The sequence below is a fragment of the Nocardioides sp. NPDC047086 genome (genome assembly GCF_040643685.1).
Taxonomy (GTDB): Bacteria; Actinomycetota; Actinomycetes; order Propionibacteriales; family Nocardioidaceae; genus Nocardioides.
This window is the reverse complement of record NZ_JBEYUV010000006.1, coordinates 57,672-114,581: the sequence shown is the minus strand read 5'-3', so window position 1 is coordinate 114,581 and position 56,910 is coordinate 57,672. Positions and strand designations below refer to the sequence as shown.

Annotated in this window: 55 protein-coding genes (2 of these 55 running past the window's edge); 36 read left to right on the top strand and 19 right to left on the bottom strand. The window is 69.0% G+C overall.

From position 1 onward, the window contains the following. Positions 1–299: the 3' end of an IclR family transcriptional regulator gene (locus tag ABZ796_RS06955; protein ID WP_357335686.1), read on the top strand. Its footprint begins 496 nt before the window's first position; only the last 299 of its 795 coding nucleotides appear in the window; the start codon falls outside the window, past its left edge; the stop codon is at positions 297–299. 96 nt (positions 300–395) lie between these two features. Here ABZ796_RS06955 and ABZ796_RS06950 read toward each other — a convergent pair whose 3' ends face one another. Further along, a complete protein-coding gene (locus tag ABZ796_RS06950; protein ID WP_357335684.1) occupies positions 396–1,883 on the bottom strand; it encodes a tripartite tricarboxylate transporter substrate-binding protein in 1,488 nt (495 codons plus the stop codon). Continuing rightward, positions 1,883–3,394 (bottom strand): tripartite tricarboxylate transporter permease, encoded by a 1,512-nt coding sequence (locus tag ABZ796_RS06945; RefSeq protein ID WP_357335682.1) that lies wholly within the window; start codon positions 3,392–3,394, stop codon positions 1,883–1,885. The genes ABZ796_RS06950 and ABZ796_RS06945 overlap by 1 nt, the downstream gene beginning before the upstream one ends. A gap of 369 nt (positions 3,395–3,763) precedes the next feature. Here ABZ796_RS06945 and ABZ796_RS06940 point away from each other — a divergent pair, with 369 nt between their 5' ends. The 6 genes from ABZ796_RS06940 (at position 3,764) to ABZ796_RS06915 (ending at position 8,270) form a co-directional block, all read left to right on the top strand. Beyond that, positions 3,764–4,087: a 2Fe-2S iron-sulfur cluster-binding protein gene (locus ABZ796_RS06940; RefSeq protein ID WP_357335681.1), complete on the top strand. Its 324-nt coding sequence runs from the start codon at positions 3,764–3,766 to the stop codon at positions 4,085–4,087. A 76-nt stretch (positions 4,088–4,163) separates the two neighbouring features. Then, the gene (locus ABZ796_RS06935; RefSeq protein WP_357335679.1) at positions 4,164–5,444 is read left to right on the top strand and encodes a Rieske 2Fe-2S domain-containing protein; all 1,281 of its coding nucleotides are present in this window, start codon (positions 4,164–4,166) and stop codon (positions 5,442–5,444) included. Between the two features lie 10 nt (positions 5,445–5,454). Then, positions 5,455–5,934 (top strand): hypothetical protein, encoded by a 480-nt coding sequence (locus ABZ796_RS06930; protein ID WP_357335678.1) that lies wholly within the window; start codon positions 5,455–5,457, stop codon positions 5,932–5,934. Further along, positions 5,931–6,767 (top strand): 3-methyl-2-oxobutanoate hydroxymethyltransferase, encoded by an 837-nt coding sequence (locus ABZ796_RS06925; protein ID WP_357335676.1) that lies wholly within the window; start codon positions 5,931–5,933, stop codon positions 6,765–6,767. Before ABZ796_RS06930 ends, ABZ796_RS06925 begins: the two co-directional genes overlap by 4 nt. A 16-nt stretch (positions 6,768–6,783) precedes the next feature. Further along, on the top strand, positions 6,784–7,662 hold the full coding sequence (locus ABZ796_RS06920; RefSeq protein WP_357335674.1) for an alpha/beta hydrolase: 879 nt from the start codon (positions 6,784–6,786) through the stop codon (positions 7,660–7,662). After that, entirely contained in the window at positions 7,659–8,270 is a 612-nt protein-coding gene (locus tag ABZ796_RS06915; RefSeq protein WP_357335672.1) for a 2,3-diphosphoglycerate-dependent phosphoglycerate mutase, read from the top strand. The genes ABZ796_RS06920 and ABZ796_RS06915 overlap by 4 nt, the downstream gene beginning before the upstream one ends. On the opposite strand, the gene ABZ796_RS06910 is transcribed toward ABZ796_RS06915, so the two are convergent. Both ABZ796_RS06910 and ABZ796_RS06905 read right to left on the bottom strand, forming a co-directional pair. Beyond that, positions 8,240–8,695 carry an RpiB/LacA/LacB family sugar-phosphate isomerase gene (locus ABZ796_RS06910; RefSeq protein ID WP_357335670.1) on the bottom strand — a complete coding sequence of 152 codons (456 nt, stop codon included), beginning with the start codon at positions 8,693–8,695 and terminating at the stop codon, positions 8,240–8,242. The genes ABZ796_RS06915 and ABZ796_RS06910 overlap by 31 nt on opposite strands. After that, the gene (locus ABZ796_RS06905) at positions 8,692–9,621 is read right to left on the bottom strand and encodes an ABC transporter substrate-binding protein (RefSeq protein ID WP_357335668.1); all 930 of its coding nucleotides are present in this window, start codon (positions 9,619–9,621) and stop codon (positions 8,692–8,694) included. The genes ABZ796_RS06910 and ABZ796_RS06905 overlap by 4 nt, the downstream gene beginning before the upstream one ends. An 87-nt stretch (positions 9,622–9,708) precedes the next feature. Here ABZ796_RS06905 and ABZ796_RS06900 point away from each other — a divergent pair, with 87 nt between their 5' ends. The 16 genes from ABZ796_RS06900 to ABZ796_RS06825 all read left to right on the top strand — a co-directional run bounded on the left by ABZ796_RS06900 (position 9,709) and on the right by ABZ796_RS06825 (position 28,002). Continuing rightward, positions 9,709–10,881 (top strand): zinc-binding dehydrogenase, encoded by a 1,173-nt coding sequence (locus tag ABZ796_RS06900; protein ID WP_357335666.1) that lies wholly within the window; start codon positions 9,709–9,711, stop codon positions 10,879–10,881. Further along, complete coding sequence (locus ABZ796_RS06895; protein WP_357335665.1) at positions 10,881–11,585, top strand: 4-carboxy-4-hydroxy-2-oxoadipate aldolase/oxaloacetate decarboxylase; 705 nt, start codon at positions 10,881–10,883, stop codon at positions 11,583–11,585. The genes ABZ796_RS06900 and ABZ796_RS06895 overlap by 1 nt, the downstream gene beginning before the upstream one ends. Continuing rightward, positions 11,582–12,598: an amidohydrolase family protein gene (locus ABZ796_RS06890; protein ID WP_357335663.1), complete on the top strand. Its 1,017-nt coding sequence runs from the start codon at positions 11,582–11,584 to the stop codon at positions 12,596–12,598. The genes ABZ796_RS06895 and ABZ796_RS06890 overlap by 4 nt, the downstream gene beginning before the upstream one ends. After that, a complete protein-coding gene (locus ABZ796_RS06885; RefSeq protein WP_357335661.1) occupies positions 12,598–13,584 on the top strand; it encodes an ABC transporter substrate-binding protein in 987 nt (328 codons plus the stop codon). The genes ABZ796_RS06890 and ABZ796_RS06885 overlap by 1 nt, the downstream gene beginning before the upstream one ends. A 39-nt stretch (positions 13,585–13,623) precedes the next feature. After that, positions 13,624–14,505, top strand: coding sequence for a LysR substrate-binding domain-containing protein (locus tag ABZ796_RS06880; protein ID WP_357335659.1), 882 nt, complete (start codon positions 13,624–13,626; stop codon positions 14,503–14,505). Positions 14,506–14,631: 126 nt separating this feature from the next. Continuing rightward, on the top strand, positions 14,632–16,701 hold the full coding sequence (locus ABZ796_RS06875) for a hydantoinase/oxoprolinase family protein (RefSeq protein WP_357335658.1): 2,070 nt from the start codon (positions 14,632–14,634) through the stop codon (positions 16,699–16,701). Further along, positions 16,701–18,449, top strand: a complete 1,749-nt coding sequence (locus tag ABZ796_RS06870; RefSeq protein WP_357335656.1) for a hydantoinase B/oxoprolinase family protein — start codon at positions 16,701–16,703, stop codon at positions 18,447–18,449. The genes ABZ796_RS06875 and ABZ796_RS06870 overlap by 1 nt, the downstream gene beginning before the upstream one ends. A 37-nt stretch (positions 18,450–18,486) precedes the next feature. After that, entirely contained in the window at positions 18,487–19,236 is a 750-nt protein-coding gene (locus ABZ796_RS06865; RefSeq protein ID WP_357335654.1) for an SDR family oxidoreductase, read from the top strand. Between the two features lie 38 nt (positions 19,237–19,274). After that, the gene (locus tag ABZ796_RS06860) at positions 19,275–20,117 is read left to right on the top strand and encodes an NAD(P)-dependent oxidoreductase (protein WP_357335653.1); all 843 of its coding nucleotides are present in this window, start codon (positions 19,275–19,277) and stop codon (positions 20,115–20,117) included. Continuing rightward, positions 20,114–21,217, top strand: a complete 1,104-nt coding sequence (locus ABZ796_RS06855) for an extracellular solute-binding protein (protein WP_357335651.1) — start codon at positions 20,114–20,116, stop codon at positions 21,215–21,217. Before ABZ796_RS06860 ends, ABZ796_RS06855 begins: the two co-directional genes overlap by 4 nt. Before the next feature lie 147 nt (positions 21,218–21,364). Then, entirely contained in the window at positions 21,365–22,264 is a 900-nt protein-coding gene (locus tag ABZ796_RS06850) for a LysR family transcriptional regulator (RefSeq protein ID WP_357335649.1), read from the top strand. A 405-nt stretch (positions 22,265–22,669) separates the two neighbouring features. Beyond that, positions 22,670–23,647 carry an extracellular solute-binding protein gene (locus ABZ796_RS06845; protein WP_357335648.1) on the top strand — a complete coding sequence of 326 codons (978 nt, stop codon included), beginning with the start codon at positions 22,670–22,672 and terminating at the stop codon, positions 23,645–23,647. A gap of 86 nt (positions 23,648–23,733) precedes the next feature. Further along, positions 23,734–25,176: an aldehyde dehydrogenase family protein gene (locus ABZ796_RS06840; RefSeq protein WP_357335646.1), complete on the top strand. Its 1,443-nt coding sequence runs from the start codon at positions 23,734–23,736 to the stop codon at positions 25,174–25,176. A gap of 24 nt (positions 25,177–25,200) precedes the next feature. Further along, positions 25,201–25,971: an SDR family NAD(P)-dependent oxidoreductase gene (locus ABZ796_RS06835; protein WP_357335644.1), complete on the top strand. Its 771-nt coding sequence runs from the start codon at positions 25,201–25,203 to the stop codon at positions 25,969–25,971. An 8-nt stretch (positions 25,972–25,979) separates the two neighbouring features. Continuing rightward, a complete protein-coding gene (locus tag ABZ796_RS06830) occupies positions 25,980–26,873 on the top strand; it encodes a DUF6282 family protein (protein WP_357335643.1) in 894 nt (297 codons plus the stop codon). Positions 26,874–26,916: 43 nt separating this feature from the next. After that, positions 26,917–28,002, top strand: a complete 1,086-nt coding sequence (locus tag ABZ796_RS06825; protein ID WP_357335641.1) for an ABC transporter substrate-binding protein — start codon at positions 26,917–26,919, stop codon at positions 28,000–28,002. A 110-nt stretch (positions 28,003–28,112) separates the two neighbouring features. Here ABZ796_RS06825 and ABZ796_RS06820 read toward each other — a convergent pair whose 3' ends face one another. The 6 genes from ABZ796_RS06820 to ABZ796_RS06795 all read right to left on the bottom strand — a co-directional run bounded on the left by ABZ796_RS06820 (position 28,113) and on the right by ABZ796_RS06795 (position 34,235). Further along, entirely contained in the window at positions 28,113–29,207 is a 1,095-nt protein-coding gene (locus ABZ796_RS06820; RefSeq protein WP_357335640.1) for an extracellular solute-binding protein, read from the bottom strand. A 28-nt stretch (positions 29,208–29,235) separates the two neighbouring features. Further along, entirely contained in the window at positions 29,236–29,883 is a 648-nt protein-coding gene (locus ABZ796_RS06815; RefSeq protein ID WP_357335638.1) for an isochorismatase family protein, read from the bottom strand. A gap of 48 nt (positions 29,884–29,931) precedes the next feature. Further along, positions 29,932–30,552, bottom strand: coding sequence for an isochorismatase family cysteine hydrolase (locus ABZ796_RS06810; protein WP_357335636.1), 621 nt, complete (start codon positions 30,550–30,552; stop codon positions 29,932–29,934). A gap of 94 nt (positions 30,553–30,646) precedes the next feature. Next, positions 30,647–31,882 (bottom strand): FAD-dependent oxidoreductase, encoded by a 1,236-nt coding sequence (locus tag ABZ796_RS06805; RefSeq protein ID WP_357335634.1) that lies wholly within the window; start codon positions 31,880–31,882, stop codon positions 30,647–30,649. 80 nt (positions 31,883–31,962) lie between these two features. Then, the gene (locus ABZ796_RS06800; protein ID WP_357335632.1) at positions 31,963–33,369 is read right to left on the bottom strand and encodes a VWA domain-containing protein; all 1,407 of its coding nucleotides are present in this window, start codon (positions 33,367–33,369) and stop codon (positions 31,963–31,965) included. After that, positions 33,366–34,235: a MoxR family ATPase gene (locus tag ABZ796_RS06795; RefSeq protein WP_357335631.1), complete on the bottom strand. Its 870-nt coding sequence runs from the start codon at positions 34,233–34,235 to the stop codon at positions 33,366–33,368. Before ABZ796_RS06795 ends, ABZ796_RS06800 begins: the two co-directional genes overlap by 4 nt. 142 nt (positions 34,236–34,377) lie before the next feature. On the opposite strand from ABZ796_RS06795, the gene ABZ796_RS06790 reads away from it, so the two are divergent. From ABZ796_RS06790 to ABZ796_RS06780, 3 genes are read left to right on the top strand one after another with little or no spacing between them, the layout of a single operon-like run. Beyond that, positions 34,378–35,403, top strand: coding sequence for a cupin domain-containing protein (locus tag ABZ796_RS06790; protein ID WP_357335629.1), 1,026 nt, complete (start codon positions 34,378–34,380; stop codon positions 35,401–35,403). Between the two features lie 9 nt (positions 35,404–35,412). Beyond that, complete coding sequence (locus ABZ796_RS06785) at positions 35,413–36,600, top strand: MFS transporter (protein ID WP_357335628.1); 1,188 nt, start codon at positions 35,413–35,415, stop codon at positions 36,598–36,600. Further along, positions 36,593–37,858, top strand: a complete 1,266-nt coding sequence (locus ABZ796_RS06780; protein WP_357335626.1) for an MFS transporter — start codon at positions 36,593–36,595, stop codon at positions 37,856–37,858. The genes ABZ796_RS06785 and ABZ796_RS06780 overlap by 8 nt, the downstream gene beginning before the upstream one ends. Here ABZ796_RS06780 and ABZ796_RS06775 read toward each other — a convergent pair. Then, on the bottom strand, positions 37,849–38,589 hold the full coding sequence (locus ABZ796_RS06775) for a FadR/GntR family transcriptional regulator (protein ID WP_357335624.1): 741 nt from the start codon (positions 38,587–38,589) through the stop codon (positions 37,849–37,851). The two genes, ABZ796_RS06780 and ABZ796_RS06775, sit on opposite strands and share 10 nt — an antisense overlap. Positions 38,590–38,986: 397 nt before the next feature. Between ABZ796_RS06775 and ABZ796_RS06770 the strand changes: the two genes are divergently transcribed. The 7 genes from ABZ796_RS06770 (at position 38,987) to ABZ796_RS06740 (ending at position 47,177) form a co-directional block, all read left to right on the top strand. After that, positions 38,987–39,976 (top strand): ABC transporter substrate-binding protein, encoded by a 990-nt coding sequence (locus tag ABZ796_RS06770; RefSeq protein WP_357335623.1) that lies wholly within the window; start codon positions 38,987–38,989, stop codon positions 39,974–39,976. Then, positions 39,973–41,748 carry an iron ABC transporter permease gene (locus ABZ796_RS06765; protein ID WP_357335621.1) on the top strand — a complete coding sequence of 592 codons (1,776 nt, stop codon included), beginning with the start codon at positions 39,973–39,975 and terminating at the stop codon, positions 41,746–41,748. Before ABZ796_RS06770 ends, ABZ796_RS06765 begins: the two co-directional genes overlap by 4 nt. A gap of 30 nt (positions 41,749–41,778) precedes the next feature. Continuing rightward, a complete protein-coding gene (locus tag ABZ796_RS06760) occupies positions 41,779–42,906 on the top strand; it encodes an ABC transporter ATP-binding protein (RefSeq protein WP_357335620.1) in 1,128 nt (375 codons plus the stop codon). A gap of 10 nt (positions 42,907–42,916) precedes the next feature. Then, positions 42,917–44,152: an MFS transporter gene (locus ABZ796_RS06755; protein ID WP_357335618.1), complete on the top strand. Its 1,236-nt coding sequence runs from the start codon at positions 42,917–42,919 to the stop codon at positions 44,150–44,152. Positions 44,153–44,198: 46 nt separating this feature from the next. Continuing rightward, entirely contained in the window at positions 44,199–45,320 is a 1,122-nt protein-coding gene (locus tag ABZ796_RS06750) for a hypothetical protein (RefSeq protein ID WP_357335616.1), read from the top strand. A 10-nt stretch (positions 45,321–45,330) separates the two neighbouring features. Then, complete coding sequence (locus ABZ796_RS06745) at positions 45,331–46,914, top strand: ethanolamine ammonia-lyase reactivating factor EutA (protein ID WP_357335615.1); 1,584 nt, start codon at positions 45,331–45,333, stop codon at positions 46,912–46,914. A 107-nt stretch (positions 46,915–47,021) separates the two neighbouring features. Further along, the gene (locus ABZ796_RS06740; RefSeq protein WP_357335614.1) at positions 47,022–47,177 is read left to right on the top strand and encodes a hypothetical protein; all 156 of its coding nucleotides are present in this window, start codon (positions 47,022–47,024) and stop codon (positions 47,175–47,177) included. A 3-nt stretch (positions 47,178–47,180) separates the two neighbouring features. On the opposite strand, the gene ABZ796_RS06735 is transcribed toward ABZ796_RS06740, so the two are convergent. Then, a complete protein-coding gene (locus tag ABZ796_RS06735; RefSeq protein ID WP_357335612.1) occupies positions 47,181–48,737 on the bottom strand; it encodes an ethanolamine ammonia-lyase reactivating factor EutA in 1,557 nt (518 codons plus the stop codon). Further along, on the bottom strand, positions 48,724–49,977 hold the full coding sequence (locus ABZ796_RS06730) for a hypothetical protein (RefSeq protein WP_357335611.1): 1,254 nt from the start codon (positions 49,975–49,977) through the stop codon (positions 48,724–48,726). Before ABZ796_RS06730 ends, ABZ796_RS06735 begins: the two co-directional genes overlap by 14 nt. A gap of 101 nt (positions 49,978–50,078) precedes the next feature. Between ABZ796_RS06730 and ABZ796_RS06725 the strand changes: the two genes are divergently transcribed. Further along, entirely contained in the window at positions 50,079–51,170 is a 1,092-nt protein-coding gene (locus ABZ796_RS06725) for an extracellular solute-binding protein (protein WP_357335610.1), read from the top strand. Positions 51,171–51,449: 279 nt separating this feature from the next. Here the strand turns inward: ABZ796_RS06725 and ABZ796_RS06720 are convergent, their stop codons facing one another. The 3 genes from ABZ796_RS06720 to ABZ796_RS06710 form a co-directional block, all read right to left on the bottom strand. Next, the gene (locus ABZ796_RS06720) at positions 51,450–51,971 is read right to left on the bottom strand and encodes a hypothetical protein (RefSeq protein ID WP_357335608.1); all 522 of its coding nucleotides are present in this window, start codon (positions 51,969–51,971) and stop codon (positions 51,450–51,452) included. 219 nt (positions 51,972–52,190) lie between these two features. Beyond that, the gene (locus tag ABZ796_RS06715; RefSeq protein WP_357335607.1) at positions 52,191–52,877 is read right to left on the bottom strand and encodes a cation:proton antiporter; all 687 of its coding nucleotides are present in this window, start codon (positions 52,875–52,877) and stop codon (positions 52,191–52,193) included. 67 nt (positions 52,878–52,944) lie between these two features. Continuing rightward, positions 52,945–53,250 carry a hypothetical protein gene (locus ABZ796_RS06710; protein ID WP_357335606.1) on the bottom strand — a complete coding sequence of 102 codons (306 nt, stop codon included), beginning with the start codon at positions 53,248–53,250 and terminating at the stop codon, positions 52,945–52,947. 120 nt (positions 53,251–53,370) lie between these two features. Here ABZ796_RS06710 and ABZ796_RS06705 point away from each other — a divergent pair, with 120 nt between their 5' ends. Both ABZ796_RS06705 and ABZ796_RS06700 read left to right on the top strand, forming a co-directional pair. After that, a complete protein-coding gene (locus tag ABZ796_RS06705; RefSeq protein WP_357335605.1) occupies positions 53,371–53,775 on the top strand; it encodes a DUF5709 domain-containing protein in 405 nt (134 codons plus the stop codon). A gap of 63 nt (positions 53,776–53,838) precedes the next feature. Continuing rightward, positions 53,839–54,393, top strand: coding sequence for a hemerythrin domain-containing protein (locus tag ABZ796_RS06700; RefSeq protein ID WP_357335603.1), 555 nt, complete (start codon positions 53,839–53,841; stop codon positions 54,391–54,393). Between the two features lie 20 nt (positions 54,394–54,413). Here the strand turns inward: ABZ796_RS06700 and ABZ796_RS06695 are convergent, their stop codons facing one another. The 3 genes in view from ABZ796_RS06695 to ABZ796_RS06685 are tightly spaced (at most 43 nt apart) and all read right to left on the bottom strand, a layout consistent with a single transcriptional unit that may run on beyond the window. Then, positions 54,414–54,935 (bottom strand): PaaI family thioesterase, encoded by a 522-nt coding sequence (locus ABZ796_RS06695; RefSeq protein WP_357335601.1) that lies wholly within the window; start codon positions 54,933–54,935, stop codon positions 54,414–54,416. A gap of 43 nt (positions 54,936–54,978) precedes the next feature. Further along, a complete protein-coding gene (locus tag ABZ796_RS06690; protein WP_357335600.1) occupies positions 54,979–56,145 on the bottom strand; it encodes an acetyl-CoA C-acyltransferase in 1,167 nt (388 codons plus the stop codon). Positions 56,146–56,182: 37 nt separating this feature from the next. Further along, positions 56,183–56,910, bottom strand: partial view of a thioesterase family protein gene (locus tag ABZ796_RS06685; RefSeq protein ID WP_357335598.1) — the 3' portion only. The gene runs 67 nt beyond the window's last position; only the last 728 of its 795 coding nucleotides appear in the window; its start codon lies beyond the right edge, outside the window; it ends in the stop codon at positions 56,183–56,185.

The window sequence follows — 56,910 nt, the reverse complement described above, 5'->3', positions numbered from 1 at the left end:
TCGAGCCTGCCCAGCTCGACGAGGTCCTCGTGGCCGGCGACAGCCAGCTGTCCGTGGCGGAGCGCGACGAGCTGGCCGGGCAGCTCGCCGAGGTCCGGGCAACCGGGCACGCGGTCAACTACCGCGACGACGGGGTGGTCTCGGTTGCCGTGGCCGTCGCGAACCCGCGCGGGCTCACGGTCGGCGCGATCAACGCCTCGGCCCCGCAGAACCGGATGTCCCCCAGCCGACAGGACGAGATCGTCGGCGTCCTGTCGAGCGCGGCCGCGGAGCTCGGGGCCGCCCTCGGCCACGCCTGAGAGTGGCGCGACCCGCTGTAGATCACGATGGGCGGTTGTCCGGGCCCGAGCCCGGACAACCGCCCTGGTGTTTGTGCTCAGCTGTCGCTGAGCAGGTCAGACCCCGTCGAACGCGGCCTTCAGGATGTCGACGTACTCCGCCGGAGCGTTCATGAGCTCGGCGACCTCGGTCTGGACGGAGGCACCGTCCTTGAACACGATCGGACGACCCGCCTCGGCCCCGGCCTCTTGGAACTCGGGGTCGGTGGCCACCTTCTCGAACGCCTCACGCAGGATCTCCAGGCGCTCGGGGTCCATGTCCGGCGGGGCCGCGATGGTGCGGCCGGATTCGAGGATGTCCACGTGGTGCTGAGCGAGCTTCTTCGCCTCCTCTCCCTGAGCGACCTCGAGGATCGTCGGGACGTTCGGGTACTGCTCGAGCCGCTCGCTGCCCAGGACGAGGACGGGCGTCCCGTCCTCGCTCTCCAGCGTCGAGAGCTGGCTGCTCAGTGAGCGGGAGTAGACATCGACATTGCCCTGCAGAAGAGACAGGGCCGCCTCGTCGGAGCCGCCGAAGCCGGTCACGATCTCGTTGTCGATCCCGAGCACCTGGTCGAGGACCAGCGGGTCGATGTACTCGTTCGAGCCCGGCCCTGTCGCGGCAGACCGGAGGCCACCCTTCTCGGCGGCGGCGACCAGCTCCGCGTACGTGTCGATCGGCCCTGTCTGGGCGGTGATCGCGACGTCGGGCTCGGTCGTGATCTGGCCGACGTAGCTGAACTTCTCCGGCTCGTACTCGACTCCGCGCGCCTCTGCGAGCGCACCGCCGAGCGTGCCGGTCATGTTCAACAGCTGGATGGTGGTGCCGTCCGGGGTGGCCGATACCAGGCCGTTCAGCGCGACCAGTCCGCCGGCGCCAGGCTCGTTGACGACCTTGACCGTCTTCGCGCCGAGCTCCTCGGCGAGCGCCGGGGCCAGCTGACGGGCGTACTGGTCGTAGCCGCCGCCCGGATCGAAAGGCACGACCAGCTCGATGGTCTCGCCCTCGAAGCTCCCCGACTGCCGCTGTTCGGGGCCGATCAGCCCTGCCGGGACCGGTTGGGTCAGGACCACGTTGAACACGAGCACCAGCACGCCGGTCAGCACCGCGGCGTACGTTCCCGAGAACAGCCATGAGCGGTTGTCCTGCGATCGCAGGTACAGCACCGTGAAGACCAGCGCCGTGGCGAACAGGCCGATGACGTACAGAGCGACGAAGAAGCCCGTGAACCAGGCGAGCGTGACCACCCAGGTGGGCAGATCGGCGGTGTGGAAGACGTAGTCGAGGTCGTCCTCCAGCTCATCCTCGGTCGTCTCCTTCTTCGGGCTCGGTGCGATCACCGAGCGGAGGACCAGGAGGCCCGACAGCACCGCGCCGGCCAGCGTGATGCCACGCGGGAACACGGCAGCGCTGTGGTCCCAGCCACGGGTGAGCAGGTAGCCCGCCACCATGATCACCAGCAGGAGGAGGCCACCGATCAGACCGGCGCGATCGACCTTGCGTCGGGCAGCGGGCCGAGCGGGCCCAGCGGTCTCGGGGGAGGGGGTCTTGGAATCCACAGTCATCACGCATCCACCTTCTGCTCGTCGGAACCTCCGTCGACCCCGGCCGGGGCCCCGGCCGAGCCCGGCTCGAGCTGGTTGGCGCGGCGCTCACGGATGAAGTGCATCGCCAGGACGAGCGCCATCACGGCGCCGATGCCCAGCACGATCGGGCGGGCCAGCCAGCCGGTTCCGAAGATCTCGTTGGACAGGAAGATGTTGCGTTCCAGCACCGCGCCGAGGATGAACCCGAGCAGGAGGGGCACTCGGGGCCAGTCCCAGCGGATGCAGAGCACCCCGACCAGGGTGAAGAGCAGCATCAGGACGACATCGGCCCAGCTGCCGCGCTCGGCGAAAGCGCCGATCGAGAGGAGGAGCAGCAGGAACGGGATCAGCACCGGTCCCGAGATGCGGGTGAGCTTGGCGAGCGGGCGCACCAGCACCAGCGCCACGCCGATCGCGATCACCGTGGCCAGCAAGGAGATCCACACCAGCGAGAAGGTGACGTCGAGCTCATCGGTCAGCATCTCCTTGCCCGGGTCGAGGCCCAGGATGAGGAAGGCGCCCAGCAGCACCGCGCTCGAAGCGGAGCCGGGGATACCGAACGCGACCGTCGGGATGAGTGAGCCGCAGTCCTTGGCGACACCGGTCGCGCCGGCCGCGATGACGCCCTCGACGGAACCCTTGCCGAACTCCTCGGGCTTCTTCGAGGTCGCCTTGGCCTGGCCGTACGCGACGAACTGGGCGACCGACCCGCCCATGCCCGGCACCATGGCGAGGCCGGTGCCGATAGCGCCCGACCGGATCGCGAGCCACCAACGACTGAACGCGTCACGAACACCGGCACCGACGCCGGTGACCGAGGTGGCCTGCACCTCGCCGGAGGCGACGCTGCCCTTCGCCATCATCAGCTGCAGCACCTCGGCGCCGCCGAAGAGGCCGATGACGACAGGGACGATGCTGATGCCGTCCCACAGCTCGATCATGCCGAAGGAGTAGCGCGGCGCGCCGGTGGCCGGATCCAGTCCCACGAGCGAGACGAGGACACCGAGCAGGCAGATGATCGCGCCCTTGAGCACGTTGCCCGACGACAGCGTGATGACGAAGGCCAGACCGAGCATGGCGAGGGCGAAGAACTCCGGCGGCCCGAGCTGCAGGATCAGCGGACGTACGACCGGGATCAGCGCGATCAGCACCACCCCGCCGCACAGCGCGCCGAGCCCCGAGCTGGTCAGCACCGCACCGAGAGCACGGCCGGCCTGACCACGCCTCGTCATCGGGTAGCCATCGAGCACCACCGCGGCCGACGAGGCCTCGCCGGGCACGCCGAACAGGACCGAGGTGATGTCACCTGCGGTAGCAGCAACCACATACATCCCGAGAAGCAACGCAAAGGCGGGCACCGGGTCCATGCCGAACGTGAACGGCAGCAGCAACGCCAGCGTCACCGCGCCGCCCAGCCCCGGCAGGATGCCGACGACGAACCCGAGCGCGACTCCGATGACCATCATCAGGAGCGACTCGAGGGTCAGCACCTGGGCCAACCCGCTTAGTAATGCTTCACCCATATCAACTTCACTTTTTCGTAGAACAGAAATGTTTTCTAGATGTAATCCCAGTCACTCCATTCTTGTCAATGGTGACTCCATTGATTTGCCCTGGCAGCCTGCCCGATTCCCCGTCCGGGTCGCCCGGTGCGAGGTGGTCGCCCACTTGGTCGACCAGGGGCGGCCGAACAAGGGCGGGCCGAGCGGCTCCCGGGTTGGCGGTGGGGACGGTGCCGTGGCTCCCGCCCGCGAGGGAGTCGTCGCCGGCGCAAGGTCTCCTGTGCAAGACCGGGTGACGCCTGTCGGTCGCGATGGTATATTGGTCTGGCCATTAGTTGTTCACGCAGAGGAGTCGAAGTGCCCAAGGTTGTCTATGTCGATGCGACCGGTGTCGAGCGTGTTGTGGATGCTGCGCTCGGCGACAACGTCATGGCCTCCGCTGTGCGGAACGGGGTTGCCGGGATCGTCGGCGAGTGCGGCGGCAACAACTCGTGCGCGACCTGCCATGTCTGGGTCCGCGACGAGTTCGCCGATCTGGTCGGCGGTCCCGGCGACCTGGAGGACGACCTTCTGGACCTCGGCGTTGAGGATCGCCGGCCGGGAAGCCGCCTGGGATGCCAGATCGTGGTGACCGCCGAGCTGGACGGATTGGTGGTCGACGTGCCGCCGGAGCAGGCGTAGCCCTTGCCCATTGGTTTAATGGTCTGATAATTATCACGTAGTGTGTGGCAGGGGCCACAAGCGAAAGGACGATGCAGTGCTCAGGAAAGAGATCAACGATCTGCTCACGCAGACCGGTCCGGGAACGAAGATGGGCGAGCTGTTCCGTCGTTACTGGCAGCCGGTGCTTCTCGCCGAGGAGCTGCCCGACAACGACTGCCCGCCGGTCCGGGTGAAGATCCTCTCCGAGCGGCTGATCGCGATCCGCGACAGCGAGGGCAACTACGGCCTGATGGACGAGTTCTGCGCCCATCGCGGGGTGAGTCTCTGGTTCGGCCGCAACGAGGAGGGTGGCCTGCGCTGCCCCTACCACGGCTGGAAGTACGACTACACCGGCCAGGCGATCGAGGTTCCCAGCGAGCCCGCCACCAGCAACTTCTGCGAGAACGTCAAGCTGAAGGGCTACCCGCTGGTCAAGCTCGGCGACGTGCTGTGGACCTACATGGGTGACCCCGCCCACCAGCCGCCGCTGCCCGAGTGGGAGGCCTACACCGTCCCCGAGAAGCAGAACTTCACGTCCAAGCGGCTGCAGGAGTGCAACTGGCTGCAGGCGCTCGAGGGTGGCATCGACTCCAGCCACGTCACCTTCCTGCACTCGGGCAACCTCAACACCGACCCGCTGTTCAAGGGATCCAAGGGCAACGAGTACAACGCCGGTGACCTCAAGCCGTTCTTCGAGGTCGTCGACTACGAGGGCGGCCTGCTCATCGGTGCCCGCCGCAACGCCGAGGAGGGCCACTACTACTGGCGCGTGACTCCCTGGGTGCTGCCCAACTTCACCATGGTCCCGCCGCGCGCGGACCACCCGATGCACGGACACTTCTGGGTCCCGATCGATGACGACAACTGCTGGGCGTGGAGCTTCGACTACCACCCCACCCGCGAGCTCACCGACGCCGAGGTCGAGGCGATGCGCGCCGGCAAGGGCGTCCACAGTGCCAACGACGAGGCCTACCGTCCGTTGGCCAACAAGGACAACGACTACCTGATGGACCGCGAGGCCCAGAAGCGGGGCGAGACGTACTCCGGCATCCACGGCATCGCGCTGCAGGACTCCTCGCTGCAGGAGTCGATGGGCCCGGTGGTCGACCGCACCAAGGAGCGCCTCGTGGCCACCGACGCCGGCATCATCAAGGCCCGCCAGAAGCTCCGCAAGGCCGCGCTGGCCCTGGCCGAGGGCGTCGAGCCCGTCGGTAACCGCGCCCAGGACCAGAGGGTGCGCTCGGTCGCCGCCGTGCTCCCCAAGGACCAGCCCTTCGTCGAGGGCATCGGCGAGGCGATGGTCGCCAGGCCGGGCGTCCCGCAGACCACGGTCTGAGGAGGAGCCTGTGTCAACACCCACCCAGATCAGCAGCTGCGCCCGAGCGACGACCACGGAGGAGGCGCGGTTCCGCATCGACTACCCGCTCGCAGCGGCCCGCAACACCCGCGTGGTCGCCCTCGACGCCGCTGCCGAGACGATCGTTCGTACGGCCGCGGCACAGGACTGGGATCAGGCCCGGTTCTACGTGGCGCACGACCCGGGACACGACCTGGTCACCATGGACGGTGAGACCGTCCCGCTCGCCGGCGAGCTCGAGCACAGCAACACGGTCGTGATGGTGTCGACCACGGGCGAGAGCGCGGAGGCGGCCGCGACCATCGGCGCGGCCTGCAAGGTGCGCGGCATCATGACGGCCGGCCTGGTCGTCACCCCCGGGCAGCTGAGCAGCGGGGCCCTCCTCACGCTGCGGCCGTACGCCCGGATCCTGCTGGTACCCGCCGACGAGGACGACCTGGTCGAGCTGTTGAGAGCGACGCGCGCATGAGCACCGAGAAGGTCACCCTGCAACGACTGCGGGAGATGAAGCAGACCGGCGAGAAGAGCGTCTGCGTCGTCGCCTGGGACTACCAGATGGCCCGGATCGCCGACCGTGCCGGCGTCGACATCGTCTCCGTCGGTGACACGGTCGGGGTCAATCTCTGGGGCCACGACAACCCGCTCGAGGTCACCATGGAGGAGATGATCGTCGTCGCCAAGGCGGTCCGTCGCGGTGTCACGCGGGCCCTGGTGAGCGTCGACTTCCCCTACGGTCCGCTCCAGGAGGGCACCGCTGCCGCGGTCCGGGCAGCCATCAGGCTGGTCAAGGAGACCGGCGTCGACATGGTCAAGCTCGACGGTGCGGCCGACTATCCCGAGGCCGTCGAGGCGGTCGTACGTGCCGGGATCCCGGTCTTCGCCCAGTTCGGCATCACCCCGCAGACCGCGTTGCGGTACGGCGTTGCGTACACCGGGGCGGCGACGGCCGCGGACGCGGTCTCCGAGGAGATGCGCGCCGAGATGATCGTCGACGCCAAGCGGCTCGAACGGGCCGGTGCCTCGCTGCTGAACTTCACCAACTCCGGGCCCGAGGTCGGGCCGGCCGTGGTCGCCGCCGTCGGCGTGCCGGTGCTCGGCGGCTTCGGCGGTGGTCCGTGGCTGGACGGCCGGATCAGGATGGCGACGGCGGCGATCGGCTACCACGCCAAGTGGCTCGACTCCGAGCCGGACACCTACGCCAACGTCGCCAAGACGGCGTACGACTCCCTGAGCGCGTACGCCGCCGATGTCCGTGCTGCCCGCCAGATCCGCGGCGGCGTCCCCGTGCCGCCGCCCAGCTGAGAACCAGGAGCAGAGCATGCCCCACGTCGACATCGACGGCATCAGGACCAGGTACGAGACGGTCGGGGACGGCCCGCCGATCCTGATGTTCAGCCCGGGTGGGTTCGACTCGAGCCTCGACAACTGGACCCACTTCGGGCGCTATCGCGATCTCGGGTTCGTCGAGGCGTTCAAGGCCCGCTACACCTGCGTCGTCTTCGACCGCCGCGAGTCCGGGCAGTCGGGTGGGCGCGTGGAGCGGCTGGACTGGCCCGAGTACGTGACCCAGGCGCTCGGCCTCCTCGATCACCTCGGGATCGAGCGGGCGCACACGATGGGCGGCTGCGTGGGCTGCTCGACGGCGGCCGCGCTCGCGGTCGCGGCACCCGATCGGGTGCGCAGCATGGTGCTGTTCTCCCCGGCCGGCGGCCCCCGCTACCGGCAGGCCCAGCACCGCCGGTTCGTCCAGCACCTCGCCTACGCCGCCGAGCACGGCTTGGAGGCCGTCGTCGACCTCGCCCGTTCCACCACGGCCGGGTTCAGCAAGGACCCGCGCGTGGGCCCCTGGGCCGCGCCGCTGCGTAGCGACGAGACCTTCGCCAAGGCGTACGCCGCCATCGACCCGGCGCGCTACGACCTGGTCGTGACCGGGGCGGTGCGCGGGCTCTTCGACCGCGATACCGTGCCCGGGGTCGAGGCGGAGGACCTGATGACCCTCGACGTACCCGCGCTGATCGTGCCCGGGCAGGACACCTCGCACGCGCCGTCCGCGGCGCGCTACCTGGAGGAGTGCCTGCCGGTGCACGAGTACTGGGACGTCCCGGTCGCGGAGCAGACCCCGCAGACCGCCCCGGCGCGGATCCTTGCCTTCTTGGACAAGCACAGTTCGGACGAGCACGGGTCGGACCGGCATTGAACCTCGTCGTGCTGCGCCATGGCGAGAGCGAGTGGAACGCCGCCGACCGGTTCGCGGGCTGGGCCGATATCGGGCTCACCGCGACCGGGCGCGACGAGGCGCGCGCGGCCGGCCGGCTGCTGCTCGCCGGCGGCCTGGTCCCGGACGTGGTGCACACCTCCCGGCTGACTCGCGCGGTCGACACCGCCGACCTCGTGCTGGAGAGCTGCGGCGGTCGGGACGTGGGCGCCCTGCGGACCGAGCTGCTCAACGAGCGGCACTACGGGGCGCTGCAGGGGATGCGCCGCACCGACGCGGTCGCGCGCTACGGCGCCGGGCCGGTCGCCCGCTGGCGGCGCGGCATCGACGCCCGGCCGCCGCGCGACGCCGAGGGCCGGGGCGAGAGCCTCGCCGACGTACGCGCCCGGCTGGAGCCGTACGTGGTCAGCATCCTGCTGCCGCAGGTGACCGCGGGCCGCGCCGTGCTCGTCGTCTCGCACGGCAACACCATCCGGATGCTGCGGCGACTGGTCGAGGGGCTGACCGACGAGCAGGCCTGCGCCCTGGAGGTCCCCACCGGGCAGCCCGTCGTGATCGCTCAGCGCCCGGTGTCGTACGCCTCGATCTGAGCCAGCCGCGCGGCGTGCACGCCGCCTTTGAAGGGCGTGCGCAGCCAGATCTCGACCAGCTCGAGCGCAGTGGCGTCGTCGAGCGCCTTGGCCGGGATGATCATGACGTTGGCGTCGTTGTTGCCGCGGGAGATCTCGGTGGCCCAACGGGACCAGGCGATGCCTGCGCGGATGCCGGGACGCCGGTTGCAGGCGATCGACTCCCCGGAGCCGCTGCCGCCGATGATGATCCCGCCGTCGGCGCGGCCCATGAGGACGTCGTCGCACACGGCGGCGCACAGCGGCGGGTAGTGCACCTCGCCGGCCGCCGCGTCGGTGCCGTGGTCGGTCAGCCGGTGCCCGGCCGCCGAGAGGCGCTCGACGACGAGGGCCTTGAGCCTGACGCCGTTGTGGTCGGCGGCGAGCGCCAGCCGGCGCGGGGTCATCCCTCCAGTCCGAGGGTCTCGGCGGCGAAGACGTCCTCGAGAGCGAGCGGCCTGGTCAGGATCCCTTGCGCGATCGCGTTCTTCATGAGCTTCTCCAAGACGGCGCGGTTGGGCTCGACCCCGTAGGGCAGTGGGTCGACCTGGCCGGTGATCTCGGTGAATCTGGCGAAGCTGCGGTCCTGCTTCGTCTCCGTGAGCCCGTCGTGGAGCCGTGCGAGATAGCGGCGCTTCGCCTCGGCGAAGGCCTGAAAGAGCGCGGTCGCCAGGCCGGGGTTCGCCTGGAGCAGCTCGTCACGGACCACGACGAGATGGTTCACGGGGATGAAGCCGGTCTCCTTCAGTGAGTCCCAGGCGGCGCTCTCCGGGAGGAGGGAGACGACGGCGTCGTTCTCGATGCCCGCGTTGACGACCGCGTCGAGCTCGCCGGCGAGCAGCAGCTCCTCCAGGGTGCGGCCCTCGGGTGCGGGCTCGACGTTGGCCGGGGGAACGTACGTCGCCACGTGCTCGTCTCCGGAGAGGACCCAGGTGACCGAGGACAGGTCGAGGCCCGCGTCGGCAAGGGCCGCCCGGGCCCAGACGCCCGCCGTGACGGTGTAGCCGCGGTTCACGCCGACGCGCTTGCCGGCCAGATCGGCGGCCGTCCTGATCGGCCCGTCCGCGAGCATCTGGGTCTTGCCGTGATGGAAGTCGCGGACGATGAAGATCGGCAGCGCGGTGAACCTCGCCCCGTGCTCCTTGGCGGTCAGGTAGGTCGTCACGGCGAGCTCGGCGACGTCGTACTCGTCGTCTCGCACCATCTTGCGGAAGCCCTTGACCAGGACGGGCTCGTCGGCGAAGGACAGCGTCCAGCCGTCCGGTTCGACCTCGTGCGAGATCAGTGCCTGGTTCGCGCCCTGGGCGCGGGTGAGGGTCTTCAGCTCCGGCATCGGCTCTCCTGACGTGAGGCGGGGGAGAGGAGCATCGGGTGACCCCTCTCACTTTTGAATGATAGTGTTGGTCATACCATTCTGCCAATGTCCGTTCACGAGGGAGAGTCCATGACCGACAAGGTGCTCGCGGCAGTCCGCACCGCACCCGGCACGACCGAGATGCGCGAGTTCGACAGGCCCGAGATCGATGCTGACTCGGCCCTGCTCCGGGTCGAGGTCGCCGGCATCTGCGGCACCGACGTGAAGCTCTACTCCAGCCCGCCGACCACCCCTGCCACCAAGGGCGAGGTGATCATGGGCCACGAGAACGTCGGGGTCATCGCCGAGGCCGGCGAGAACTTCCTGCGCCGCCACGGCGTCGAGGTCGGCGACCGCATCTTCCTGGAGCACTACGTCGCCTGCTTCAGCTGCGAGTGGTGCCGGATCGGCGAGTACCGCCACTGCGAGGCGACCGACTGGCGCACCAACCCCGACGCCCGTCGCTTCGGCTACACCTCCACCGGCTTCGAGGGCACCCTGTGGGGCGGCTTCTCGGAGTACATGTACCTGCCCTGGAACTCGGTGATGCACAAGATCCCCGACTCGATCAGCGCCGAGGAGGCCGGCCTGGTGATGCCGCTCTCCAACGGCATCGAGTGGGCGCTGCTCACCGCCGGGGTCGGCTACCACGACACCGTCCTGATCCAGGGCCCGGGCCAGCAGGGGCTCGCCCAGCTGGTCGCCGCCAAGACCGCCGGTGCCGCCCAGGTGATCGTCTCCGGCACCACTCGCGACACGAAGCGCTTCGAGCTCGCCGAGGAGCTCGGTGCCGACGCGACGATCGACGTCCTCACCGAGGACCCGCGCGAGAAGGTGATGGACCTGACCGGCGGGCGCGGTGTCGACTTCGTCCTCGACTGCACCTCCCGCGCCGGCACCGCGCCGGTGCTGCTGGGCGTCGACGTGCTCAAGCGCCGCGAGGGCACGATGCTGATCCAGGGTGAGCTCGCCGCCTTCCCCGACTTCCCGGTCAAGAAGGTGACCGAGAAGTCGATCACGATCAAGTCCGCGCGCGGCCACTCGTTCAACGCCTGCGAGCTCGCGGTCGCCCAGCTCGCCTCGCACCGCTACCCGCTGGAGAAGCTGGCCACCCACCGCTACGGCATCGACCAGGTCGACCACGCCATCCGGGTCCTCGCCGGCGAGACCGACGAGGACGCGATCCACGTCTCGATGATGCCCGACATGATCGGCCAGGCCGGCGGGGCGGTGCGCTGATGCCGATCATCGTCACCGACCCGCCGCGCGCCGACCGTGCGACCGTGGATGCACTGGCCGCGTACGGCGTCGCGACGGTGCACGAGGCCCAGGGCCGCGCAGGCCTGCTCGGGTCCCACCTCAACCCGGTCCAGCAGGGCGTACGCATCGCCGGGAACGCCGTCACCGTCACCGTCGCCCCCGGCGACAACACCACGATCGGGGTCGCGGTCGAGCAGTGCGGCGAGGGCGACGTCCTCGTGGTGGCGCCGACCGCGCCGTGCGACATGGGCTACTTCGGCGACCTGCTCGCCACCTCGCTCCAGGCTCGTGGCGTACGCGGCCTGGTGATCGAGGCGGGCGTACGCGACGTCGCGGACCTCAACGAGATGGGCTTCCCCGTCTGGGCCAAGACGATCTCCGCCGAGGGCACCGCCAAGGGCAACCTCGGTGACGTCAACGTACCCATCAGCATCGCCGGCCGCATCGTCCGTCCCGGCGACGTGATCGTCGCCGACGACGACGGGGTCGTCGTCGTACCGCGGCTGCGTGCCGCGGACGCGCTCGCCGCCTCGAAGGCGCGCGAGGAGAAGGAGGCGAAGGCACGGGCCCGCTACCAGGCCGGCGAGATCGCGCTCGACGTCAACAACATGCGTCCCCTGGTCGAGAGGGCGGGGGCCCGCTATGTCGACTACGAGGACTGGGTCAAGGAGCAGCAGGCATGATCATCGACGTCCACGGTCACTACACGACCACCCCGCGAGAGCACCAGGACTTCCGCGACGCCCTGCTCGCCAGGCTCGCTGACCCCTCGGCGCCGGTGCCCTTCCCCGCGTCTATCAGCGACGACCAGATCCGGGAGAGCATCGAGCACAACCAGCTCAAGATCCTGCGTGAGCGCGGCGCCGACTTCATGCTGTTCTCGCCGAAGGCCTCCGGCATGGAGCACCACGTCCCCGACCGGGACGTCGCGGTCCACTGGGCGCGGACCTGCAACGACCTGGTCCATCGCGTCACGGAGCTCTTCCCGGACAGCTTCGCCCCGGTCGCGCAGCTGCCGCAGACCCCGGACGGCTCGCTCGGCCGGGTCGTCAAGGAGATCCGGCGGGTGGTCACCGAGCTCGGCTTCGTCGGGGTGAACCTCAACCCGGACCCGTCCGGCACCTGGTCCGGCGTCCCGATGACCGACCCGTACTGGTTCCCGGTCTACGAGGCGCTCGAGGAGCTCGAGGTCCCCGCGATGGTCCATGTCTCGACCGCCTGCAACCTCAACTTCCACACCCTCGGTGCCCACTACCTCAACGCCGACACCAGCGTCTTCGTGCAGCTGCTCGGCTCGGACCTGTTCGAGCGGTTCCCGGGACTCCGGTTCGTGATCCCGCACGGTGGCGGCGCGGTGCCCTACCACTGGGGTCGCTTCCGCGGCCTGGCGATGCGCTACGGCTGGCAGGACCCGGCGAAGCTGCTCGACAACGTCTTCTTCGACACCGCCGTCTACCACCAGCCCGGCATCGACCTGCTGACCCGGGTCATCCCGGCGGAGAACATCCTGTTCGCCTCCGAGATGCTCGGTGCCGTCCGCGGCGCCGACCCGGAGACCGGCCTGGAGTGGGACGACACGCTCAGCTATGTCGAGGCCTCCGGGCTGTCCGGCCCCGACCTCCGCCAGGTGTACGAGGCGAACGCACGCCGCGTCTACCCGCGGTTGGACCAGCGACTGACCGCGATGGGCCGCTGATGGCGGACCTGCGACTGTCCTTCGCCTGTGGCGACTACGACCGCACCCGCGCCTTGGAAGACGGCTCGGTCCGCGCCGACGGGGTCGACCTGACGTACCTGCGGCTGCCGGTGGAGGAGACCTTCTTCCGGATGGCGCGCCACCAGGAGTTCGACGTCGCCGAGATGTCGCTGTCGACCTACCTGGCGACGCTGGACCGCGACCCGGCCCCGTTCGTGGCGCTGCCGGTCTTCACCTCGCGGCAGTTCCGTCACGGCGGCATCTTCGTCAACGCCGACGCCGGCATCGAGAAGCCCTCGGACCTGCGCGGCAAGAGGGTCGGCAACGCCGAGTTCCAGCTGACCGCGAACGTGTGGATCCGCGGCATCCTGGCCGACGAGCACGACGTGCCGCTGGACTCGGTCACCTATCTCACCGGCGGGCAGGAGGCGCCCGGCCGGATCGAGAAGGGCGCGATCAGCACCCGCTTCGAGGTCACGCCGATCCCGCCCGACCGGACGCTCAACGAGATGCTCCACGCCGGTGAGATCGATGCGTTCTACGGTCCCCGGATCCCGAGCTCGTTCGGGCGCGGCGACGGCCGCGTGCGCCGGCTCTTCCCGGACATGGTGGCCGCGGAGAAGGACTACTACGCCAGCACCGGGATCTTCCCGATCATGCATGTGGTCGCGATCCGGCGCGAGGTCTACGAGCAGCACCCGTGGGTCGCCCAGTCGCTGACCAAGGCGCTCACCATCGCCAGGAACCAGGCGTACGAGCGGATCTACGACGCCTCCGCGCTGCGGTTCATGGAGCCCTGGCTGATGCCCCACCTCGAGGAGGCGCGCGCCCTGCTCGGACCGGACTACTGGTCCTACGGCCTGGACGCGAACCGGCACGTCCTCGACGTCTTCTGCCGCTACCACCACGAGCAGGGGCTCTCCTCGGCCCGGCGTACGCCCGAGGAGCTCTTCGCCCCGGAGGCGACGGAGTCGTTCGTGATCTGAGTCCGGCCTGCCTCTGCGGCCGGGGAAGGGGAGAGGTCGATGGATCTGCGCCATCTCCGCTACTTCGCGGCCGTCGCGGAGACCTGCCATTTCGGTCGCGCGGCGGAGCGGCTCCAGGTCGCCCAGCCCGCGCTCTCGCTGAAGGTGCGTCAGCTCGAGGAGGAGCTCGGGGTGACGCTCTTCAGGCGGACGACGCGGCAGGTGACGTTGACGACCGCGGGGGAGTTCCTCAAGGCCGAGACGGACCAGCTCTTCGGGCGCCTGGACGACACGATCGCCGGCGTACGCCGGTTGTCGGCCGGGCAGGCCGGCCTGCTCCGGATCGGGATGAACGGCACCACCGCCTTCTCCCATCTCCCGCGGATCGCCCGGACCGTGAAGCGCGCCCTGCCGAACGTCGCGCTCGGGATCCACGCCGACATGCTGACCCCTGCGCAGTGCGAGCGGCTGCGCGACGGGACTCTCGAGATCGGCATCCTGCGGCCGCCCGTGCTGGGTCGGGATCTGCTCACCGCGCCGTTCATCTCGGAGTCCCTGGTGCTGGCGCTCCCGGCGGCGCACCGGCTGGTGCGGGCGGCGCGGGTCTCGCTGACCGACCTGCGTGAGGAGTCCTGGGTCGGCTACAGCAGCCCGCACTCGGCGCTCAACGAGCGGGTCACCCGGCTGTGTGCCGGAGCGGGATATGCCCCACGTCGCGAGCACGAGGCGGCCGGGGGATCGGTGCTCCTGGCGCTCGTCGCCGCCGGGCTGGGGGTGGCGATCGTGCCCGAGGGTGTGCGCTCGCACCCGTTGCAGGGCGTCGTCTTTCGGGACCTTCCCGAGGCGGGGACGCTGGACCTGGTGCTGGGCTACCGCGCCGGAGCGGCCAACCCGCTCGTCGAGGCAGTGGTCCCGCTGCTGTCCGCCGCCGGGGTGCTCTGAGCGACTCAGAACGTTTCGTTCTGGATCGAGGGCAATTGCGCACGGACCTGCCACCGGTCATTGACGGGTGTGACGGGCGTCATATGGACTGACCAAAGAACATTAGTCCATTGCTGGAGGTTGCCCGTGCCGAGATATCGTCTGACCGTCGACACCGGAGGAACGTTCTCCGACTTCGTGCTGCTCGACGAGGACACCGGCCGGCACCGGATCCTCAAGGTCCCGTCCACGCCGGACGATCCCGGCCGAGCGGTGCTCGACGGCCTCGACGTCCTCGAGTCCGAGGGGATCGCCGCGCGCGACATCGTCTTCTTCTCCCACGGCACGACCGTGGCGACGAACGCGCTGCTGGAGGAGAAGGGCGCGAACGTCGGACTGGTCGTGACCGAGGGGTTCACCGGCATCTACGAGACGATGGAGCAGAGCAGGCCGTACGGTCCTGCGGTCTTCGACCTCGGCTACCAGAAGCCGGCGCTGCTCGCTCCCGGGCGCCGGACCGGGGAGGCTGCCGAGCGCATCGCCGCCGACGGCACGGTCCGGGCTGCTCTCGACGAGGACTCGGTCGAGCGGCTGATCACCCGCTTCGAGGAGCAGGGCGTGGAGGCCGTCGCGGTCTGCCTGCTCTTCGCCTTCATGAACGACGCCCACGAGCGCCGCGTCAAGGAGATGCTGCTCGAGGCGCACCCGGAGTGGTGGGTCTCGACCTCCTCGGAGCTGTTGCCGCAGATCCGGGAGTACTTCCGGCTCAGCACCGTCGTCATCAACGCGTACGTCTCCCCGATCCTGGGCCGCTACGTGCGAAAGCTCGAGGGTGAGCTCGACGAGCTCAAGGTCGCCCCGGAGGCCCGCTTCACGATGCAGTCCAACGGAGGCTCGGCCCCGTTCGCCTCCACGGCAGGCCGCGCGGTCGGCACCATCCTCTCCGGCCCGGCCGGGGGAGTGACCGCGGGCAGCGCGCTGAGCCGCGACACCGGCGCACCGAACATCATCACCTTCGACATGGGCGGCACCAGCACCGACGTCGCCCTGATCCAGGACGGCGAGCCGGTCATCACCGACCGCTCCAAGATCGACGGCCGCGACATCGCGATCCCGATGCTCGACATCACCACGGTGGCCGCGGGCGGCGGGACGATCTCCCGGGTCGACAGGCACGGCGCGCTGCACGTCGGACCGGCCTCGGCCGGTGCGGTGCCGGGTCCCGCCTGCTACCTGCGCGGTGGCACCGAGCCGACGACGACCGACTGCAACGTCGTCCTCGGCTACCTCGACTCCGGCGCTCTGCTCGGCGGGGCGATGACGATCGACAGGTCGCTGGCCGAGGAGGCCGTACGGACCGGTCTCGCCGACCCGCTCGGCATGGACCTGCTCAGGGCCGCCGAGGGCCACGTGAAGATCATCGACGTCCAGATGGGCGAGGCGGTCAAGTCGATCTCGACCGAGCGCGGCTTCGACCTGCGCGAGTTCGCGCTGGTGCCCTTCGGCGGGGCCGGGCCGCTGCACGCCTGCCGCATCGCGCGAGACCTCGGTCTGGCGAAGGTCGTGATCCCGCTGTATCCGGGTGCCTTCTCGGCCCTGGGCCTGCTCATGTCCGACGTGAAGCACGACTACCTGCGCAGCCGGCTCTCCGACATCGCCGCCGTCGACCCGGCCGAGATGACCGCGCTCTTCGAGGACCTGCGCCGGCAGGGCGAGGAGCAGCTCCGCGCCGAGGGCTTCGCCGCGCACGAGATGGCGTTCCGCTACTACGCCGACCTGCGCTACGCGGGGCAGGGCTATGAGAACCCGGTCCCGCTCTCCGGTCTCCCGCGGACCCCGCAGGACGTCGCCGAGATCCGCGCCGACTTCGACGTGATCCACGAGCAGTGCCACGGGCACAACGCCCCGGGTCAGCCGGTCGAGGTCGTCAACTACCGCGTCGAGGCGTACGGCCGGGTGCCCTCGGTCGAGCTGGCCGCCGTCGAGGAGGCCACCGGGCCGGCGACCGACGCGGTGGTCGCGATGCGCGAGGCGTACTTCTCCGAGGTCTCGCAGACGCCGTTCCCGGTGAGCGTCTACCAGCGCGAGAAGCTCCGCGCCGGCCACACCTTCGACGGGCCCGCCCTGATCGACCAGTACGACTCGACGACCGTCGTCTGCCCCGGGCAGCACGTCACCGTCGACCCGCTCGGCAACCTGATCGTGGAGAACAGCTGATGACCACCACCTCCGACAAGACCGTCGACGCGATCACCGTCGAGGTGATCAGCCAGAGCCTGGGCGGCATCGTCCAGGAGATGCAGAACGCCCTGTTCTGCACTGGCTACTCGACCATCGTCCGCGAGTCGCGCGACGCGAGCTGTGCCATCCTCGACCCCTCGGGGCGGGTGCTGTCGCAGTTCACCGTGCTGCCCCTGCACCTGGGTGCCTTCCCGGCCTGCGTCGAGGCGCTGCTCGAGCGCTATCCCGCCGAGACCCTGGCGGCCGGCGACGCCTTCGTCGTCAACCACCCCTACTACGGCGGCAGCCCGCACGCGCCCGACATGGCGCTGATCTCGCCGATCGTGCTGGACGGGAGGCTGTTCGGCTTCAGCGCCTCCATCGCGCACAAGAGCGACATCGGCGGCATGGTCCCAGGCAGCAGCTCGGGTCAGGCCCGGGAGATCTTCCACGAGGGCCTGATGCTGCCGCCGGTGCGGTTCATGGCCGCCGGCACCGTGGTGCAGGAGGTCGAGACGATCCTGGCCGCCAACAGCCGTACGCCCGAGCTGGTCCTGGGCGATCTCAGCGGTCAGGTCGGTGCGACCGGGCTGGGCGCCGCGCGGGTCGCAGACCTGTGCGCGAAGCACGGTGCCGACGTCGTCGCGGCAGCCGGAGAGCGGCTCTACCTGCTGACCGAGAACCGTGTCCGCGCCGCGCTCGCGGAGTGGCCCGACGGCGTCTACACCGGCAGCGCCAAGGTGCACAGCGACGGTCTGGAGGGTGGCGAGCCCATCGTCGTACGGGTCTCGGTGACCATCGCGGGGGACCGAGCGAGCTTCGACTGGACCGCCTCCGACGACCAGGTCGTCGGGCCGTACAACATCCGGCCGCCGCTGGTGCGGGCGGTGTGCAGCTATGCCCTCAAGTGCCTCGTCGACCCGGACCTGCCCTCCAACGAGGGGCTCACCCTCGCCGTGGAGAGCCGCACCCGTCCAGGCTCCTGCCTCGAACCGCACATCCCGGCACCGGTCAACACCTACATGCCGATCGCCAACGTGGCCGCCGAGGCCGTCTTCGACGCGTTCGCCGAGATCCTGCCGCTGGCTCGGATGGCGGAGAGCAGCCGCGGGATCAGCGGCACCCTGGCCCACCTCGACGAGGGCGGCCGGTTCCCGAGGGTGCAGTACGAGCTGCCGGCCGGTGCGATCGGCGCCCGCGCCGACGGAGACGGCGTCTCGGCCTCCAAGGCGCACGTCGCCAACGGCACCATCACCCCGATCGAGATCATCGAGTCGGAGTTCCCCGTCGAGCTGGTCCGCTTCGAGCTGGTCCCCGACTCCGGTGGGCCGGGACGCCACCGCGGCGGTCTGGCGTACGTCCGTGAGTACCGCATGCACGGCGAGGGCCAGTTCAGCAGCCGCGTGGGCCAGATGCTCTCGGCGCCGGACGGGCGCGAGGGCGGCCTGCCGGGGTCTCCCGGAGCGACCGTCGTCAACCCGGGTACGCCGCACGAGCACGTCATCGTGTCCGCGGACGGCACGTATCGACTGCATGCCGGTGACGTCCTGCGCCGCGAGATGACCGGTGCCGGCGGCTACGGCGACCCGCGGACCCGTCCCGTGGACGAGGTCGTCGCCGATGTCCTCGACGGCTACGTGAGCGTCGAAGGGGCGCGGCGCGACTACGGCGTCGCGCTGGCGCCCGACGGCGCGGGCTGTCGCGTCGACGAACCCGAGACCGCGCGGCTTCGCGCTGCGGTGTGACCACCCCGAGAACCTGCCGAGAACCCAGGAGAGACAGATGAGATTCGAGAACAAGGTCGCCCTCGTCACCGGGGCCGGCCGCAACGTCGGCGCGGCGGTGGCCAAGCGGTTCGCCGACGAGGGGGTCACGGTCGCTGTGGTCGACCTCGACGCCGACCGCGGTCAGCGCACCGTCGCCGAGATCGAGGAGACCCACCCGGGCGCTGCCCGGTTCTTCACCTGCGACGTCTCCGAGAGCGCCGACGTGCAGGCGCTGGTCGCCAGCGTGGTCGAGCAGCTCGGCGGCATCGACGTGCTGGTCAACAACGTCGCGATCACCGACCGCGGCGCCACCGTGCTGGACCTCGAGGAGGAGGTCTGGCACCGCGTCCTGAAGGTGACGCTCGACAGCGTCTTCCTCTGCAGCAAGTACGTCGGGCGGCACATGGTCGCCACCGATCGGCAGGGCGCGATCATCAACATCGGCTCGACCTCCGGTTTCCACGGCCGTCCCAACGCGCTGGTCTACGGCGTCGCCAAGTCCGGCGTGCTCAACATGTCGCGCTCGATGGCCAACCAACTCGGCGGCCACGGGATCCGGGTCAACACCGTCATCCCCAACAAGGTCGGCTCGCCCGTCGGCGAGGAGGTCGAGCCCGAGGGCCGCAAGCGGGAGAACCTGCTCGGCCGCGGCGGCCGGCCCGAGGACATCGCCGCCGCCGTGGCGTTCATGGCCTCCGAGGACGCCGGCTTCGTGACCGCCGCCGACCTGCTGGTCGACGGCGGCTTCTTCCACGGCAGCCGCTGACGCATCACCAACTGGTTCGAGGAAAGGAACACAACGAGATGACGCAGAGTGTGGGAGTCATCGGCCTGGGCGCGATGGGTCGCCCGATGGCCGAGCATCTGGTGGACGCGGGGGTGCCGACCTCGGTGCTCGACGTGGACACCGAGGTACGGCAGCAGGTCGTCGACCGTGGCGCGAAGGCCGCGGAGACGCTGACGGAGATCGCGGACAACGACGTGATCCTGGTCGTGGTCCCCTCCGACGCGGACGTACGCACCGTCTGTCTCGGTGAGGACGGGCTGCTGTCCGCGCCCAGGCCGGGCTCGGTGATCGTGATCAGCGCCTCGGTCACCCCCGAGACGTGCGAGGAGATCGCGAAGGTGGGAGCGCCGCACGGCGTCTCGGTCCTCGACGCCGCGCTGACCGGTGGCGTACGCGGTGCCGAGAACGGTGAGATCAACCTGCTCGTCGGTGGCGAGGAGGCCGTGCTCGACGGCATCCGCCCCTGCCTCGAGCCGTGGACCAAGGCCGTCCACCACCTCGGCCCGCTCGGGTCGGGCCAGGTCGGCAAGACGGTCAACAACCTGTGCCACTGGATCCAGATCGCCGGCATCCACGAGGCGATGCTGCTGGGTCGCCGACTCGGCGTGGACCCGTCCAGGCTGCGCGTGGCGCTCTACGACAGCCCGGCGAACAGCACGACGCTGCACGAGATCCAGGAGATGCGCTTCACCTGGTGGAAGAAGGACATCGACAACGCCCGCAGGATGGCCGAGCCGATCGGCTACCCGATGCCGATGACCGACCAGGCGTACGAGCAGATGGCAGGCATCACCCCCGACCGGATCAACACCCTGCTGATCCAGGACCTCGACCCCGACGCGGAGAGAGAGCAGCCATGAGAATCCGCACCGGACTGGTCGCTGCGGCCGCCGCCTCGCTCGTGCTCACCGGCTGCGGTGGCGGAGCGGGCAGCGTCGCCGCTGTCGGCAACCAGGAGAACATCGAGAAGGCCGCCGACGTCTACGAGAGGTTCAACAGCCTCGAGGGCGAGGAGCGGATGACGCAGCTGGTCGAGGCCGCCGAGAAGGAGGGCAGGCTCTCGGTCTACTCGACCCTGACTCCCGAGTCCGCCCCGGTCGTGGAGAAGGCGTTCGAGGCTGCGTACGACATCGAGGTCGACATGCCACGGATGTCGTCGGAGGACGTCATCACCAAGGTCGACACCGAGCAGGCGGGCGGTAACGACAACGGTGCCGACGTGCTGGAGCTGAACGGCTTCGAGCTGACCGCGCTGGCCGGCGAGGGGCACTTCGGCGAGTTCACCGGTCCCGAGCGCGACCTCATCGTCGAGGAGGGGCAGAAGGACGGCTGGACGGCCGACCGGCTCAACCGGTTCGTCGTCGCCCGCAACACGCAGAAGCTCCCCGACGCGGACTGGCCGACGCGGATCGAGGACTTCGCCGACCCGAAGTACCGGGGGAAGCTGTCCATGGAGATCAACGAGGTCGACTGGTTCATGGCGCTGCGCGGCTACTACATGGACCAGAAGGGGATGAGCGAGCAGCAGGTCACCGACCTCTTCAAGGCCATCGCCGCGAACTCCGCGATGGTCGACGGTCACGCCGCCCAGATGAGCCAGCTCGCCGCCGGCAAGTACGCCGTCGCGATGTCGACCTACGACTACCAGACCGCCGGCGTGGCCAAGACCGGTGCGCCGCTGTCGTACGAGCCCGTGGTCCAGCCCATCGTGCAGCGCCCCAACGGCGTCGCCCTGATGAACAGCGCCCCGCACCCGGCCGCCGCCTACCTCTTCTACGTGTGGATCCTGACCGACGGCCAGCAGGTCCTCCGGGAGGCGGGACTGACCTCCGCGCTGAAGAAGGACGCCGGGGCCGGCCTCGCCGACGGCACCGAGATCGTCTCCGTCGACGTCGAGAAGCTCAAGGACGAGTTCGACACCTACCAGGACATGTACGCGGAGGTGACCGGACAGAAGTAGGGCTCGCGTGACGGGGCGGGTGGAGGACCCGGGCACCCGCCCCGCCGTCAGCGAGCGGCTGCTCGTGAAGGGCGGCTAAGGTGCAGCGAGACAATCGTTCCGACTCGGGTCGTCCGCGACCGCTCGGAGATGGGGAGAATTTCTCGCATGGACCTGCGGCAGCTGCGCTACTTCGCCGTGGTGGCGGAGACCTGCCACTTCGGGCAGGCCTCCGAGCGGCTGCAGGTCTCCCAATCGACGATCTCGCAAGCGATCCGCGCGTTGGAGACCGAGCTCGGTGTCACTCTCCTCGACCGCACGACTCGGCTGGTGACCTTGACGGCTGCCGGCGCGTTCCTCCAGTCAGAGGCAGAGCAGATCTTCAGCCGGATCGACGAGGCGGCCTCAGGTGTCGCCAGGCTTTCCGCCGGACAGGCAGGCCTGCTTCGGATCGGGATGACGGGCACCGCGACCTACGCCTATCTGCCACGCATCGCTCGCGTCCTGAGGGAGGAACTGCCCGACGTCGCGTTGTCTGTGCAGGGCGACATGCTTACCCCGGACCAGTGCGACGCGCTGCGTGCGGGCACGCTCGAGCTCGGTATCCTGCGACCGCCGGTGGTGGGAGATGGGCTCACGACGGTCCCCTTCATCAGGGAGTCGTTGCTGCTCGCGATCCCGGCGACACACCGGCTCGCCGACCAGGCAGACATCTCTATCGTCGACCTTCGTGACGATCCCTGGGTCGCCTACAGCAGCCAGCACTCACCGCTGAACGAGGCCGTGAACCGCGTCTGCCTCGAGGCCGGATTCTCGCCACGCAGGCAGCACGCTGGGCTGACGACGTCGGTCCTGCTCGGTCTGGTCGCCGCGGGCCTGGGGGTGACCGTCGTGCCCGAGGGCGTGCGTGCGTTGCCGCAGGAAGGCGTCGTCTTCCGGGAGATCCCTGACGCGGGAACGCTGGAACAGGTCCTGGCCTACCGGTCCGCCCCGCACAACCCGATCGTGGATGCCGTCGTCCCGCTGATCGCGAGGTCCTGGGCCCAGGAGACCCTCGAACAGCACTGACATCGTCCCGACATTTATCTACAAAACACTTGTGGTCGAATCGGTACGATCGCTACAGTCGAACAATCTACTGAGGATCGACTCCCCGTTATCGCGGACGTCGATCCGGACATGCGCTGAATTCCATGCACCCTCGAGGCGCGAGGCCGGACGGTCGGAGAGGCCGTTCGTTCCCTCGGTGCCGAGTGGGCGCCTACCCATATCTCGTGGTTTGGACTAATGGTCATATGGATTTAAAGGTCGTCCCCTCCGTGCTGTGAAGCGCGCTTCGCCGAGGCGGGCGAGAAAGGGAGTGTGATGCGTCGGAGAACACTTACGACAGCAGCGGTCGTACTCATGGCCCTGTCGGTCGTCACGGCTTGCGGTTCAGGCTCAGTCCCGGCGGAGGACACCTCGGACATCGCGATGTACACGGGCCCGGACCGGCAGGAGATGCTGCTTGCGGGCGCCAAGAAGGAGAAGGATCTTCTCTGGTACACCACCACGATCCCGGACCAACTGGCCGAGCCGCTCGCTGCCGGGTTCGAGAAGAAGTACCCCTTCGCGTCGGTCGAGTTCTACCGAGCGAACTCGACCGACGTCGCCTCGAAGGCGATGGAGGAGTACCGGGCCGGGAGCCATGACGTCGACGTGGTCGACGGGACCGGGACCGCCACCATGCTCGAGGACGCCGGCATCATCCAGCCGTTCACATCGCCCGAGCTCGATGCCTATCCTGCCGAGGCGAAGGACCCGGACGGCTACTGGGGCCCGCAGCTGCTCTACTTCATGGCGGTCGCCTACAACACGGACAAGGTGGACGCAGGCGAGGCGCCCAGGACGTACGAGGACCTCCTGGACCCCCGATGGAGGGGGAAGATGTCCTGGAGCACGAGCCCGACCTCGGGCGGTCCGTTGTTCTTGGGGAACCTCATCGAGGCCTGGGGCGAGGACCGGGCGATGCCATACATTGACCGGCTAGCCGAGCAGAAGATCGCCAACGTCGACTCGTCCGGCCGATCGGTGCTGGACCGGGTGGTGAACGGGCAGGTGGATCTCGGGGTCCAGATCTTCAACGACCAGGTCGAGGATGCCGCGCACGACGGTGCGCCTGTCGCCTGGGTCCCGCTGGAGCCGGTCACGGCGCAGTACTCCCGGATCTCGTTGCTCGAGAACCCGCCCCATCCACACATGGCGATGCTGTTTCTCGACTTCATGCTCAGCAAGGAGGGCCAGGAGATCATCCGGCAGGGGCGTGGCATTCCCGCCCATCCGGAGGTCGACGCGGTCGACCCGAAGCTCAAGCCCGGTCCTGGTGGCTTCGAGGCGCAGTTCACCGAGCCGGACCAGGTGCTCAAGCAGACCAACGAGTGGGCGGACCTCTACCAGGAGAAGTTCATGTGACGGGGACTTCCCATGCGGCCGGCGCACAGCTACCCATCGACTCGATAGCGACCTCGATAGCGACCTCGACAGTGACGGAGAACGATGTGACCAGGATTCCCTCCCCCAAGATGCTCATCGACGGCGAGCTCGTCGGCGCCTCGAACGGCGCGACGCTTCCCGCCGTGAACCCGACGACCGAGCAGGTCCTCGGCGACCTCCCGGACGCGAGCACCGCGGACGTGGACAGGGCCGTCGGCGCTGCGCGACGGGTGTCCCCCGAATGGAGCGGTACGCCGTGGACGCAACGAGCCCGCATGCTGCGTGACTACGCCGATCTGCTCGACGAGCACCGCGACGAGTTGGCCGAGCTGGACGCGCTCGACGCGGGGCTTCCGGTCGCGAGCATGCGGGCCGACGTGACCAGCGCGGCGAACGAGATTCGCTACTTCGCCGGACTGGCCGGCGAGACGAAGGGACAGACGATCCCCAGCGGACCCGACCAGCTCACCTACACCGAGTTCGTCCCCTATCCGGTCGTTGCCCGGATCGTTCCGTTCAACCACCCCGTCAAGTTCATCTCCGGCAAGGTCGCTGCGGCTCTGGCCGCAGGCGCTCCGGTGGTCGCCAAGCCGGGGGAGCAGTCGTCACTGTCCGCGCTCCGGCTGGCCGAGCTGGTCAAGGACCTGTTCCCCGCGGGCGTGCTCAACATCGTCACCGGCTCCGGCGCCACCACGGGCGCGGCCCTCTCCGGTCACCCGGACGTACCCCGGGTGGCGTTCACGGGGTCGGTTCCGACCGGCGCCCGGATCATGCAGGCGGGTGCCCCGACGATCAAGCACGTCAGCCTCGAGCTCGGCGGGAAGAACCCGATGATCGTCTTCCCGGACGCCGACGCCGAACGGGCCGCCGTCGCCTCCGCGGCCGCGATGAACTTCGCCCGGTCCATGGGGCAGTCGTGCGGCTCCTCGTCGCGGGTGTTCGTGCACCGCGAGGTCAAGGAACTGTTCGTCAACGCGCTGGTCAAGCGGCTCTCCGAGCTGAAGGTCGGCGACCCCATGCGTGACGACACCGACATGGGCCCTATCGCCTTCCGCGAGCACTACGAGAAGGTCTGCTCCTACGTCCGGGTCGGCATCGACGAGGGCGCCACGCTCACCTACGGCGGCAAGCGGCCCGAGGGTCTCGACGCCGGGTTCTTCATCGAGCCCACCGCATTCACCGATGTCACGGTGGACATGAGGATCGCCAAGGAGGAGATCTTCGGCCCGGTCGTCTCCGTGCTGGACTGGGATGACTACGAGACGATGATCGCCCAGGCCAACGACGTCGAGTTCGGCCTGACCGGCAACGTCTGGACCAACGACATCTCCCAGGCGCTTCGTACGGCCCGACGGATCGACTCCGGATACATCTCGGTCAACGGCACCGGCAAGCGGCCGACCGGGTCTCCGTTCGGAGGCTTCAAGAGCAGTGGCCTAGGCAAGGAGAGCTCGCTCGACGAGCTGCTCAGCTATGGCCGCGAGAAGTCCGTGACCATCACCCTCTGACCTGCACCTACGAAGGAGATCTCGATGAGCACCAACCAGACGACCCCGGGCGCGGTCATCATCACCGGCGGCGCGCACGGCATCGGTTCGGCGTACGTCGACCGGCTTTCCGCGGACGGCTACGCCGTCGTGATCGCCGACCTCGACGAGGCCGGGGCTCAGGCGAAGGCCAAGGACGTCGCCGCGGCCGGTGGCAAGGCACTGGCCCTCAGGACCGACATCTCTGTCGAGGCCGACGTCGCGGCCCTGATAACGGGCACTGTGGCGGAGTTCGGCACGGTCACCGGCCTGGTCAACAACGCCGCGGTCTTCTCGGTCGTACCGATGTCGCGCGGGACGTTCGCGGAGATCGAGCTCGACGAGTGGGACCTGATGATGCGGGTCAACCTGCGCGGCACCTGGCAGATGTGCAAGGCCGTCACCCCACACATGGCCAGGAACGGCTACGGCAAGATCGTCAACGTCAGTTCCGGCACCGCCATCAAGGGCTCGGCCGGGCGCATCCACTACGTGACTTCGAAGGCCGGGATCCTGGGCTTCACCAAGACCCTGGCCCGTGAGGTCGGAGCGGACGGGATCCGCGTCAACTGCGTTGCACCGGGAAGCACACTGAGCGAGGAGAACCCGGACGAGAGGACGGTGGAGTACCGCAAGTCCCGTGTCGGGGACCGCGCCCTCGGGCGCGTCCAGATGCCGGAGGACCTGGCTGGCGCTGTCTCATTCTTCATCTCACCTGACAGCGACTTCGTCACCGGTCAGACCCTTGTGGTCGACGGTGGCGCTTGCATGCACTGAGGCCATCGATGGAAACCGTCTACGACAGGCTCGTCCGCGACACGGTCGACCTGCACTGTCACGTCGATGTCGAGTTCTCCCAGACCCTCTTCCGCAAGGCGGCCTCCGAGTGGGAGTGGCTGCCGGAGGCGGAAGAGGCTGGCACCCGTGCCGTCGTGCTCAAGTCCCACCTGTGGCCGACCATGTCGGTCGTCCCCTACCTCGAGAAGCTGTACGAGGGACCGGTCGAGGTCTTCGGCAGCATCACGCTGAACACCCATACCGGCGGCCTGGACCCCTGGGCGGTCGAAGTCGCCGCACACCTGGGAGCGCGGGCGGTCTTCATGCCCACATGGAGCTCGGTCAACGATGCTGCCCGAGGTGGCTTCGGCAGACGTCTCAGCGAGGCCTTCGAGCACTTCGACCATCAGCGGATGGGGACCCTGAGCGTGCTCGGCGAGGACCACGAGCTCACCAACGACGCTCGCGAGGTGATCCGTTTGGTCGCTGCGAACGACATGATGCTCAGCACCGGGCACCTGTCCTGGCGGGAATCGCTCGCGATCGCTGAGGAGGCGAACGCGATCGGGTTCGAGAAGGTGCTGTGCGGGCACCCGCTGTCGGGCTCGGTCGGTGCGCCGCACGAGGCGGTCCGCAAGGCGGCTGAGCTCGGGGCGTACGTCGAGTTCTGCTGGCCCACGGTAGCGCCCGGGCGCCACGACCCTGCCGAGGTGGTCGCGCTGGTCGGTGAGATTGGCGCTTCCCGGGCGGTCTTCACCAGTGACTACTTCGGTGGGAGCAACCCCTCGCCGTCGGCACTGATGCGGATGCTGCTCGGGGCCGTCCATGACGCCGGCCTCTCCGAGGAGGCGATCCGGCAGGCCGCGGCCACGAATCCGGCGGCACTGATCGGCCTGAGCTGATCACGCCGGGCACCACCTTGAAACCGATCGACAGGGAGACGATATGAACTGGCGCGTTCTCGTCGGGGCGGCCGCTACCGCGACCCTTGCCCTGGCGCTGGCCGGCTGCGGCGGCACCGCGGGCGGCTCCGAGACGGACTCCGATGCCGCCAAGGTCTACGACGAGATCAACGGGCTCAGCGGACAGGAGCGTACCGACCGGCTCGTCGAGCTGGCCGAGGCCGAGGGCGAGCTCACCATCTACCACTCGAACACCGACCTGGATGCGCTCATCGAGGCGTTCGAGAAGGCCTACGACATCGACGTCGCCCCGACCCGAGCGCAGTCGGAGACGGTACTGCAGAAGGTCATGACCGAGGCCGAGTCCGGCAACTTCGACGTCGACGTCATCGAGAACCCGTACAAGGAGAACATCTTCGCCGAACAGCAGGGCGTGTTCTACGACTACGAGAGTGAGTACCGTGACGCCGTCGTCGAGGAGGCCCGGTTGGAGGGCTGGACAGCGAACTACTTCAATGTGTTCGTCGTGGGCTGGAACAGCGACGCGGTCGACGCGGAGGAGATCCCCGAGGAGATCAAGGACTTCGCGGACCCGAAGTGGAAAGGACGCGTCTCCCTCGAGATCGGTGACGTCGACTGGTACGCGGCAGTGTCGCAGTACTACCTGGGGCAGGGCATGAGTGAGCAGGAGGTAGACGAGATGTGGGCGGCGATCGCCGCCCACGCCTCGGTCGAGAAGGGCCACAGCACGATGGGAGACATGCTCTCGGCGGGCAAGCTGCAGGTCGCGCTGTCGATCTACCAGCACACGGTCGACGGGGCCGCCGCGGAGACCGGCGCCCCGGTGGAGTGGAACTCCGAGGGCCATCACGTCGGTCCTGTCGTGATCAGCCCGACCGGCGCCGGCGTCGTCAGGTCAGCACCCCATCCGGCGGCGGCCATGCTGTTCCTCGACTTCATGCTCGGGGAGGAGGGTCAGGAGCTCATGGCCGAGAACTTCCGGGTGGGATCCGTGCCGCGTGAGGACAGTCCGATCGCGGGCGTGGAGACGGTCCCGATGCCGCTGGAGATCGCCACGGAGGACTACGAGTTCTGGGACGATAAGTACCGCGCACTCGTCGGCGGGTGAGCGGTCCCGGCAGCAGGGGTGTCGTGGCCCGGGGGACGAGCCACGACACCCCTTTCATCCGTCTTCAGACCTCGCCGAATTGCTGCTGTCCCGGGACCGTCTTCACCGCATCAACCGCCGACGAGGGCGCGGTACTTGTCGTCCCAGTACTCGTACCTGTCGCCGGTCATCTCCTCGTCGGGCACGCCGATCGTGTCGACCTGGTCGATGGGTGAGGGGACTCCCTCCACGGTCGGGATCCGGTGGACGTCGGCGATCGTCTGCTGCCCCTCGCTGAGCACGTAGTCCATGAACAGCATGGCGGCTGCGGGGTGCTCGGCGGCGGTCATGAGGCCGGCCCCGTTCGGGCGGACGACGACGGGTTCGACGTGCTGGTCGTTCGGGTTCCACGCCACCGGGGCGCCGTGGTCGTCAGCGGCTCCGTCCACCGTGTGCTGGTAGATCGAGAGGGCGATGTCCAGCTTGCCGGCCGCGAGCATGTCTCCCATCGTGCTGTGGCCCTTCTCGACAGAGGCGTTGGCCGCGATGCCCTTCCACATCGTGTCCACCTCGGCCTGGCTCATGCCCCGGTCGAGGTAGTAGGTGGAGACGGCGGCGTACCAGTCGATGTCACTGAGCTCGAGCGAGATCAGCCCCTTCCACTTCGGGTCGGCGAAGTCCTTGATCTCCTTCGGCAGGTCTGCGGACTTGACCTTGTCGGTGTTCCAGCCGACGACGAACGCGTTGAAGTAGTGGGAGGTCCAGCCGTCCATCTGGCCGTCGGGACGTACGGCGTCGCGGTACGGGCTCTCGTAGTCGTAGAGGAAGCCCTGGTCGGCCATGATGTTCAGCTCGTTGGCGTTGTTGTCGACGAAGTCGACCTCGAGCTTGCCGGCGCTGCCTTCGGTGAGCAGCTTCTGCAGCACCGTCTCGGAATTTCCCCGGGTGAGCTCGACGTCGATGTCGTACTCCGACTCGAAGGCCTCGATGATCGTCTCCATGTCGGTGTTCGAGGTGTAGACAGTCAGCTTGCCCTCCTTCTCGGCGAGCTCGACCAGCTGATCGGTGCGCTCCTGGCCGGTGAGGGCGTTGATCTTGTCGTAGACCGCGGTGGCATCCTCGTTCGCCTCCGGTGCGCTGTTGGCGATCGGGCTGCCGCCGCAGGCGGTCAGGAGCATCGCGGTCGCGATGGTACCGATTCCTGTCATCTGAACGTGCTTCTTCATGTCGCCTCCTCGTGATCGAAGCGCGCCCTCAGGCGTGCCACCTTTTCTCGATCTCATCGACGGAGAGCACGTCGGCGTACTTGGTGCCCATGTCGAAGAGGTTGTTGCAATGTGCGAACCAAGACCTGTCGAAGCACGCGTCATCGATGACGAATGTGCTGAAGCCGTACGAGCAGGAGTCGACGACGGTGGCCCGGACGCATCCCGATGTCGATACGCCGCAGACGATGACGGAGTCCACCTTCTCCCGGGTGAGGAAGACCGACAGGGGCGTCTGGAAGAACGCGCTCGCCTTGGCCTTCTCGATGACCCAGTCGCCTTCCTCGGGGGCGATGGCATCCGGGATGTCGCCGAATCCGGTCTGGTCCGGGTCGTCGCGCCTGACCTTCTTCGTCGCGCGCCCCACGAACTGTTGGTCCTTCATGCTCGTGCGCGTATAGACGACCGGCACGTTCTGGCCGCGGGCGAGCTCGATCAGGCGGGCGATCCGTGGCATCGCCTCCCATGCGACCGGACCGGACGCCGTGGCGTACTCCTTCCTGGCCTCATCGAGGGTCAGGCCTTCCGATCCCGTGAAGCCGTAGGTGACATCGACGACGATCAGCGCCGACTTCTGGCCGAGGTCGAGCTGTCCGCTTCGAAGTCCGGCGAGCTCCTGCTCGGGTGCGTTCTCCATCCACGCTTTCATCGGAACGCGTTCCTCTCTGGTTCAGATCTGCAGGGATCAGGCACCGAGCGCGTCGATGACCTGGTCGAGCGTGCGTACGTTGACCATGCGCGGGAAGACCTTGCGCATGAAGAACTCGCGCTGCTCGAGGAAGCCGTTGCAGCAGTCCTCGACGACGGTGACCTGGAAGTCCATGTCGCGGGCGTCGTACGCCGTGGCGGCGATGCCGACGTGGACGGACCCGCCGACGAGCAGGATCCGTTCGATCCCGCGGCTGCGAAGCGACACCTCCAGGTGGGTGCCGTGGAAGGCGGACCAACGATGCTTGGGCACGTCGTAGTCCCCGGGCTGCGGCGCGAGCTCGGCGAGGACCTGATACTGGGGGGAACCGCTGTCGTGGGGCGGGTGGTGCTTGATCGGGTTGTCCGGACCCCACGGGACGAAGGCGGAGTCGGTGTCGGCGATCGTCCTGGCGAAGTCGGCGCCATCGATTCGGTGGTCGGCGCGGGCGTAGAAGATCGGTGTCCCGACCGAGCGACAGGCCGCGATCAGCTTGGCGGTGGTCAGGTGTGATCCGGCTTCTTCGATCGCCGGGCGGTAGGCCTCGAGCATGTCGAAGACGACGAGGGCGGTGCGGGCGGGATCGTAGGAGGTGATTGGTTGTGTCGGTCGGTCCACGGGGGCCTCTCTCTCTCGGTGCGGTCCGGGTCGTTGGCGAAGTCGTCGACGGTGATCAGTGCCTCGCGGCGCCGATGATTGGATCCCTCGTCACTCAGGCGATGGCCTTCAAGTGCGCCTTGAGCGCTACGTCGCGGTCCGCGGCGGCGGCCGGAGACACGTTGCCGCCGCGCTCGAGGATCTTGCGGACGGCCATGTAGTCACGAGGTGCGTTGACGGAGTCTGTCGAGATGAGCTGACCGGCCCGGTAGTAGAGCGCGGAGAAGGACTCGCTGCTGGGTTCGCCGCGCACCACGACCTGGTCGTAGCCGCTGTTCAACCCGGCGACCTGCAGCTTCAGGTCTGCCTGGTCGGACCAGAACCACGGGATGCCGGTGTCGGGCGGGGCGACGCCGACGAGGGTGGCCGCGGCGACCTTCGCCTGGGCGACGGCGTTCTGCACCGACTCGAGTCGCAGGGAGCCGCGGGCGGGGTGGGTGGTGACCGTGCAGTCGCCGGCGGCAACCACAGCGGGGTGGGACGTACGCGCGTCTGTGCCGACCACGATGCCCCCGTCGACGGCCAGGCCCAGCTGTTCGGCGAGCTCCGTACGTGGCTGCAGGCCGACACCGACGAGCACCAGGTCGGCGGGCAGGTACTGACCGGAGGCAAGCCTGACGCCGGCGACCCGGCCGCAGGAGCCGAGGATCTCCTCGACGCCGGCGCCGAGCATCACGTGGGTGCCCCGCCGACGGTGGGCGTCGAGATAGAAGTCGGAGACGACGGGGGCGACCGCGCGGGCCAGCAGCCGGTCGGCGATGTCGACGACGGTGACACGTTTGCCCGCCGCACGGGCTGCTGCTGCTGCCTCGAGGCCGATGAAGCCGCCGCCGATCACCACGACGTCCTGGGCGGAGCCCAGCCGGCGGCGCAGCTCGCCGGCGTCGTCGAGGTGGCGCAGGTAGCAGACGCCGTCCAGGTCGTGGCCGGGCACCCGGATCCGGCGGGCACGGCCGCCGACGGTGAGGGCGAGCCGGTCGAACTCGAGGCGTTGCCCTGTGGAGGTGACCGCGACGCCCGGTCGGTCCTCGGCGGGGAGCCTGGCCCCGGTGACCTTCTCGCCGAGCACCAGGTCGATCGCGTTCTCGCGATACCACTCCGCCCCGCGGAAGCTCAGTCCCTCGGGGCCGACCTTGCCGGCCAGGTACGCCTTGGAGAGCGGTGGGCGCTGATAGGGCAGGTGGGTCTCGCTGCCGATGAGGGTGATGGGCGAGCCGTCGCCCAGCTCGCGCAGCGTGGTGGCGACCTGTAGCCCCGCCTGGCTGGCCCCGATGATCAGCGTGCCGCTCATATCCGCCTCCTAATGGTCAATTGGTTAGACCATAGCATCGGGCGGTGGGGGAGCGGTAGTGGATGGGCCGCAGTGGATCCTCAGAGAAGGTCGTGGACGAAGGCCGCGAGCTGCTCGAGGTCGCGGCACTCGGCCATCTCGACGATGTCCGCATAGACGGTCGCCGCGGAGTCTCCGACGCCCCAGGTCCGTCGGGGCTCGGGGTTGAGCCAGATCGTGCGTTTCGCGGCTGCGGCGAGCTCTCGCAGGGTCGCGTCGCCGAGCGTGGAGTAGTTCGAGCGCGCGTCCCCGAGGATCAGCAGCGTCGTCCGCGGCCCCAGCACCTGGCCGTGCTCGGCCGCGAAGCGCTCGAAGACCCGGCCGTAGTGGGTACGTCCCGCCAGCACCGCCTCGCGGGTGCTGCCCGCGAGCCCGGCGATCACCTCCGCCGGGTCCGCCTCCGGGCGCAGCAGCTCGGTGACCTCCTGGATGTCGTCGACGAACGTGTACGCGCGCATGCCCCGGAATGCCTCGCGCAGGGCGTACACGAACATCAGCGTGAAGCGGGCGAAGTGGGCCACCGACCCACTGACGTCGCACAGCACGACGAGGTCGGTACGGTGCGGCCGCTTCGGTCGGTGGTGGGTGGTCAGAGGCACCCCGCCGGTGGCCATCGAGGCCCGGATCGTCCGGCGGAAGTCGACCGGACCGCCGCCGAGGCTGCGCCGCTCCTTGGCCATCCGGGTCGCCAGCCGACGCGCCAGCGGGTAGACCTCGCGGCGCATCGAGGCCAGGTCGGCGTACCGCGCCTGGGTGAAGGCCAGCTTCTCGATCGTCGGGCGCACCTGTTCGGCGGCCCGGCGGTCGGGACCCTCGCGCTCGGTGGTGCGCCGGTCGATGTCGGCGTGCACGGCGGAGACGAACTCGCTCAGCCGGCGCTGGGCGAAGGCGTCGGCCTCCTCCCGCTCGACACCGTCTCCGACCAGCCCGGCGACCAGCTGGTCGACGAGCTGCTGGACGTCGAGACGCTGCAGCGTCTCGTACGCCGACCACGGCGAGGCCCCGTTCGCGCGCCCGGGGTCGGTGCCGAACCGGCCGACCGACTCGGCAGCCAGCTGTCGCAGCAGCTGGTCGTCGAGATCGGACTCACGCAGGGCCCGCCGGATCCGGCGCCGCATCGTCTCGAGCACGTCGAGGTTGTCGCCGACGGGCTTCTCCTGCGGCCGGTCGGCGGCGAAGGCAACGCCGGTGCCGGTGCCGTCGCCGACCATGGCCGGGAAGTAGGCGTCGAAGAGGGCGTCGAACGTGGGTCGCTGGGAGTGCTTCTTGACCAGCGTGGCCGCGTACGCATCGCGAACCGTCGCCCGGTCGCCCCAGGCGACCCGGCCCAGCGCGGTCACCGCGTCCAGGTCCTCGGAGAGCGAGACCGGCAGCCCGGCGGCGCGGAGCGCGCGGACGAGCTCCAGGTGCCGTGCCAGCACCCCCGAACCGGCCGCGTCCCGGCTCACCCGGGCGCTCCGCCGGTGAGTACCTCGAGGGCTCGTTCCTGGTCGGACCGGTGCTTGAGCACCGCGCCCAACGTGGCGATGATCGCCGCCTCGTCGAGCGTGCGCAGCTCCAGCGCGACCAGCGTCCGCGCCCAGTCGACGGTCTCGGTGATGGACGGCGCCTTCTTCAGTGACAGCTCGCGCAGCCGCCCGACCGTTCGCACGATCCGGGCGGCGATCCGCTCGTCCAGGCCGGGCACATGGCTGCGTACGATCTCGAGCTCGCGCCGGGCGTCGGGGTAGTCGAGGTACAGATAGAGACACCGCCGCTTGACCGCCTCGGACAGCTCCCTGCTCGCGTTCGAGGTGAGCACGACGTAGGGGCGCCTGGTCGCGGTGACGGTGCCCAGCTCGGGGATCGTGACCTGGAACTCGCTCAGCACCTCCAGCAGCAGGCCCTCGACCTCGACGTCGGTCTTGTCGACCTCGTCGATGAGCAGCACCGTGCGCCGGTCGCGCCGGATCGCGTCCAGCAGCGGCCGGGGTAGCAGGAACTCCTCGGTGAAGATCTCGTCGTGGGTCTCCTCCCAGGTCTGGGTCCGGTCGGAGGCCTGGATCGCGAGCAGCTGCTTCTTGTAGTTCCACTCGTAGAGCGCGCGGGCCTCGTCGACGCCTTCGTAGCACTGCAGCCGGATCAGGTCGGCCCCGGCGGCGCGGGCGACCGCCTTCGCCAGCTCGGTCTTGCCCACGCCGGCGGGCCCCTCCAGCAGCAGCGGCTTCTCGAGCGCGCCGGCGAGGTAGGCGGTGGTCGTGGTCGCCGCGTCGGCGAGGTAGCCCGCCGAGCCGAGCTCTTCGGCGAGATGGGTGGGGGAGGTGAACCAGGGCATGGAACCGCATCCTTCTGGCGATGGGGTGGACAGTGGCGCCGATCACGCATAGATTAATGGTCAGTCCATTATGCATTGCAGTGCGCATCAGGTCGACCGACGACCTGACGTCTGTCATGGCACCGACGGCAGGAGGAAATGCATGGCCAAGAAGCTGCGTACTTTCGTTCGCGGACTCGACTCCGCGACCTACGGGCTCAACGAGTTCCGACAGAAGCAGCTCTCCTACGACCGCGTCCGCAACGACGAGTACGTCACCGACGACGCGAAGGTCGGTCACTCCGGCGACAGTGCCGAGTCCAAGACCTGGTGGCGCATCGGGCCCGGCGACGAGGAGTTCCTCACCCAGACCATCCACGTGCACTTCGTGGAGCTGCCGCCGCGGTCGGCGAACCACGGCCACGGCCATCAGAACGAGGCCGCCTTCTACATCCTCGAGGGCAAGGGCTACGAGATCCACGACGACCAGCGCTACGACTGGAAGAAGGACGACCTCGTCTACGTCCACACCGACTCGGTGCACCGCCACTACAACCCCTACGACGAGACGGCCCGGGCCCTCGTCGTCAAGGCGAAGAGCACCTGGATGTTCATGGGTCTGATCCAGCAGGGCCGCAGCGGCCCCATCGACCGTCCCGAGGAGTTCGGCCCGCGCGAGGAGTGGGGCCGGGTCTGGACCCCGGGTGTGCTCGACCGCAAGAAGGTCGTCGGTCCCGAGGACACCATCTGGGAGGTCACCCCGCTCGGCAACCAGCGCATCATCGCCGCGCCGGAGAAGACCGACGGCCGCATCCACAGCACCGACTCCTACGAGCTCGCCATCACCCCGGGCAGCCGCTCGGGCAAGTACTGGAAGATGGCCGACGAGGTCTTCTACGTGCTCAAGGGCAGCGGCCACTTCCTGATGTGGGAGGTCGAGGCCGAGATCGCCGAGAAGTACTACGCGCGCATCGCGCTCGAGCCCAAGCGCTACGACTTCGTCGAGGGCGACACCATCTACGTGCCGCAGAACCACGTGGTGCAGATCTTCGCCGGTGACGGCGAGGAGGTGCGCCTCTTCCAGTCGCAGAACCGGCTCTTCCGCTCGCTCGGGTACGACAACATCCACTTCTTCGAGGATGCCCCCGAGTACGCCGGCGACCGTGAGCTCGCCGAGAGCCAGGCCTGACCGGCCCCGGTGACGACCCACCGGTACCCCCGGCGCCTCCCGACGCGCGACACACTCGCCGCAGCGGGGGGCGCCGCCCTCTTCTCCTGTGCCCTCGGCCTCGCCTCGGTCGCGCTCCCGCTGCTGGCGATCGAGGCCGGCTACGACGCGGTTCAGATCGGCGTCCTCACCGCGGTCTCGGCGATCGCGCAGATGGTCTCGCGCCTCGGGCTGGGCGTGGTGATGCGCGTCCTGCCGGACTGGACCCTCGTCGCCGGCGCGACCGTCGTCCTGGCCGCCTCGAACGCCATGGTCGCGGTGAGTGCCGCGGTGGTGCCGTTCGTCGTGGCCCAGCTGCTGCAGGGCGTCGCGCGCGCCTGCTTCTGGACGGGCAGCCAGACCCACGCCGTCCGCCGCGAGGGCTCCTCGGTGAAGTCGCTGGCGGCGGTCAACTTCGTCTCGAACGTGGGGCTGCTCCTGGGCCCGCTGCTGGCCGGCGTGCTGGCCGCCCGCAGCCCGGCGTACGCCTTGGGGTGGGGTGCCGCGATGTCGGCGCTCGCCCTGGTGCCGACCGTCTTCATGGACCGGTTGCGTCCGTTCCGCCGGGTCAAGGATGCCGGCGGGGGACAGCTGTGGCGTCGCCCCGGTGTGGCGGCGGGCTGCTGGGCGGGTGTCACCGCCGGCGCCTGGCGCGGCCTGGTCGGCTCCTACGTCCCTGTGGTGCTGACCCATGCGGGGCACACCTCGACCGTGGTCGGTGCCCTGGTCGCGGTCGCCAACGCGACCTCTGTCGGCGGCTCCGCGATCGCCGGGAGGACGTCCCGCGCGGCGCTGTCCCGGGCGTTCGCCGTGTGCACCGTCGTCACGGGAGTGAGCCTGGGGGTGGTCGGCTTCCTCGCCGGCAACGCCTGGCTGGCCGGGGTGGCGCTCGGTGTCTCCGGGCTGGCTTCGGGAACGCTGCAGACGCTGGGTCCGGCGATCGCGTCGGACTCGGTCCATCCCGAGGAGCGTGGTGAGGCGATCGCCGTGGCCGGTACCTTCCGGGCGGCCGCGCTCTTCGTGGCGCCGTTCGGGGTCGCCGGCCTGGTGCTCGCGATACCGCTGTCGGCCGCGATCGGCGTGGCCGGCCTCCTGGTGACCGCACCGGCGCTGACCGTCACCCGGTTGCGTGGGGCGCTCTCCGCGTCCGACCACGAGAGGCAGGCGATCCGTGAGTGAGTCGGAGTCGCGGAGCGGGCGCTGGCCATGGGCGCTGCGCTCGCTCGGGCACCGCAACTATCGGCTCTTCATCACCGGCCACTCGGTCAGCACGATCGGCACCTGGATGCAGCGGGTCGCGCAGGACTGGCTGGTCCTCGACCTGACCGGGGACGCGGTCGACGTCGGGGTCGCCGCGGCGCTGCAGTTCCTGCCGGTCCTGCTCTTCGGGCTGTGGGGCGGTGCCGTCGTCGACCGCTGGGACCGCCGCAAGGTCATCATCTGCACCCAGGCGGCCAGCCTGGTGCTCGCGGTCGCACTGGCGGCGGTCGTGCTCACCGGCGCCGTCGAGCTGTGGATGGTCTTCGGGCTCTCGCTCGCACTCGGCTTCGTGACCGTCTTCGACAACCCGGCCCGGCACGCCTTCGTCGCGGAGGTGACCCGGCCGCAGGACTACGTCAACGCCCAGGCGCTCGCCTCGACGGTGCACAACCTCGGCCGACTGGTCGGTCCCGCTGTCGCCGGGACGCTGATCGCCGTCGCCGGGGCGGGCTGGGCGTTCGCCATCAACGCCGCCTCCTTCGTCCCGGTGATCTGGGGGCTGCTCCTCATCGACACCCGCAGCTCGGCCACCGAGCGCGCGGAACGACGGCCCGGCCGCGTACGCGACGGCCTTGCGTACGTCTTCTCCCATGCCGAGCTGCGGGCATGCATGATCCTGGTCGCCGCCATCGCACTGTTCGGGCAGAACTTCCGGGCCGTGCTGCCCGTGCTCGCCAAGGAGACCTTCCACGGCGACTCGCAGACCTACGGCTGGCTGACCTCGGCACTCGGCATCGGGGCTGTGATCGGCGCGCTCGGCACCGCGGCCACCGAACGGGTCAGCAGCTGGCGGCTGCTGCTGGCCGGTTTCGCGTTCGGGGTCGCGAACGCGCTGGTGGCGGTCTCGCCCTGGCTATGGGTCGCGATGTGCGCCGTTCTGGTGATGGGGATCGCCAACCTGGCGTTCAACACCCTGTCCAAGACCCTGCTCCAGCTGGGGACGGAGCCGAGCATGCACGGGCGCGTGATGGCCCTGCACGGCTTCGTGTTCCTCGGCACCACCCCGCTGGGCATGCCGTTGATCGGCTGGATCTGCGACCAGTGGGGAGCGCGCGCCGGGATGGCGGTCGCGTCGGTGACCGCCATCTGCGCGGCGACGCTGGTCGCGCCGACGCTGCGCCGACTCCGTGCCGGGCCGGCGCAGTCGCCCGACCCGGCCGCCTCCGCTCAGTCCTGAGCGTCCTCAGCCGTGCGCTCCGCGGTGCGTTCGAGGTGCGTGCTCATCACCGCGACGGCCGCGTCGACGTCGTGCGCCTTGATCGCCTCGACGAGCGCTCGGTGCTCCTCGGTGCCCTTGTGGCCCATCGTGGGCGCCGCCATCTGTGCCTGGCGCAGCGACATCAGGATCGGGCCGTGGAAGCTGTGCACGAGCATCTCGATCGCCGGGTTATGGGTGCAGCCGGCGACCCGGACGTGGAAGGCGGCCGAGAGCCCCATGGTGTACTCGCCCGCGGCGAGCGCGGCCTCGGCCTCGTCGATGATCGCGAGGAGATCGGTGACGTCCTCCTCGGTGGCACGCTCCACGACCAGCGGCAGGATGCCGATCTCGACGACCTTGCGGGCCTCGGTGACGTTGGAGCCGGTCAGCGGGGCGAGCGAGAGCAGGTCCGCGAGACCTGCGCTGAGACGCTCGGTGGACGGCGCGGTGACGAACGCCCCACCGCGGGCGCCGACTCGGATCTCGACGAGGCCGCTGGCCTCCAGGACGCGGAGCGCCTCGCGCACGGTCACCCGGCTGACGCCGAAGCGCTGGCACAGGTCACGCTCGCTGGGCAGGCGGTCTCCGGGGGTGAGCCGGCCGTCACGGATGAGCAGCTTGATCTGGTCGACGATCACCTGCGAGACCCGGTCGACGCTGACCGGGGCGAACATCTCGACGCCGGCTGTGCCTGAACTCGAGGTTGGCAAGGGGGATCCCTCCTGTGGGCTCGTCGCGGAGTTCCCGAGACGCGATTGGGCCAATGGTCTGTAGGTTCACAGTACACCTCGACACCTGGGGCGCCGCTTCCGTCCAGCAAAAGAATCGGTTGCTCCGGCAATAAGAGACGCCGACCATGGTCCGAGCTGGCTGGGTTAAGAGTCCGTGACGGGCTTCACACCGGCGCTGTGGTGTGTTACACATAGTGCTAATGGTCTGACCATCATCCCGTAAGAGGGTCAGGCGACGAATCAAGGAGCGCCCCAATTGAGACCCAGACTCGCCTGTGTCGCCGCTGTGACTGCAGCGACTTTGATGTTTGCCACGGCTTGCGGTTCCCCTGTCAGTGGGGGACAGAAGTCCGGTGAACCCACCGAAGCGGAAACCGTGTTCGAGGAGATGGCCGCCCTCGACGGCCAGGAGCGTCGCGACAAGCTGGTCGAGGCCGCCGAGAAGGAGGGTGAGCTCACCATCTACACCTCGATGACCGACGACATCGCGCTCCTGTTGGAGAAGCAGTTCGAGGCCGACTTCGACGTCGCGGTCGACCTGACTCGCGCCGAGTCCACCACCGTGCTCACGAAGGTGCTCAAGGAGTACAGCTCCAACTACGCGGGCGCGGACATCGTCGAGACCAACGCGCTGGAGCTGTTTGCGCTCAACGGCGAAGGAGCCCTGGCCGAGTATTCGGGTGCGCGCCGGGACATGGTGGGCAAGGAGGGCCAGTTCGAGAACTGGACCGCCACCCGCTACAACATCTTCGCGCCGAGCTGGAACACCACCGCCGTCAGCGCCGAGGGGGCCCCCAAGAGCTGGGAGGACCTGGCCGACCCGAAGTGGGACGGCCGGCTGGCGATGGAGCTCTCGGACTACGACTGGTACCTGACCCTCTACGGCTACTGGCAGGAGCACGGCAAGTCGGACGAGGAGATCGACAAGATCTTCGCCGACATGGTCGACGGTGCCGAGGTCCAGAAGGGTCACACGACCATGGCCGACCTGCACGTCTCGGGGAAGTTCGACGTGGCGGCGACGAACTACACCTACATCGTCCAGCAGAAGATCAACTCGGGTGCTCCGCTGGCCTATGAGCCGATCGCGGAGCCGGCGATCGCGCGCCCCAACGGCTTCGGCCTGGTCCGCAACGCCTCGCACCCCGCGGCCGCGATGCTCTTCGCCGACTGGATGCTCGAGGAGGGTCAGAAGATCCTCGTCGACCTGGGCCTCACGCCCGCGATCGTGCCCGAGGGCTCGGACGACCCGATGGAAGGAGTCGAGGTGATCCCCGTGGACACCGATGAGATGGTCAACCAGAACGAGAAGTGGACCAAGGCGTACGACGACCTGCTCCGCGGCGCCGGAGGTGCTGGCGCATGACGACCACGGCTCCCGCCGACGAGGTGGTGCCGAAACCCCTGCGGAAGCCGGAGGACCCCGGCGCCGACAGCGGAACCCCCTCCCTGCTGAAGCGGATCCTGACCCCGAAGACCCTGATCCTGGTGCTGGTCGCCGCGGTGATCTTCTGGTTCGGTGTGGTGCCCCTGTGGTACCTGCTGCAGGTCACCTTCCTCGACCCCGACACCGGACAGTTCACCCTCGGTGCGTTCCAGGAGGCCTACGGCGACTCCAAGCTGTTCTCGCTCGTCGGAACGTCCTTGTGGTTCGCCTTCGGCTCGGCGATCCTGTCCCTGATCGTGGGCACCGGCCTGGCGTACCTGATCGTGCGGACCGACGTGCCGTTCAAGTCGCTGTTCTTCGCGTCTTCGATCATCCCGCTGGTCATTCCCGGGATCCTCTACACGGTCTCCTGGATCCTGCTCGCCGACACCGACATCGGCCTGCTCAACCGCTACCTGGAGAAGCTGCCGTTCATCGGTGAGGGCTTCTTCAACATCGAGAGCGTGTGGGGGATGATCTGGGTCGAGGGGCTGCACCTCTCGCCGATCGTCTTCCTGCTGATGGTCGCGGCGTTCCGGGCGATGGACCCCTCGCTCGAGGAGTCCGCGTTGATGTCGGGCGCCTCCCGGACCACCATCATCCGCCGGATCACCCTCCCGCTGATCCTGCCCGCGATCGTCGGCGCGATGCTGATCATGACGGTCCGCAGCCTGGAGAGCTTCGAGGTCCCGGCTCTGCTGGGCGTACCGGCCAACATCTACGTCTTCACCAGCCAGATCTACTTCGAGCTGCGCGGCTGGCCGATCGGGTACGACACGGCCGGCGCGCTCGCGGTCGGACTGCTGGCGCTGGCACTGATCGGGGTCACCTTCTCCAACCTGATCGGCCGGGGCTCCAAGAGCTACCAGACCGTGACCGGCAAGGCCTTCCGGCCGCGTCCGATCGAGCTGGGGAAGTACCGTCCGATCGCCGGCGCCGTCGTGATCGCCTACTTCCTGATCGCCGTGGTGCTGCCGCTGCTGGTCCTGCTGTACTGCTCCTTCCAGCCCTACTACCAGCTGCCGTCGATGGAGGCGTTCCGGACGTTCACGCTCGACAACTTCCGCGACGTGCTCGAGAACCCGACGGTGCTGCGGGCGCTGAAGAACTCCCTGATCCTCGGTGTCGGCTCGGCGACGGTGGTGATGGCGTTCATGGCCGTCGCCTCGTGGATCACGGTGCGGACCAGGATCCCCGGGCGGCAGCTGATCGACGCGTTCACGTTCGTTCCGCTGACCATCCCCGGTCTGATCATGGGCGTGGCCCTCCTGGTCACGTACCTGAACTTCCCGATCGGGGTGTACGGCACGCTGTGGCTGCTGGGCATCGCCTACTTCACCCGCTACATGCCGTACGGCATGCGCTACGCGGCCACGTCCCAGCACCAGATCGGTGCGGAGCTGGAGGAGTCCGCCTACATGAGCGGTGCCACCTGGTGGCAGACGTTCCGCAGGGTCCTGCTCCCACTGCTGATGCCGGGCCTGCTCTCGGGCTGGATCTACATCCTGGTCGTCTCCTTCCGCGAGCTCTCCAGCTCGATCCTGCTCTACACCTCGGGCAGCGAGGTGCTGGGCATCGTGATCTGGGAGGAGTGGGAGAACGGCTCCATGGCAGTCGTCTCCGCGATCGGTGTGCTCATGGTGGCGACGCTGGTCGCCCTCGTATCCATCGCCTACAAGCTCGGGGCCAAGGTCGGCCTCCAGCAGGACTGACCCGACCGGTTCTGAGAGGAAAACACACTCATGTTGGAAATCACCAGCCTCGTCAAGAGCTTCCCCGGCGAGAAGACCAAGGAGAAGACGGCGAACAGCGTCTTCGCCATCAACGACGTCAGCTTCGAGGTCAAGCAGGGGGAGATGTTCACCCTGCTCGGTCCCTCGGGCTGCGGCAAGACCACGACCCTGCGCTCGATCGCCGGCCTCGAGAAGCCGGACAGCGGCAGGATCACCGTCGGCGGCAAGACCTTCTTCGCCGCCGGCGCCGGTGCCAAGACCGTCAACGTGCCGGCCAACCAGCGCGGCCTCGGGATGGTCTTCCAGTCGTACGCGATCTGGCCGCACATGACCGTCTTCGACAACGTCGCGTTCCCGCTGCAGGTCATGCCGCGCAGCAAGCGTCCCAGCAAGAAGGAGATCGAGAACCGGGTCAACCGGGTGCTCGAGACGCTCGAGCTGCGGCAGTACGCCGACCGTCAGGCGACCAAGCTGTCCGGCGGACAGCAGCAGCGCCTGGCGCTGGGCCGCGGCATCATCATCGAGCCCGAGCTGCTGCTCCTCGACGAGCCGTTGTCCAACCTGGACGCCAAGCTGCGCGAGTCGCTGCGCTTCGAGCTCAAGCGGCTCCAGCGCGATCTCGGCATCACCTCGATCTACGTCACCCACGACCAGGTGGAGGCGCTCTCGCTCTCCAGCAACATCGCGGTCATGAAGGCCGGCGAGGTGATGCAGCTGGGCAAGCCGCGCGAGATCTACGAGAACCCGAACAGCCAGTTCGTCGCGGAGTTCATCGGCACCTCGAACTTCATCGAGGCGACCGTCTCCCACCGCGCCGGCGAGGCGTACACCGTCGAGACCAACGAGGGCAGCCTCAACCTGGCCAGCACCGCCTCGGTGCCCACCGGCACCCGGGTCGTCGCCTCGATCCGGCCGGAGGCGGTCGGGATCTCGATCGAGCGTCCGGCGCTCGCGGAGAACGTCTGGCGGGGCAAGGTCGCCACGCGCGCGTTCCTGGGCGACGCGGTCGACCATGTCGTCGGGATCGGCAAGACCGAGATCCGGGCGCGTACGGTGCCCTCGGTCTCGGTGGCGCCGGGCACCGAGGTGTACCTCCATCTGGAGGCGGACAAGATCTCCCTCGTCCCGGTCGACTGAGATCGCTGTCTTGGCGCTTCCTGACGTCCTCCGGCACCGCGGCTTCAACCTCTATTGGGGTGGGGTCATCCTCTCGGAGATCGGCACCCGCGGGACCATCGCTGCCGTCCTGTACCACGTCTACCAGCTGACGGGGTCCTACGCGCAGACCGGTCTCGTGGGGGCCGCCCAGGCGGTCGCACTGCTGGTGCTCTCGCCGGTCGGCGGTGTCTACGCCGACCGGCTGGACCGCCGCAGGCTGCTGCAGGCCGCGCAGGCGCTCGCCATGGTGGTCGCGGTGGGGCTGACGATCCTGACCGCCACCGGCACGGTGAGCGTCTGGCTCATCTACCTGGCGGTCATCCTGTTGACCGCTGCGGCGACCTTCGACTCACCGACCCGGCAGGCGCTCATCCCGGCGATGGTGCCGCGCGAGCAGCTGCCGCAGGCGTTCGCCCTGCTCAACCCCTCCCGAGAGCTGGCGGTCCTGGTCGGTCCGGGCCTGGGCGGCCTGCTCATCGCGCTGGGTGGCCCGGCGCTGATGTACGGCTTCGACGCACTGTCCTACTGCGCGATGGTGATCGTGCTGGCGTTCATCAAGGTCCCCCGCCTGCCGGGCTCGCCGAAGCACGAGTCGATCCTTCATCAGATGAAGGAGGGCGTGGCCTACATCAAGGGCCGCACCATCATCTGGATGCTGATGTCGCTGGACCTGTCCGCGACGCTGTTCAGCGCCTATCGGGTGCTGCTGCCGGCGGTGGCCACCGAGATCCTGCACGTGGGCCCGTCCGGCTACGGCATCCTGGCGGCGGCTCCCTCGGCCGGTGCGTTGCTGGCCTCGTACACGATCTTCAAGCTCGTCTCCAGGAGCGACCGGCTCGGCCGGATCCTGCTGGCGGCGACCGTGATGTACGGCGGAGCGGCGATCCTGCTCGCGCATGCCGGGCTGTTCTGGGTCGCGCTACCGGCCTGCTTGCTGCTCGGCGCCTTCGACGCGGTCACGACCACCATCCGGCACGCGGCCGTCCAGCTGGAGACGCCCGACGAGGTGCGTGGCCGGGTCAGCTCGATCTACCAGATGGCCTCACGCGGTGGTCCCGCTCTCGGGGACGCGCTGATGGGCAAGGTCGCCGCCTCGCTCGGCCCGGCCACGGCACTCACCGCGGGCGGGGTCCTGACTGCCGCGTACGCCCTGGGCTTCTTACCGCGCGCCAACGTCGTCCGTGAGTACGCGGGGGCGAAGACCCCCGAACCCCAACAGGCCTGATCCACCCAACGCTTGATCCATCCACCGAAGTGAAAGAGGAATGACAGTGGCCAAGGACGCAATCGTCTCCGACGATCTGGCGAAGAAGTTCAAGACCGAGAAGGACAGCCCGTACGTCCGGTGGGTCGCTGACGAGGGTCTGGACATCATCGCCGCCCATTACGTCGAGGACCTCAAGACCGTCGAGCTCAAGCCGTGGGCCCGCCGTGGGGGCCGTGGTGTCTTCATCAACCACGAGGCCTCCCGGACCTCCAACGACTGCTACGTCGCCGAGATTCCGGCCGGCGGCGCGCTCGAGCCCCAGCGTCAGCTCTTCGAGGAGATGATCCTGGTGCTCTCGGGCCACGGCTCGACCTCGGTGTGGAACGACGCGGGCAGCAAGGTGACCTTCGAGTGGGGCCCCGGCTCGATCTTCGCGATCCCCCTGAACACGGTCCACCAGCACTTCAACGGCTCCGGCACCGAGGTGGCCCGGTTCGTCTCCTCGACCAACGCCCCGCCGATCATCAACATGTACGACGACCCCGAGTTCGTCTTCAACACCTCCTACGACTTCCCGTCGCGGTTCAACGGCGAGCCGGACTACTTCGACAACAAGGACGAGCAGGACGGTCTGCTGCTGAAGACCAACTTCGTGTGGGACTCGGTCAGCCTCCCGCTGATCCACGCCAAGGAGCGTGGCGCCGGCGGCGGCCACATCCGGTTCTCGATGGCGCGCGGCTCGATGAACAGCCACATCTCGCAGTTCCCGCCCGCGACGTACAAGAAGGGCCACCGGCACGGACCGGGCGCCCACGTCATCATCCTCTCGGGGGAGGGCTACTCGCTGATGTGGCCCGAGGGCGAGGAGCCGAAGCGCTACGAGTGGAAGGCCGGCTCGATGATCGTGCCGCCGAACATGTGGTACCACCAGCACTTCAACACCGGCTCCGAGCCGGCCCGCTACCTCGCGTTCAAGCACGAGGTGGTCTCCATCCGCAACGCCCAGGGTGTCCCGAAGGCCTGGATCAGCCGGCGCATCGGCGGCGACCAGATCGACTACGCCGACGAGTCGCCGCTCGTGCGCGACACCTTCTCCAAGGCCCTGGCCGAGAACGGGCTGACCCCGCAGATGGACGCGGCGTACGAGGCCGAGCTCGCCGACCTCCCACCGAAGCAGGGGGAGTGAGAGCAACCCGATGAACCACCCTCACGCTGAGCATCACCACGAGCACGATCACGAGCACGGTCATGAGCACGGCCACGGACATGGTCATGGACACGACCACGAGCTCGACGCCCGCGATCTGGCCGCTGCCTTCGCGGACAACCCGATCTGGCAGCGCGACAACGTCGAGATGCTCAGCGTGGGGGTGGACATCGGGTCCGCCGGGACCCAGGTGGCCTTCTCCCGCCTGGTCCTGCGGCGCAAGGGCGAGGACCTGACCAGCCGCTACATCGTGGTCGAGCGGGACACGCTCTACCAGTCCGAGCTCTATCTCACCCCGTACGCCGCCGACCTCACCATCGACGCCGCCGAGCTCGGCGAGCTGCTCGACAAGGCGTACGGGCAGGCGGGGCTGAACCCCGAGGAGATCGACACCGGGGTGGTGATCCTGACCGGCGAGGCGCTGCGCCGGGAGAACTCCGAGGCGATCGGGACGGTGGTCGCCGAGCGGGCCGGAGACCTGGTCTGTGCCACGGCCGGCCACCACATGGAGGCGATGCTCGCGGCGTACGGCTCGGGGGCGGTGCGGACCTCCCACGACCTCGGCACCCGGCTGCTCAACGTCGACATCGGTGGTGGCACCACCAAGCTGAGCCTGGTCGAGGACGGCCGGGTCCTGGCCACCGCTGCGCTGCACGTGGGCGGGCGGCTGCTCGCCCACGACGCCGGCCGGATCACCCGCCTGGAGCCGGCCGGCCGGCGCCACGGCGCCGCCGCCGGGATCCGCCTGGAGCCGGGTGGCCAGGTGGACGAGGCCGGTCTGACCGCGGTGGCCGAGGAGATGGCTGACGCCGTGCTCGCGCTGCTCGACGGTGCGGGCGACCCCGACCTGTGGCTCACCGACCCGCTCCCCGTCGACCTGGCCACGGTGGACGGGCTGGTCTTCTCCGGCGGCGTGGGGGAGTACGTCTACGGCACCGAGACCCGCGACTTCGGCGACCTCGGCCGGCGCCTCGGCACATTCCTGCGCGAGCGGGTCGACGCCACCGGCGTACGCCTGCTGCCGGCCGCCGAGCGGATCCGGGCGACCGTCCTCGGGGCCTCGGAGTACACCGTCCAGCTCAGTGGCATCAGCACCCACCGCGAGGATGCCGAGACCCTGCTGCCGCGGCGCAACCTCCAGGTCGTCGCCCCGTCCTACCCGCTGGCCGAGGACTCGATGGCACCGGTCGACGCCGCCACGATCGCGGCCGCGATCCGCGATCACCTGGCAGCCTTCGGAGTCGGGCTCGACGACGACATCGCGCTGGCCCTGACCTGGCACGGCGCTCCGGCGTACCCTCGGCTGCGCGCCCTCGCCGAAGGGGTTCGCGACGGTCTGGAGGCCCGGCTCGAGCACGGCTGCGCGAGCTACCTGGTCCTCGACGCCGACATCGGTCTCACCCTCGGCCGGATCCTGCGCGACGAGCTCGGTGTCACCGGCGGTCTGCTCGTCCTGGACGGGCTGCAGCTGCGCGACTTCGACTACGTCGACCTGGGTCGCGTCCGTCAGCCGTCGGGCACCGTCCCGGTGACCATCAAGTCGCTGGTCTTCGGTGACCGGATGCTCGACTGAGTTCGGCGACGTGAGCAAGCACACGTCGCCGCTGATCTATTGGTAAGACCATTGCGGGGTTACCGTTTTCGTGTGCCTGAGATCCGGGCCGGAAAGCGGAGGAAACCATGAACCAGCTCTACACCCAGGACGCTGCCAGCCCCCTGATGATCCAGCCGGGCGAGGTCCGCGTACGCCGCCACCGCGAGCTCGACCTGCGGGCCGCGCTCACCGCGTTCGCCGCCAAGCTCCGCGTGAGCGTGCAGGTGCCGGTCAGCGAGTGACGCTCAGGCGGGGGAGACCCCGTCGCGACCCAGCGCCGCCGTGGCCGGGAAGACCAGTGACTTGATCACGACCGGCACGGCACCCGAGGCGGCCAGCAGCTCGCCGATGTCGATGAAGTCGAAGGCCTGGAGAGTGAGGCCGTCGATGGAGACCACCGGTAGGGACAGGTCCAGCTCCTCGTCGATGTGGATGCCGACCAGCCCGCCGACGTCGCCCTCGCCGGCCAGCACCAGCGGGAGCCCGTCGGCGGTGTGCTCGGCCATGCCCGCGACGACGCCGCGGCAGAACGCGTCGAGCCGGCTGAACGTGGCCGAGCCCTCCCAGCGGTAGCACAGTGCGACGGGCTGGTCCGGCGTCATCGTGTCGAACTGCCGCAGCGCCTCGCGTACGGCCTGCGCGATCTCGTCGGCGTCGAGCCGCTCGCTGCTCAGCGGCAGCCGCGGCGTGAGCACGGGTATGTTGCGCAGCGGCAGCAGCGAGGCGGGCTCCACGAAGATCGTGGTGCCGCTGACCTGCACGGTGTACTGCGAGGCGCCGACGACGGTGGCCCGGATGCCCTGCTCGGCCACCTGGAGCTCGGGACCCCAGCCCTCCACCCGCTGCCGGACGGCGTGCGCCAGGCGTCGTCCGAGATCGCCGTGGTCGCGAGCGTCGCGCCCGTAGACGTACTCGGCCACGCCGCCGGAGAACGAGACCGCGTCCGGCACCGGGCCTGCCGGGAGCGGCTCCAGGCGCAGCAGCCCCGCAGTCGCGTCGGGCGGCGGGCCGGCCTGCATGGCGGCGAAGAGATGGTCGGCCATCAGCTCGACCAGCCGGGCCAGACCCGCGGGATCGGGCACCTGGCCGATCGCCACCTCGAGACCGGCCTCGCCTGCGAGCCGGCGGGCCGCTTCCTCGATGCGGGTGACGCGGCCCGCGGTGTCGAAGGCGAGGATGCGTGCGCCGACATCGATCGCGGTCAGCGCCCGCACCTCGCCGTCCTGGCACACGGCGATCTTGGACGTACCGCCGCCGACGTCGATGTTGATCGTGCGCTGGCGGTGACGCTCGGAGCGCGCCACCGCGCCGGACCCGAACGCAGCCAGCCGCGTCTCCAGCGCGTCGCCCGCGCTGACCGCCACGAACCGGCCGGCGACCTGCGAGAACACCTCGGCGATGATGCGCGAGTTGCGCCGCCGCACCGCGACGCCGGTCATGATCAGGGCGCCGGTGTCGATCTCGTCCGGCCGCACGCCGGCGAGGGCGTACTGCTTGTCGAAGAAGTCGCGCAGGGCGTCGCCGTCGAGGGTGTCGTCGGCGGTGTCGCCGGTGCGGTAGGGGGTGAGAAGGACCTCCGACTCGTGCGTCACCTCCCGCTGGGTCACCAGGTAGCGGTTGTCCCGGCGCTCGAGCACGATCCGGGACAGCACCATGTGGGTCGTGGACGAGCCGATGTCGACGCCGACGCTGACGAGCCGGATCTCGTCGTCCGCCAGCACCAGGCTGCGCCCGCCACTGGTGAAGATCCGGCCACCGCCGTGGTCGATCGGCGTCGGCGCCGCGGGCTCACTGAATGCCATCGGCCATCCGTCGCGTCGTCGGGTCCCACTCGACATCGGCCGGCTTCTCGTACCACGACGGGTCCATCCGGAGCTCGACCCCGTTCTTCTCCAGCGTCGCCTCGTACTCGCTGCGGATGTGCGGGTCCTCCATCCAGTACGCGATCGAGGTGCCGCCCTCGTGCAGCTCACGGGCGGTGTAGTCGGTGTGCTTGGTCCCCGGGGCGCCCGGGTCGCGGCCCGGGTTGTGCGGGCCGAACCAGGCGCTGAGGCGGAACGGCTCCTTGGAGGCGCTGAAGTGCTGGTGGTACCACCGCTGGCCGCCGGGCGCCGCGGTGATGAACCCGAACCGCTCGTAGTCGAGGCGCTGGACCTGGTCCTCGTTGCCGTCCGCCCACGGCGTCGGGCCGAGGTGCTCGGGCCAGGTGTAGGTGTAGCCGTGGCCCTTGAGGCAGACCAGGATCGCCGCCGAGGTGTGGGCGTGCGCCTTCGAGTAGCGGCCGTTCTCGTGCTGGCCGATCCAGTAGTAGAACTGGTTATCGGTCATGTACGGCTCGACCCGCCGGTAGCCGGGGGAGCGGCGGTTGTCGAGGGGCAGGTCGCAGTCGATGACGTCGGGGATGAAGTTGGTGCGCCGCATCGCGAGGCCGCGTACGGGGTCGGGCTCGACGTCCTCGCGGTAGGTGAAGAAGTCGTCGGCCCCGCTGAACCGGTCGCGGAAGACGAACGGGTTGTTCCAGACCGCCTCGACGTTGTTGAGCTGGTTGAGCACGTTGGGCGCGGTGTTGCCGGCCATCAGGACGGCAGGCCTCGAGGTGGCGTTGACGATACGGAACCAGGCGTTCATCGGGATCGAGAACATCGACCCCCGCTGCCACTCGAAGACGTGCTTGTTCACGTCTCCCTCCTGCCAGACCTCGCAGGTCCCGCGGCCCTCGACGGCGAGGTAGATCTCCTCGAACATGTGCTTCTCGGGGTTCAGGGCGCCGCCGGCGGGCACCTCGACGACGAAGTGACCCCACTTGGTCTCGGTGCCGTAGGTCTGGATGTAGCTGCCGCGGCCGCCCTTGCGCTCCCAGTCCTGCCTGGGCAGGTCCAGGACCGTCCGCACTCCGAGCCCGCGGAAGATCGGTATGCCCTCGGACTCCATGAACGTGTCGTACGGGGTCGGCTGCTTCTGGAAGTCCCCGAACCCGGCCCTGTGGTTCTCGGTCGGCTCGCGCCACACCGTCTCGTTCGTGTCGATGTCTTGGTCGGGCACACTCACTCCTCTTCCGGCGTCGGGCTAAATGTGATAGCAATCACTTTAATGGTTATACCATCAATCCAAAAGGTTCGTCGCACGTTCCCCCAGGAGATGAGATGAAGACGAAGACCCCACTGGCTGCCTCCGCACTGGCGGCCGCGATGGTGCTGACGGCGTGTGGCGGGTCGCCGACCGCGAGCGCAGGCGGCCCGGAGGTGGACGCCCATGCCCAGGAGGTGTACGACGAGATCAACGCACTCTCGGGGCAGGAGCGCACCGACAAGCTCGTCGAGATGGCCGAGAAGGAGGGCAAGCTCGTCCTCTACACGTCCAACACCGATATGGACTCGCTGGTCGAGGCCTTCGAGAAGAAGTACGACATCGAGGTCGCGCCCACCCGTGGCAACTCCGAGACGGTGCTGCAGCGACTGACGACGGAAGGCAACTCGGGGAACGTGAGCACCGACCTCGTCGAGACCAACTCCGGCGAGCTCAACATCTTGGCGCAGGAGGGCTTCCTGTACGACTACAAGAGCGAGTACCGCGACGCCGTACGTCCGGAGGGGCAGCTCGACGGGTGGACCGCCGACCGGTTCAACGCCTTCGTCGTCGGCTGGAACACAGAGAAGGTCGACTCCTCGGAGATCCCGGAGGAGATCGCGGACTTCGCCGACCCGAAGTGGGACGGGAAGGTCGCGCTCGAGATCGGTGATGTCGACTGGTTCGCTGCCGTCTCCGACTACTACCTCGATCAGGGAAAGAGCCAGGACGAGGTCGACGAGATGTGGAAGGACATCGCGGCCAACGCCTCCGTGGAGAAGGGGCACAGCACGATGGGAGACATGCTCGCCGCCGGCAAGCTGCACGTCGTGCTGTCCAGCTACTCCCACACGATCGACGGCCTGGCCGGCGAGGACAACGCCCCCGTGGCGTGGAAGAACGGCGATGAGCACGTGGTCCCGGTCGTCACTCGCCCCAACGGTGTCGGTCTGATGGCCACCGCCAAGCACCCGGCGGCTGCGTTGCTCTTCACCGACTTCCTGCTCAGCGAGGGGCAGCCCTTCATCGCCGCGGACTTCCGCTCGACCTCGGTCCCGCAGGAGGGCGATCCGCTGGAGGGCGTCGAGACGATCCCGGTCCCCGAGGACGAGATGCTCGACAACTACGAGAAGTGGGACCGCGCCTACCGTGAGCTCGTGGGTGGCTGAGTAGGCATGCGAGTCCGGGATTCCCGCCGCCTGTGACGGACCGCCTCGAGGGCGCCACCCGCGTGATCGCGTGCGATGCGCGGGTGGCGCCTCGTCCGGACAGGCGGATGGCCGGACCAGCACACGATGGGCCGGCGTCTGCGCACACAATGGAGGGGCGGTCGCCGTCGGCACCGGATCCCGGCAGGTCCTGCTGGCCGGACAGGCCGGCGTCACGCCGGACTTCAAGCCGGCCGCGCCCGACCCCGCCGATCACGATCATCGGCGTCCAGGCGCTCTTCACACCCGAGTTCTTCGTGGAGATCGAGGCCACGGCGTTCCTCGACTGAGGTGGCCCCCTGAGTCGGGTTCTGCCCGGGTCAGCGTGGGTGCTTCGGGTGAACCTCGGACCAGTCCAGTCCGTCGAGGTTGACCACGATGGCCTCCTGGGTGGTGCGGGCGATGACGACGACGGCTCTCGACGGGCTCGTCGCCGTCGGTGTCGAGGAAGACGAAGACCGGGTTGCCGGAGACGATGTAGATCGCGGTCTCGGAGTCGCCGTGGTGGTGGTTGGCCGAGGCGGTGGAGGCGGGGACGTGGGTCTGGCCCATCCACAGGTTGCATGCGCCGACGGTCTTGCCGCTGATCGCCTCGGCGCGGCGCATCCCGGTGGTCTGCGTCGTCTCGTCGATCAGTGCGCTGGGGGCGATGTGGTGCAGGTGCCGGTGGAACGGGTCGATCTCGGCGGGGACGAGCACGCCGCTGGGCGTACGGATGAACTCTTCGTCGGAGGATCCGGCGAGCACGTGGACGGCGGGCATCATGCTCCCTTGCTGGCTGGCAAGCGGTTGGGCCAGCTCGTCGCGGATGGTTCCCTCGGGCGCATTCTCCTGCCATGCGGTAACTCCCGGGAGCGACCCTCACCTACGAGCAGAGGGAGCTGGTCACGGAGAAGATCTCCCATCAGGAGACGGTCGACGTGGACCTGCTCGCCGCCGTCAGCGGCGAAGGCGGCCCTGCCTGACGTACGGACCTCGTCGTCATTCCCGGGCAGGATCGACGCGTGCCATGACCGGGGTGGCGAGGACTCCGTGAACCAGCACCGAGGCGACGATGGTGAAGGCGACGGTCGACCACAGCCAGTCCTGAGCCAGCGCTTCGTCCTGACCGGCGGCGTAGGCGAGGTAGTAGACGGACCCGACCCCGCGGACACCGAAGAACGCCGTGGCCCACCGCTGGCGCCGGGTGAGAGGTGACCTTGGTTCTCCGCGGCCCGGCCACGGCGCGAGGGCCAGGATCCCCGCCGCCGGCCGCACCACCAGGATCAGCGCCAGCCCGATGGCGATCCCACGCCAGTCGAGAGCCTCGAGCAGACCTCGCGTGAGCGCGATGCCCAGGATGAGCAGGACGAAGAGAGTCAGCAGGCGTTCGAGCCGTTCGGCGACGGCCATGGCGCAGACGAAGACGGAGAGGAAGCCGTAGCCACCGAGGACCTCGCCGACGCCGTACGACCCGATCAGTGCGGCGAGCGCGAGCAGCGACTCGCCCCGTTCCGCCACGCGCAGGGATCGGCTGCTGGACCGGAACGCGATGTAGGCGAGGATCTTCCCCACCACCAGCCCGGCGAGGACGCCGATCACGATCTTGCCCACCAGGTAGAAGCCGACCCATTCCAGAGCCCAGTTCGACACGGCTCCTTCGGTGGCGAGCAGGATCGCGACGTACACGAACGGGAAGGCGAGACCGTCGTTCAGACCTGCCTCCGAAGTGAGGGTGAACCGGAGCTCGTCACGCTCATCGCCAGGTCGACGACCACCGGCGCCAGGCCCTCGGATCGCGGAGCTCCAGTGGTCGGTCGAGGGCCAGGCCGACCCCCATCAGCGCGACGATGATGACCAGCTCGGTGGCGTGCTCGATCGCGACGCGGTTGGTCTGCGGGTCCAGCGGCAGACCGTCGGGGAGCGGCGTGAGCCCGATCAGCATCCCGACTCCGACGAGCACCATCGGGGCCGAGATCGCCCACCGGTCGAGGAGGTCGGGAAGCACGATGGCCAGCAACAGGCTCGCCCCGATCACCACATAGGCAAGGTCGGCAGTCATGGCTACGTCGCCCCGATTCGTCGCGTTGTCGGTTCAGCACGGCCTTCCTGGGCCAGGTTACGTACGGACCAACCGACTCGTGGAGCATGGGAAGCCGTGTCGGCGGTTACCGGTCCAGTCATGAGTGAAGAGCAGCTTCAGCCAGACGACACCCTTGACGACCGTGGTGTCGACGATGTCCTGGACGAGGGCTACTCGCCGCCCGAACGGCCGCGGGGTGTCTACGCGAAGGGTGTGACGCCTCGGGAGGAGATCGAGGGCGAGACCATCGACGAACGGCGCGCTCAGGAGGAGCCGGAGGTCTGGGAGGAGGCCGAGGCCGAGGCTGACGCCGACATCCTGGACGGGCCGGTGACCGGCGAGGTCGGCGAGGCCCGTTCCGGGCGGCTCACCAGCCCGGACCAGGGTGTGCGCGAGGACGACGAGGGCAAGCTCATCGGGCACGACGAGGGTATCGACGGTGCCGGCGCCTCGGCAGAGGAAGCGGCCGTACACATCGTCGACGAGCCCCTGACTGAGGCCTGAAACCGCGCCTTCGCGGGTACCGGTGCCGGGCCGGATCCCTTTCAGCACAGGAGGAGAGCTGCCGTGTCCGAAGACGTGACCGACCTGATCATGCAGGACCACCGTGAGGTGGAGAGCCTGTTCGAGAAGCTCGAGCGAGAACCAGAGGTACGAGCCGGGCTGACCCCGGTCCTGGTGACGCTCCTGTCCGCGCACAGCCGCGCCGAGGAGGCCGAGGTCTACCCGGTCGCCCGCGACGAGGCGGGTGAGGCCGAGGACGTCGCGCACAGCCAGGAGGAGCACCTGCTGGCAGACCGCCTCCTCGCCGAGCTCAACGAGTGCGACCCCTACTCGACGGCGTACGCCGACAAGCTGCGGGAGGTCGTCGACGCGGTCAGTCACCATGTCGAGGAGGAGGAGAAGACCGTGCTCCCGGGCATCCGCGACAGGCTCGACGACGCACGTCGTGCCGAGCTGGGTCGGGCCTTCCTGAAGAGCAGGCAGGAGCACCTCGGCGAGATGCCCCAGGACATCACCCGTGACGAGATGCGCCGCCAGGCCGCCAACGCGGACATCCCTGTCGGCGACAAGGACAAGCAGGCCCTACGCCGCGAGCTGGATCAGCACGCCGAAAAGTGACGCACCGCGACGGGAGGCGGTCAGCTCCCCGCCATGATGAGACAGGTCGCGACGGCGTGACCGATCACGCGGCCCGTCTTGTCGGTGATCTCCGCTTCGGCGGTCGCGGTGCGGCGTCCGATCGTCACGACGCGACCCTCGCAGGTCAGGGTGCCACTCTCCAGCGTGGCTGCTCGGGTGAACTTGATGGTCAGGTCGAGCGAGGTGTAGCCCGTGCCCGCCTTCAGCTTGGTGTGGACCGCGCACCCCAGGGCCGAGTCCGCGAGGGTCGCCAGGATGCCGCCGTGCACGGTGCCGATGGGGTTGTAGTGCCACTCCTCGGGCGTGAGCTCGAAGACGGCCCGCCCGTCGCCGACCTCGACCAGGGTCATGCCCAGGGTCGAGTTGATCGGCGGCGGCGCGAGCTCCCCGTCTCCCAGATGCTCGAAGAAGTCGATCCCGTCGAGCTCTCGGGCGGCGGTGGCGAAGAGCTGTGGGTCGGCCCATGTGTAGGTGCGTTCGCGCACCGCTGCGGCCTGCTCGGATGTCGTGTTCTGGGGCATGGATGTCCTTCGGGTCGCTGATGGTCCGGGTGTGCCGCGCGCGTCAGATCCGCTCGATGATCGTGGCGTTCGCCAGGCCGCCGGCCTCGCACATGACCTGGAGGCCGTAGCGGCCGCCGGTCTGCTCCAGGTTGTTGAGCAACGTGGTCATCAGGCGGGCGCCGGAAGCACCCAGCGGGTGCCCGATGGCGATGGCGCCGCCGTTGATGTTGACCTTGGCGAGGTCCGCGCCGGTCTCCCGCTGCCAGGCGAGCACGACGGAGGAGAACGCCTCGTTGACCTCGAAGGCATCGATGTCGTCGATGTCGAGGCCGGCGCGGGCGAGCACCTTCTGGGTCGCGGGGATGATCCCGGTGAGCATGAAGATCGGGTCGTCGCCGGCGACCGCGAACGAGTGGACCCGCGCCCTGGGGGTCAGGCCGAGACGTACGGCGGCCTCCTCGGAGGCGACCAGGAGCGCGGCGGAGCCGTCGTTGATCGGCGAGCTGTTGCCGGCCGTGACGCGCCAGTCGAGGTCGGGGAACCTGGCCACGGAGCTCTCGTCCTTGAAGGCCGGTCGAAGACCGGCGAGCGACTCGGTCGTGGATGCCGGGCGGATCGTCTCGTCGACGCGGAGGTCGTTCACGTAGGTGACCTGCGAGTCGAAGTGTCCGTTCTTCCATGCCGCCGCGGCACGCTGGTGCGACTCTGCCGCGAACTCGTCCAGCTCCGTGCGGGACAGGTCCCACTTGTCGGCGATCAGCTCTGCCGAGATGCCCTGGAGGACCAGGCCGCCGTCGTAGCGAGCGTTCACCCTGCTGCCGTAGAAGTCCTTGCCCAGGAACTGCGAGCCCATCGGAACGCGGCTCATGGACTCCACGCCCGAGGCGATGGCCACGTCGTAGGCGCCGGCGATCACACCCTGGGCCGCGAAGTGGAGCGCCTGCTGGGAGCTGCCGCACTGCCGGTCGACGGTGACGCCGGGCACCGACTCCGGGAACCCGGCGCCGAGCAGGGCCCAGCGTGCGGTGTTGCCCGACTGCTCGCCGACCTGCCCGACCGCGCCGCTGATCACGTCGTCGACGACGGCCGGGTCGATGCCGGTGCGCTCGACCAGCGCGGCCAGCGTGTGGGCGTGGAGATCGACGGCATGGATCTCGGAGTAGGCGCCGCCGGGCTTGCCCTTGGCTACGGGCGTACGCACGGCGTCGAGGATCACGGCGTTCGGCATGGTGGCTCTCCTTCGTGTTCGAGCGGTGGGTGGGTGATCAGCGAGGCGCGACCATCAGCGGCTGCGTGACGACGGCGAACGTGCCGTGCTCGTCGGCCAGGTCGCCCTGTGCCAGGCCGATCCCGTCCGGTCCGATGGTGCTGCGGGCGTCGAGCAGCATCCACTCGCTCACCGGCGGGCGCTCGATGGTGACGGTCACGGTCGGCGGGATGAAGTACCACGAGCTCATCGGCAGGGAGCCGGACAGGCCGTTGGTGGAGTCGGCCAGGGTGAGCAGGCGCTGCACCGGGGATGCCTGCTCACCGGCGACCAGCGGGACCCGCAGGCGCGCCCAGACCGTCGCCGGGCCGGGCTCGTAGCCCCCGCTGACGAACCGCCACTCGAGGGCGCGGCCGTAGCCCCAGTCCGGGCTGACTCCCTCGAAGAAGAGCTCGGAGGAGGCCGGCGGGATGGCGGGAACCTCCTGCGCCGGTCGCCAGTGCTCGCGGGTCGACCCCGGCGTGGCCCGGATCAGCCAGGCGCTCGCCTTGACCGCGAGCCGGTCGCCGGCCCACAGCGAGGCCTCGACGAGCTCGACGCGGCGGCCCGGCCGAACCACGTGTGCCTCCACGCGCATGGTGCCCTGAGGAATGCCGCCGAGCATGTCGGCCGTGAACCGGGCGATGGACAGGGCCGGGTCGGAGCGTACCGACTCGATCGCCCGGGCCAGCAGGGCAGCGGGAGGGCCGCCGTGCTGCAGCGAGTGGTCCCAGGGGCTGGCCGTCG

Coding starts and splice junctions, on each gene's coding strand:
- ABZ796_RS06950 (WP_357335684.1), bottom strand. CDS start 1,883: ATGACTGTGGATTCCAAGACCCCCTCCCCCGAGACCGCTGGGCCCGCT.
- ABZ796_RS06925 (WP_357335676.1), top strand. CDS start 5,931: ATGAGCACCGAGAAGGTCACCCTGCAACGACTGCGGGAGATGAAGCAG.
- ABZ796_RS06920 (WP_357335674.1), top strand. CDS start 6,784: ATGCCCCACGTCGACATCGACGGCATCAGGACCAGGTACGAGACGGTC.
- ABZ796_RS06910 (WP_357335670.1), bottom strand. CDS start 8,695: ATGACCCCGCGCCGGCTGGCGCTCGCCGCCGACCACAACGGCGTCAGG.
- ABZ796_RS06905 (WP_357335668.1), bottom strand. CDS start 9,621: ATGCCGGAGCTGAAGACCCTCACCCGCGCCCAGGGCGCGAACCAGGCA.
- ABZ796_RS06900 (WP_357335666.1), top strand. CDS start 9,709: ATGTCCGTTCACGAGGGAGAGTCCATGACCGACAAGGTGCTCGCGGCA.
- ABZ796_RS06895 (WP_357335665.1), top strand. CDS start 10,881: ATGCCGATCATCGTCACCGACCCGCCGCGCGCCGACCGTGCGACCGTG.
- ABZ796_RS06890 (WP_357335663.1), top strand. CDS start 11,582: ATGATCATCGACGTCCACGGTCACTACACGACCACCCCGCGAGAGCAC.
- ABZ796_RS06885 (WP_357335661.1), top strand. CDS start 12,598: ATGGCGGACCTGCGACTGTCCTTCGCCTGTGGCGACTACGACCGCACC.
- ABZ796_RS06880 (WP_357335659.1), top strand. CDS start 13,624: ATGGATCTGCGCCATCTCCGCTACTTCGCGGCCGTCGCGGAGACCTGC.
- ABZ796_RS06870 (WP_357335656.1), top strand. CDS start 16,701: ATGACCACCACCTCCGACAAGACCGTCGACGCGATCACCGTCGAGGTG.
- ABZ796_RS06865 (WP_357335654.1), top strand. CDS start 18,487: ATGAGATTCGAGAACAAGGTCGCCCTCGTCACCGGGGCCGGCCGCAAC.
- ABZ796_RS06860 (WP_357335653.1), top strand. CDS start 19,275: ATGACGCAGAGTGTGGGAGTCATCGGCCTGGGCGCGATGGGTCGCCCG.
- ABZ796_RS06855 (WP_357335651.1), top strand. CDS start 20,114: ATGAGAATCCGCACCGGACTGGTCGCTGCGGCCGCCGCCTCGCTCGTG.
- ABZ796_RS06850 (WP_357335649.1), top strand. CDS start 21,365: ATGGACCTGCGGCAGCTGCGCTACTTCGCCGTGGTGGCGGAGACCTGC.
- ABZ796_RS06845 (WP_357335648.1), top strand. CDS start 22,670: ATGTACACGGGCCCGGACCGGCAGGAGATGCTGCTTGCGGGCGCCAAG.
- ABZ796_RS06835 (WP_357335644.1), top strand. CDS start 25,201: ATGAGCACCAACCAGACGACCCCGGGCGCGGTCATCATCACCGGCGGC.
- ABZ796_RS06830 (WP_357335643.1), top strand. CDS start 25,980: ATGGAAACCGTCTACGACAGGCTCGTCCGCGACACGGTCGACCTGCAC.
- ABZ796_RS06825 (WP_357335641.1), top strand. CDS start 26,917: ATGAACTGGCGCGTTCTCGTCGGGGCGGCCGCTACCGCGACCCTTGCC.
- ABZ796_RS06820 (WP_357335640.1), bottom strand. CDS start 29,207: ATGAAGAAGCACGTTCAGATGACAGGAATCGGTACCATCGCGACCGCG.
- ABZ796_RS06815 (WP_357335638.1), bottom strand. CDS start 29,883: ATGGAGAACGCACCCGAGCAGGAGCTCGCCGGACTTCGAAGCGGACAG.
- ABZ796_RS06805 (WP_357335634.1), bottom strand. CDS start 31,882: ATGAGCGGCACGCTGATCATCGGGGCCAGCCAGGCGGGGCTACAGGTC.
- ABZ796_RS06795 (WP_357335631.1), bottom strand. CDS start 34,235: ATGCCCTGGTTCACCTCCCCCACCCATCTCGCCGAAGAGCTCGGCTCG.
- ABZ796_RS06790 (WP_357335629.1), top strand. CDS start 34,378: ATGGCCAAGAAGCTGCGTACTTTCGTTCGCGGACTCGACTCCGCGACC.
- ABZ796_RS06765 (WP_357335621.1), top strand. CDS start 39,973: ATGACGACCACGGCTCCCGCCGACGAGGTGGTGCCGAAACCCCTGCGG.
- ABZ796_RS06760 (WP_357335620.1), top strand. CDS start 41,779: ATGTTGGAAATCACCAGCCTCGTCAAGAGCTTCCCCGGCGAGAAGACC.
- ABZ796_RS06745 (WP_357335615.1), top strand. CDS start 45,331: ATGAACCACCCTCACGCTGAGCATCACCACGAGCACGATCACGAGCAC.
- ABZ796_RS06740 (WP_357335614.1), top strand. CDS start 47,022: ATGAACCAGCTCTACACCCAGGACGCTGCCAGCCCCCTGATGATCCAG.
- ABZ796_RS06735 (WP_357335612.1), bottom strand. CDS start 48,737: ATGGCATTCAGTGAGCCCGCGGCGCCGACGCCGATCGACCACGGCGGT.
- ABZ796_RS06725 (WP_357335610.1), top strand. CDS start 50,079: ATGAAGACGAAGACCCCACTGGCTGCCTCCGCACTGGCGGCCGCGATG.
- ABZ796_RS06720 (WP_357335608.1), bottom strand. CDS start 51,971: ATGCCCGCCGTCCACGTGCTCGCCGGATCCTCCGACGAAGAGTTCATC.
- ABZ796_RS06710 (WP_357335606.1), bottom strand. CDS start 53,250: ATGACTGCCGACCTTGCCTATGTGGTGATCGGGGCGAGCCTGTTGCTG.
- ABZ796_RS06705 (WP_357335605.1), top strand. CDS start 53,371: ATGAGTGAAGAGCAGCTTCAGCCAGACGACACCCTTGACGACCGTGGT.
- ABZ796_RS06695 (WP_357335601.1), bottom strand. CDS start 54,935: ATGCCCCAGAACACGACATCCGAGCAGGCCGCAGCGGTGCGCGAACGC.
- ABZ796_RS06690 (WP_357335600.1), bottom strand. CDS start 56,145: ATGCCGAACGCCGTGATCCTCGACGCCGTGCGTACGCCCGTAGCCAAG.